58 protein-coding genes and 1 other annotated feature (2 of these 59 cut by a window edge) are annotated in these 57,671 nt (G+C 47.6%); of the genes, 40 read left to right on the forward strand and 18 right to left on the reverse strand.

What is annotated here, in order from left to right:
- Window positions 1-939 carry the 3' end of a type I pullulanase gene (gene pulA / locus KNP00_RS03670; RefSeq protein WP_215142386.1) on the forward strand. Its footprint begins 1,224 nt before the window's first position, so 939 of the gene's 2,163 nt are visible here — the last part of the coding sequence; its start codon lies beyond the left edge, outside the window; its stop codon occupies window positions 937-939.
- A 50-nt stretch (window positions 940-989) separates the two neighbouring features.
- Entirely contained in the window at window positions 990-1,784 is a 795-nt protein-coding gene (locus tag KNP00_RS03675; RefSeq protein ID WP_215142764.1) for a phosphotransferase family protein, read from the forward strand.
- A gap of 35 nt (window positions 1,785-1,819) precedes the next feature.
- Here KNP00_RS03675 and KNP00_RS14355 read toward each other — a convergent pair whose 3' ends face one another.
- On the reverse strand, window positions 1,820-1,930 hold the full coding sequence (locus tag KNP00_RS14355; protein WP_420828310.1) for a cytochrome bd oxidase small subunit CydS: 111 nt from the start codon (window positions 1,928-1,930) through the stop codon (window positions 1,820-1,822).
- Between the two features lie 139 nt (window positions 1,931-2,069).
- On the opposite strand from KNP00_RS14355, the gene trmB reads away from it, so the two are divergent.
- Both trmB and KNP00_RS03685 read left to right on the forward strand, forming a co-directional pair.
- Window positions 2,070-2,717, forward strand: a complete 648-nt coding sequence (gene trmB, locus KNP00_RS03680) for a tRNA (guanosine(46)-N7)-methyltransferase TrmB (RefSeq protein ID WP_215142388.1) — start codon at window positions 2,070-2,072, stop codon at window positions 2,715-2,717.
- Between the two features lie 105 nt (window positions 2,718-2,822).
- A complete protein-coding gene (locus KNP00_RS03685; RefSeq protein WP_240542699.1) occupies window positions 2,823-3,332 on the forward strand; it encodes a hypothetical protein in 510 nt (169 codons plus the stop codon).
- A gap of 472 nt (window positions 3,333-3,804) precedes the next feature.
- Here KNP00_RS03685 and dhaM read toward each other — a convergent pair whose 3' ends face one another.
- The 4 genes from dhaM to KNP00_RS03705 form a co-directional block, all read right to left on the reverse strand.
- The gene (gene dhaM, locus KNP00_RS03690) at window positions 3,805-4,170 is read right to left on the reverse strand and encodes a dihydroxyacetone kinase phosphoryl donor subunit DhaM (RefSeq protein ID WP_338082256.1); all 366 of its coding nucleotides are present in this window, start codon (window positions 4,168-4,170) and stop codon (window positions 3,805-3,807) included.
- Complete coding sequence (dhaL, locus tag KNP00_RS03695; protein WP_215142392.1) at window positions 4,166-4,756, reverse strand: dihydroxyacetone kinase subunit DhaL; 591 nt, start codon at window positions 4,754-4,756, stop codon at window positions 4,166-4,168. Before dhaL ends, dhaM begins: the two co-directional genes overlap by 5 nt.
- Before the next feature lie 19 nt (window positions 4,757-4,775).
- Window positions 4,776-5,753 (reverse strand): dihydroxyacetone kinase subunit DhaK, encoded by a 978-nt coding sequence (gene dhaK / locus KNP00_RS03700; protein ID WP_215142394.1) that lies wholly within the window; start codon window positions 5,751-5,753, stop codon window positions 4,776-4,778.
- Between the two features lie 101 nt (window positions 5,754-5,854).
- On the reverse strand, window positions 5,855-6,157 hold the full coding sequence (locus tag KNP00_RS03705; protein ID WP_012726763.1) for a PepSY domain-containing protein: 303 nt from the start codon (window positions 6,155-6,157) through the stop codon (window positions 5,855-5,857).
- Window positions 6,158-6,294: 137 nt separating this feature from the next.
- Here KNP00_RS03705 and KNP00_RS03710 point away from each other — a divergent pair, with 137 nt between their 5' ends.
- Together KNP00_RS03710 and KNP00_RS03715 are read left to right on the forward strand one after the other, a co-directional pair.
- Window positions 6,295-7,368: a M42 family metallopeptidase gene (locus tag KNP00_RS03710; protein WP_215142396.1), complete on the forward strand. Its 1,074-nt coding sequence runs from the start codon at window positions 6,295-6,297 to the stop codon at window positions 7,366-7,368.
- 151 nt (window positions 7,369-7,519) lie between these two features.
- Window positions 7,520-8,536, forward strand: coding sequence for a PTS sugar transporter subunit IIC (locus KNP00_RS03715; RefSeq protein WP_215142398.1), 1,017 nt, complete (start codon window positions 7,520-7,522; stop codon window positions 8,534-8,536).
- 154 nt (window positions 8,537-8,690) lie between these two features.
- On the opposite strand, the gene KNP00_RS03720 is transcribed toward KNP00_RS03715, so the two are convergent.
- Window positions 8,691-9,023: a hypothetical protein gene (locus tag KNP00_RS03720; protein WP_215142400.1), complete on the reverse strand. Its 333-nt coding sequence runs from the start codon at window positions 9,021-9,023 to the stop codon at window positions 8,691-8,693.
- Window positions 9,024-9,139: 116 nt separating this feature from the next.
- Between KNP00_RS03720 and KNP00_RS03725 the strand changes: the two genes are divergently transcribed.
- From KNP00_RS03725 to KNP00_RS03750, 6 genes are all read left to right on the forward strand, one after another.
- Entirely contained in the window at window positions 9,140-9,451 is a 312-nt protein-coding gene (locus tag KNP00_RS03725; protein ID WP_420828307.1) for a thioredoxin family protein, read from the forward strand.
- Between the two features lie 6 nt (window positions 9,452-9,457).
- A complete protein-coding gene (locus tag KNP00_RS03730; RefSeq protein ID WP_215142402.1) occupies window positions 9,458-10,252 on the forward strand; it encodes a DUF1444 family protein in 795 nt (264 codons plus the stop codon).
- A gap of 54 nt (window positions 10,253-10,306) precedes the next feature.
- A complete protein-coding gene (gene ytpR, locus KNP00_RS03735) occupies window positions 10,307-10,921 on the forward strand; it encodes a YtpR family tRNA-binding protein (RefSeq protein ID WP_215142770.1) in 615 nt (204 codons plus the stop codon).
- Window positions 10,922-10,975: 54 nt separating this feature from the next.
- A complete protein-coding gene (locus KNP00_RS03740) occupies window positions 10,976-11,671 on the forward strand; it encodes a hypothetical protein (protein ID WP_215142404.1) in 696 nt (231 codons plus the stop codon).
- A gap of 85 nt (window positions 11,672-11,756) precedes the next feature.
- Window positions 11,757-13,064, forward strand: coding sequence for a UDP-N-acetylmuramate--L-alanine ligase (gene murC / locus KNP00_RS03745; protein WP_215142406.1), 1,308 nt, complete (start codon window positions 11,757-11,759; stop codon window positions 13,062-13,064).
- 99 nt (window positions 13,065-13,163) lie between these two features.
- Complete coding sequence (locus KNP00_RS03750; protein WP_215142408.1) at window positions 13,164-13,616, forward strand: Dps family protein; 453 nt, start codon at window positions 13,164-13,166, stop codon at window positions 13,614-13,616.
- A gap of 36 nt (window positions 13,617-13,652) precedes the next feature.
- Here KNP00_RS03750 and KNP00_RS03755 read toward each other — a convergent pair whose 3' ends face one another.
- A complete protein-coding gene (locus tag KNP00_RS03755) occupies window positions 13,653-14,765 on the reverse strand; it encodes an aminopeptidase (RefSeq protein WP_215142410.1) in 1,113 nt (370 codons plus the stop codon).
- A 169-nt stretch (window positions 14,766-14,934) separates the two neighbouring features.
- Here KNP00_RS03755 and KNP00_RS03760 point away from each other — a divergent pair, with 169 nt between their 5' ends.
- The 4 genes from KNP00_RS03760 to ccpA all read left to right on the forward strand — a co-directional run bounded on the left by KNP00_RS03760 (window position 14,935) and on the right by ccpA (window position 18,389).
- Window positions 14,935-15,447 carry a DUF948 domain-containing protein gene (locus KNP00_RS03760; RefSeq protein WP_215142412.1) on the forward strand — a complete coding sequence of 171 codons (513 nt, stop codon included), beginning with the start codon at window positions 14,935-14,937 and terminating at the stop codon, window positions 15,445-15,447.
- Window positions 15,448-15,475: 28 nt separating this feature from the next.
- Complete coding sequence (locus tag KNP00_RS03765) at window positions 15,476-16,024, forward strand: YtxH domain-containing protein (protein ID WP_215142414.1); 549 nt, start codon at window positions 15,476-15,478, stop codon at window positions 16,022-16,024.
- Between the two features lie 132 nt (window positions 16,025-16,156).
- Window positions 16,157-17,248, forward strand: coding sequence for a bifunctional 3-deoxy-7-phosphoheptulonate synthase/chorismate mutase (locus KNP00_RS03770; RefSeq protein ID WP_215142416.1), 1,092 nt, complete (start codon window positions 16,157-16,159; stop codon window positions 17,246-17,248).
- 127 nt (window positions 17,249-17,375) lie between these two features.
- Window positions 17,376-18,389, forward strand: coding sequence for a catabolite control protein A (ccpA, locus tag KNP00_RS03775; RefSeq protein WP_215142418.1), 1,014 nt, complete (start codon window positions 17,376-17,378; stop codon window positions 18,387-18,389).
- Window positions 18,390-18,438: 49 nt separating this feature from the next.
- Here the strand turns inward: ccpA and KNP00_RS03780 are convergent, their stop codons facing one another.
- The 3 genes from KNP00_RS03780 to KNP00_RS03790 are packed head-to-tail and all read right to left on the reverse strand — an operon-like array spanning window position 18,439 to window position 20,879.
- Complete coding sequence (locus KNP00_RS03780) at window positions 18,439-19,608, reverse strand: acetoin utilization protein AcuC (RefSeq protein WP_215142420.1); 1,170 nt, start codon at window positions 19,606-19,608, stop codon at window positions 18,439-18,441.
- The gene (locus tag KNP00_RS03785) at window positions 19,605-20,237 is read right to left on the reverse strand and encodes an acetoin utilization AcuB family protein (protein ID WP_215142422.1); all 633 of its coding nucleotides are present in this window, start codon (window positions 20,235-20,237) and stop codon (window positions 19,605-19,607) included. The genes KNP00_RS03780 and KNP00_RS03785 overlap by 4 nt, the downstream gene beginning before the upstream one ends.
- Before the next feature lie 12 nt (window positions 20,238-20,249).
- Window positions 20,250-20,879, reverse strand: coding sequence for a GNAT family N-acetyltransferase (locus tag KNP00_RS03790; protein ID WP_215142424.1), 630 nt, complete (start codon window positions 20,877-20,879; stop codon window positions 20,250-20,252).
- Between the two features lie 155 nt (window positions 20,880-21,034).
- Between KNP00_RS03790 and acsA the strand changes: the two genes are divergently transcribed.
- Window positions 21,035-22,741, forward strand: a complete 1,707-nt coding sequence (acsA, locus tag KNP00_RS03795) for an acetate--CoA ligase (RefSeq protein WP_215142426.1) — start codon at window positions 21,035-21,037, stop codon at window positions 22,739-22,741.
- A gap of 40 nt (window positions 22,742-22,781) precedes the next feature.
- On the opposite strand, the gene KNP00_RS03800 is transcribed toward acsA, so the two are convergent.
- A complete protein-coding gene (locus tag KNP00_RS03800) occupies window positions 22,782-25,241 on the reverse strand; it encodes a transglycosylase domain-containing protein (RefSeq protein ID WP_215142428.1) in 2,460 nt (819 codons plus the stop codon).
- Window positions 25,242-25,410: 169 nt separating this feature from the next.
- Window positions 25,411-25,609: a binding site (T-box leader), on the forward strand.
- Between the two features lie 47 nt (window positions 25,610-25,656).
- On the opposite strand from KNP00_RS03800, the gene tyrS reads away from it, so the two are divergent.
- Together tyrS and KNP00_RS03810 are read left to right on the forward strand one after the other, a co-directional pair.
- The gene (gene tyrS, locus KNP00_RS03805) at window positions 25,657-26,904 is read left to right on the forward strand and encodes a tyrosine--tRNA ligase (RefSeq protein WP_215142430.1); all 1,248 of its coding nucleotides are present in this window, start codon (window positions 25,657-25,659) and stop codon (window positions 26,902-26,904) included.
- A gap of 161 nt (window positions 26,905-27,065) precedes the next feature.
- Complete coding sequence (locus KNP00_RS03810; protein ID WP_215142432.1) at window positions 27,066-27,626, forward strand: GTP pyrophosphokinase; 561 nt, start codon at window positions 27,066-27,068, stop codon at window positions 27,624-27,626.
- A 34-nt stretch (window positions 27,627-27,660) separates the two neighbouring features.
- Here KNP00_RS03810 and rpsD read toward each other — a convergent pair whose 3' ends face one another.
- Window positions 27,661-28,260 carry a 30S ribosomal protein S4 gene (gene rpsD / locus KNP00_RS03815; protein WP_074033444.1) on the reverse strand — a complete coding sequence of 200 codons (600 nt, stop codon included), beginning with the start codon at window positions 28,258-28,260 and terminating at the stop codon, window positions 27,661-27,663.
- A 222-nt stretch (window positions 28,261-28,482) separates the two neighbouring features.
- Entirely contained in the window at window positions 28,483-28,965 is a 483-nt protein-coding gene (locus KNP00_RS03820) for a GAF domain-containing protein (RefSeq protein WP_215142434.1), read from the reverse strand.
- A 236-nt stretch (window positions 28,966-29,201) separates the two neighbouring features.
- Here KNP00_RS03820 and ezrA point away from each other — a divergent pair, with 236 nt between their 5' ends.
- Both ezrA and KNP00_RS03830 read left to right on the forward strand, forming a co-directional pair.
- Complete coding sequence (ezrA, locus tag KNP00_RS03825; RefSeq protein WP_215142436.1) at window positions 29,202-30,932, forward strand: septation ring formation regulator EzrA; 1,731 nt, start codon at window positions 29,202-29,204, stop codon at window positions 30,930-30,932.
- Window positions 30,933-31,006: 74 nt separating this feature from the next.
- The gene (locus KNP00_RS03830; protein ID WP_215142438.1) at window positions 31,007-32,578 is read left to right on the forward strand and encodes an amidohydrolase; all 1,572 of its coding nucleotides are present in this window, start codon (window positions 31,007-31,009) and stop codon (window positions 32,576-32,578) included.
- A 50-nt stretch (window positions 32,579-32,628) separates the two neighbouring features.
- Here KNP00_RS03830 and KNP00_RS03835 read toward each other — a convergent pair whose 3' ends face one another.
- Window positions 32,629-33,447, reverse strand: a complete 819-nt coding sequence (locus tag KNP00_RS03835; protein ID WP_215142773.1) for an NAD kinase — start codon at window positions 33,445-33,447, stop codon at window positions 32,629-32,631.
- Between the two features lie 148 nt (window positions 33,448-33,595).
- On the opposite strand from KNP00_RS03835, the gene tpx reads away from it, so the two are divergent.
- The 4 genes from tpx (at window position 33,596) to KNP00_RS03855 (ending at window position 37,411) form a co-directional block, all read left to right on the forward strand.
- A complete protein-coding gene (gene tpx, locus KNP00_RS03840) occupies window positions 33,596-34,084 on the forward strand; it encodes a thiol peroxidase (protein WP_215142440.1) in 489 nt (162 codons plus the stop codon).
- Between the two features lie 97 nt (window positions 34,085-34,181).
- On the forward strand, window positions 34,182-35,069 hold the full coding sequence (locus KNP00_RS03845) for a class I SAM-dependent methyltransferase (protein ID WP_215142442.1): 888 nt from the start codon (window positions 34,182-34,184) through the stop codon (window positions 35,067-35,069).
- Between the two features lie 123 nt (window positions 35,070-35,192).
- Window positions 35,193-36,404 carry an acetate kinase gene (locus KNP00_RS03850; protein WP_215142444.1) on the forward strand — a complete coding sequence of 404 codons (1,212 nt, stop codon included), beginning with the start codon at window positions 35,193-35,195 and terminating at the stop codon, window positions 36,402-36,404.
- A gap of 404 nt (window positions 36,405-36,808) precedes the next feature.
- The gene (locus KNP00_RS03855; RefSeq protein WP_215142446.1) at window positions 36,809-37,411 is read left to right on the forward strand and encodes a 3D domain-containing protein; all 603 of its coding nucleotides are present in this window, start codon (window positions 36,809-36,811) and stop codon (window positions 37,409-37,411) included.
- A gap of 53 nt (window positions 37,412-37,464) precedes the next feature.
- On the opposite strand, the gene KNP00_RS03860 is transcribed toward KNP00_RS03855, so the two are convergent.
- On the reverse strand, window positions 37,465-37,902 hold the full coding sequence (locus KNP00_RS03860) for a universal stress protein (protein ID WP_012726732.1): 438 nt from the start codon (window positions 37,900-37,902) through the stop codon (window positions 37,465-37,467).
- A 184-nt stretch (window positions 37,903-38,086) separates the two neighbouring features.
- Between KNP00_RS03860 and KNP00_RS03865 the strand changes: the two genes are divergently transcribed.
- A complete protein-coding gene (locus KNP00_RS03865; protein WP_215142447.1) occupies window positions 38,087-38,812 on the forward strand; it encodes an SDR family oxidoreductase in 726 nt (241 codons plus the stop codon).
- Between the two features lie 215 nt (window positions 38,813-39,027).
- On the opposite strand, the gene KNP00_RS03870 is transcribed toward KNP00_RS03865, so the two are convergent.
- Entirely contained in the window at window positions 39,028-40,125 is a 1,098-nt protein-coding gene (locus KNP00_RS03870) for a M24 family metallopeptidase (RefSeq protein ID WP_215142449.1), read from the reverse strand.
- Window positions 40,126-40,288: 163 nt separating this feature from the next.
- Between KNP00_RS03870 and KNP00_RS03875 the strand changes: the two genes are divergently transcribed.
- Window positions 40,289-41,599 (forward strand): DRTGG domain-containing protein, encoded by a 1,311-nt coding sequence (locus tag KNP00_RS03875; RefSeq protein ID WP_215142451.1) that lies wholly within the window; start codon window positions 40,289-40,291, stop codon window positions 41,597-41,599.
- A gap of 40 nt (window positions 41,600-41,639) precedes the next feature.
- Here KNP00_RS03875 and KNP00_RS03880 read toward each other — a convergent pair whose 3' ends face one another.
- Window positions 41,640-41,957: a YtpI family protein gene (locus KNP00_RS03880; protein WP_240542700.1), complete on the reverse strand. Its 318-nt coding sequence runs from the start codon at window positions 41,955-41,957 to the stop codon at window positions 41,640-41,642.
- Window positions 41,958-42,032: 75 nt separating this feature from the next.
- Here KNP00_RS03880 and KNP00_RS03885 point away from each other — a divergent pair, with 75 nt between their 5' ends.
- Window positions 42,033-43,001 (forward strand): DHH family phosphoesterase, encoded by a 969-nt coding sequence (locus tag KNP00_RS03885; protein ID WP_215142453.1) that lies wholly within the window; start codon window positions 42,033-42,035, stop codon window positions 42,999-43,001.
- A 16-nt stretch (window positions 43,002-43,017) separates the two neighbouring features.
- Here the strand turns inward: KNP00_RS03885 and KNP00_RS03890 are convergent, their stop codons facing one another.
- Complete coding sequence (locus KNP00_RS03890) at window positions 43,018-43,209, reverse strand: YtzJ family protein (protein ID WP_215142455.1); 192 nt, start codon at window positions 43,207-43,209, stop codon at window positions 43,018-43,020.
- A gap of 102 nt (window positions 43,210-43,311) precedes the next feature.
- Here KNP00_RS03890 and dnaE point away from each other — a divergent pair, with 102 nt between their 5' ends.
- From dnaE to pnpS, 12 genes are all read left to right on the forward strand, one after another.
- On the forward strand, window positions 43,312-46,479 hold the full coding sequence (dnaE, locus tag KNP00_RS03895; RefSeq protein WP_215142457.1) for a DNA polymerase III subunit alpha: 3,168 nt from the start codon (window positions 43,312-43,314) through the stop codon (window positions 46,477-46,479).
- Between the two features lie 77 nt (window positions 46,480-46,556).
- The gene (locus KNP00_RS03900) at window positions 46,557-47,111 is read left to right on the forward strand and encodes a FadR/GntR family transcriptional regulator (RefSeq protein WP_215142459.1); all 555 of its coding nucleotides are present in this window, start codon (window positions 46,557-46,559) and stop codon (window positions 47,109-47,111) included.
- Between the two features lie 14 nt (window positions 47,112-47,125).
- Complete coding sequence (gene accD, locus KNP00_RS03905; protein WP_215142461.1) at window positions 47,126-47,980, forward strand: acetyl-CoA carboxylase, carboxyltransferase subunit beta; 855 nt, start codon at window positions 47,126-47,128, stop codon at window positions 47,978-47,980.
- Complete coding sequence (locus KNP00_RS03910; RefSeq protein WP_215142463.1) at window positions 47,973-48,908, forward strand: acetyl-CoA carboxylase carboxyltransferase subunit alpha; 936 nt, start codon at window positions 47,973-47,975, stop codon at window positions 48,906-48,908. Before accD ends, KNP00_RS03910 begins: the two co-directional genes overlap by 8 nt.
- 160 nt (window positions 48,909-49,068) lie before the next feature.
- On the forward strand, window positions 49,069-50,037 hold the full coding sequence (pfkA, locus tag KNP00_RS03915) for a 6-phosphofructokinase (protein WP_215142465.1): 969 nt from the start codon (window positions 49,069-49,071) through the stop codon (window positions 50,035-50,037).
- A gap of 88 nt (window positions 50,038-50,125) precedes the next feature.
- Complete coding sequence (gene pyk / locus KNP00_RS03920) at window positions 50,126-51,868, forward strand: pyruvate kinase (protein WP_215142467.1); 1,743 nt, start codon at window positions 50,126-50,128, stop codon at window positions 51,866-51,868.
- 61 nt (window positions 51,869-51,929) lie between these two features.
- Entirely contained in the window at window positions 51,930-52,400 is a 471-nt protein-coding gene (locus KNP00_RS03925) for a DUF441 domain-containing protein (protein WP_338082257.1), read from the forward strand.
- A 185-nt stretch (window positions 52,401-52,585) separates the two neighbouring features.
- Window positions 52,586-53,698, forward strand: a complete 1,113-nt coding sequence (citZ, locus tag KNP00_RS03930; protein WP_215142470.1) for a citrate synthase — start codon at window positions 52,586-52,588, stop codon at window positions 53,696-53,698.
- 99 nt (window positions 53,699-53,797) lie between these two features.
- Window positions 53,798-55,066, forward strand: coding sequence for an NADP-dependent isocitrate dehydrogenase (gene icd / locus KNP00_RS03935; protein WP_215142777.1), 1,269 nt, complete (start codon window positions 53,798-53,800; stop codon window positions 55,064-55,066).
- Window positions 55,067-55,087: 21 nt separating this feature from the next.
- Window positions 55,088-56,020: a malate dehydrogenase gene (mdh, locus tag KNP00_RS03940; RefSeq protein ID WP_215142471.1), complete on the forward strand. Its 933-nt coding sequence runs from the start codon at window positions 55,088-55,090 to the stop codon at window positions 56,018-56,020.
- Window positions 56,021-56,201: 181 nt separating this feature from the next.
- Window positions 56,202-56,903: a response regulator transcription factor gene (locus KNP00_RS03945; RefSeq protein WP_215142472.1), complete on the forward strand. Its 702-nt coding sequence runs from the start codon at window positions 56,202-56,204 to the stop codon at window positions 56,901-56,903.
- Window positions 56,900-57,671: the start of a two-component system histidine kinase PnpS gene (pnpS, locus tag KNP00_RS03950; protein WP_215142473.1), read on the forward strand. It continues 956 nt past the right edge of the window; 772 of the gene's 1,728 nt are visible here — the first part of the coding sequence; the start codon lies at window positions 56,900-56,902; its stop codon lies off the right edge, out of view. The genes KNP00_RS03945 and pnpS overlap by 4 nt, the downstream gene beginning before the upstream one ends.

The following is a 57,671-nucleotide window of genomic DNA, read 5'->3' on the forward strand; positions in this document are numbered from 1 at the left end:
CAAGTCGATGGATTCCGCTTTGATTTGATGGGCATTCATGACGTCGAGACGATGAATCAGGTACGAGCCGTTCTCGATAAGATTGACCCGTCAATCCTCGTCTATGGGGAAGGTTGGGATTTGGCGACGCCGCTCGGTCAATCGTTAAAGGCGACGTCACAAAATGCTGCTCGGATGCCTCGCATCGGTCATTTCAACGATATGATTCGAGATGCGTTAAAGGGATCTACATTTAACGACCGAGAGCGTGGATTCATCTCGGGGAATGAATGGCGAGAATGGGAGCTCCGTGAATGTCTCACCGGTGCCGTTCACATTCCGAACGTGACGGTCGGTCGATTTCCGAATCCGACCTATTCAATCAACTATGCCGAAGCTCACGACAATCATACGATTTATGACAAGTTGACATTATCATGTGAGGGAGTTGACGAAGCGACGCGTCTCAAGATGCAACGTTTAGCCAATGCGGTCGTCATCACTTCCCAAGGTATACCGTTCATCCACGCCGGTCAGGAATTCGGACGAACAAAGCATGGAGTCGAAAACAGCTATAATTCTCCGGACCACATCAATCATTTCGATTGGGACTTACGCGATACGCGAGTACGCGAAATCGAATATGTGAAGACGCTATTGAAACTGCGCCGACTCCACACATGTTTCCGTTATGATTCGCGTCAAGAAGTGATCGATCACTTCACGTTTCTCCCATCTCCGCCTGGCGTCATCATTTACGAGCTGACGGCGAGTCATTCGTATGATGCATGGCAACGGGTACGCGTTTATGTGAACGGTACGTTCGAGCCGCTTTCTTTTGAGAGCGATGTGAAATGGAACGTCTACGTCCAAGGCGAAACGGCAAGTCTCGTCCCACTTGCAAGAAACCCGGAACACATACAAGTCGAGTCGTTGTCAATGACGATTCTCGCATGTTAAGATGTTGATTGTATCTCTTTAATTTCAAGTAAGATTTGAGCGTGATGAATATGTATTCAGATATAGTCGGTGCGCTCGGTAAAGAGTGGACAGTCGCTTCAGCTGGCGGTATAACAGGCGAAGCGTATGTAGCGACGACGCGCCAACAGAAGATTTTTGTAAAACGGAATTCTTCTCCTTTTCTGGCGATTTTGTCAGCAGAAGGAATCGTCCCAAAATTACTTTGGACGAAACGGATGTTTAACGGGGACGTGTTGAGTGCCCAACAATTCATAGAAGGCCGCGAACTTTCACCAAAAGATATGAGACGACCTGATGTCGCGGCACAGCTTGGCAAGATTCATAACTCTAAAGAGCTATTATTCATGTTGCAACAGCTCAACCACACACCGGTGACGCCGCACTTATTGCTCCGTCAGTGTGAAGCATATGAACAAGATGAGACGGACCCAACGATTTCGGAAGCTGTGCAATGGTTGAAACATCATTTGCCAAAAGTGGATGAGCAAGAATATGTCGTATGTCATTCCGACTTAAATCATAACAACTGGATTGAGGATGAAAGTGGCCTACTTTATTTAACGGATTGGGACGATGCCATTATCGCAGACCGCGCGTTTGATTTGGCAATGGTTGTCTACAGTTATGTGGATGAGATGGAGTGGGAGTACTGGTTCTCGCATTACGGTGCACTCGTTTCAAATGAGCTTCATAATCGCATGCATTGGTATGCGATTGCCCAGACGATTTTGACGATCTATGGGGAAGAAAATGATTCAGCGCGGATGGAAGGTTTTCATGTGTTGCGCGAGTTGATTGATGAGGCATACGAACGAATCAATTAAAAGGGATGGCTGTGCGCCACCCCTTTTTGAACGTTTTAGACGTCGTCTGGATTCATGAAGTAAGCCCAAACGAACGTTGCGATGACACCAGTGAAAAATGTAAGTGGGGCTGCATAAAAGATTAAAAATTGGTCCAATGTACTCATCATATACGACCTCCTTGTGAAGGATGATTCACGTTCATTAAACTATGATTTCGTGTATAATCGCAAGAGGACTGCTCGTACGTAACGTGCATATCCCTATTAAACTTGAACATTTGATGAACGAAAGGTAGGATTTTTCATGCGTTTACGACATAAGCCTTGGGCAAAAGAGTATATGGAAGCTCAAGAACATGTATTTATTCAACATCCTGAACAATTAAAAGGAAAGTGGGGCACCGAGTTCGGGAATGATGACCCACTCTTTATCGAAGTCGGTTCAGGGAAAGGGCAATTTGTTTTAGGAATGGCGAAACAACACCCGAATGTGAACTTTATCGCCATTGAACTGTTTGAGAGCGTGGCCGTTTCAATCGTGCAAAAATTAGTCGAAACACCGATGTCAAACGTGAGGGTGCTGACGGTCGATGCGAAACGCCTTGTCGACTATTTCGAAGCGGGTGAGGTCGACCGCGTGTACTTAAACTTCTCAGATCCTTGGCCAAAATCACGTCATGCAAAACGTCGCTTGACGTATAAGACGTTTTTGGCGACATATGAGGCGATTCTTCCGAAAGCGGGAGAGATTCACTTCAAGACAGACAACCGTGGCTTGTTTGAATATTCGCTTCAAAGTATGAGTCAATACGGGATGTTCTTCACAGAAATTTCACTAGATTTACACGTGAACGAACCGGAAGATAACATTCGAACAGAGTATGAAGAGCGCTTTAGCGCGCTCGGTCAGCCTATTTATCGAATGGAAGCTGTGTTCCGCCCGAAAAATTGACACGCTTTTTTCTTATTTTAATAGTATTTTCTTCACACTTTTTTCTTTCTTCTTGGTACAATAGGAATGACGCTAAACTGGAATAAGAGAAGGGGGAACATGGGGATGATGAAAAAAGCATGGGCAAGCCTGCTTGCAGTAATCTTCATTCTAACAATCGCACCAACGAGTACTTCGGCGAACGAGGCATTCTTAGACGCGCTCGAAGAGGACTTGAAAGCGACACATTACGATTATAAAGAAGGAACAGCTGAAATTGTGAAAGAGGAGACGCTTCGCCATTCGAATGGGAATGAGATCATTGCGGCTGTCGTAGAACTCGATACGGTCCGTGATGGAATCTTCATCACACGAAAAACGGAGTTTCATTACTTTGATGCGACGGACAACAAAATCATCTCGTCAGCAGACCTCGTAGAAGTTGAAGGAGCAGCTGAGTTCGCGGATGCGAACATCGATATGCTCGGTCAAAAAGTTGTCTATTGGTTGCCGGTCTTGGTATTGCTTCTCTTGATTGCGGTCCCAGCACTTATTTTGTTCTTTGTCGTACCACGTTTCTATTCGACAACTTCATATATGAACGCTGTATATGAAAAGAATGACAACCCACGTTAACGTAAATGCATCCCGTTCCATGAACGGGATGTAGCTTGTTGACTAACATGAATACTATCGCTCGCCTTTCCGGCGCCCACGCTTTCCGCAGGCAATCCCGGAGCCGCATCGCGACCTAGGTCGCTGCTGGGTCTCCGTCGGATTGCAATTCTGCAGGAGTCAGGGCGCCGTCGGGCGAGCAACGTAAACGGTCGTCACTTGGCGGCCGTTTGTCTTTTTCTGATGCCTCGACGGTTAAAGAAAAAATCGGTACATACTTTTGATTGGTCCAAAAGGAGGAACTCGTTATGCACTGCATAAAATATGAAGAGACTGGCCAACCTGTTAGCTAGAGAGGACCATCTACTTAGCATTTCCTTTTTTAGGGCAGAACGCCTCAAGTGATCGAAACCTCAAAAAAAGACGAACCAAATCGCATCTTGCGATCTGGTTCGTCAACAGCCTACATCCCGTTCCATGAACGGGATGCTTTTTATTGCTCGTTCAGTTGATTGACGATGTCAGATAGTGACATGTCGTTGCCCGAAGAGACTGACGCGATAAAGGCACTCTCGACAATCGGCCCGTCGAAGAACGCGACTTTTTTGTCACCTTCGTACATGTCGATCGCGAGTTCCGCATTCATCGTCGCCGAGCCGATATCACTGAGGAGGAGTGCTTCTCCTTCAACGTGATCGAGTGCCGTTAAGATACGGTTGACATCTGTTCCGATGGCGCCATCCTCAAGACCGCCAGCTAGGTGAATGGGAACGGACGGTGCCATTTCCTTCATCAAGTCTTGGATTCCTTCTGCAATTTTTGCACTGTGCGAGACGATAACCAGTTCAACGATTTTAATCGACCTCCTTCATGATGGCCGCCAATAAGATTGAGCTAGAGAGAGCCCCCGGGTCAATCGTTCCGCGTGAGTTCTCTCCGAAATAAGAGGCCCTTCCTTTTGTCGCTACCATGTCTTCAGTCTTTTGAACTAGCTCTTCCAACTGTTGTTTATAATCGTCACCTTGGTTTACGTGCTCAAGGAACGGGTCCCATACGTCGACCATCGTTTTTTGACCGGCCTCCGATTTTCCTCGTGCTTTAATCGAAGCCGCACCTTCTTGCAATGCCTCTTTGAGCAGGTTGAAATCTGCTTCGGTCTCATCACCAAACTTCGTAGCCATCTTTACGAAGGCGGAACCATATAATGGACCGGCTGCACCGCCCACTTTCGACATGAGGGTCATCCCGATTTTTTTACTTAACGCTCCAAGTGATTCATACTCGTCATCCAAGATGGAAGAGACCGCATCAAATCCACGAGACATATTGATTCCATGATCTCCGTCACCGATGGCCCGATCTAAATCGGTCAACGTGTCTTTCTGCTCTTCGATACCAACTTGTGCATCACGTAACGCCTGCTTCATCCGATCAATCGTCAACATAAACCAAACACCTCATTCATCAAATTTTAAATCCGAGTGCTGCCGATGGGGCATCTAGATACGTCGTCATTTCATCATCGAGCGGTAATAGGGTGATGGAGAACCCATGCATCTCAAGGGACGTCATATAGTTACCGACATATTTACGTTTTAACGTATATCCGGCGGCCTCCAGTTTTTCGGCGACGAAATGATATGTCACGTACAGTTCTGACAACGGCGTACCACCCATTCCGTTTACCATGACAGCTACTTCGCCTGGGTCGACTTCTTTCTTCAAATGACTGAGAAGGTCATCGACGATTTGGTCGACATCGCCCGTCGGTTTGCGCTCGACACCACGCTCCCCGTGAATCCCGATTCCGATTTCCATCTCTTCCTCATTTAGGTCGAAACCAGGTTTTCCGCTAACCGGCATGTAACACGGTTCTACAGCCATCCCCATAGAGCGCACGTGAGATGCCACTTTTTCTGCGATCGACTTGACTTCTTCGAGTGATTTGCCGCTCGCTGCGGCAGCGCCGGCAATCTTATGAACGAATACCGTGCCAGCTACCCCTCGGCGGTCTTCTTTGTTCGAGATAGCGACATCATCTGCGACGACGACATGGTCCACTTTGATCCCGTCCCCTTCGGCAAGTTCCGCAGCTAACTCAAAGTTCATGACATCCCCCGAATAATTTTTGACGACCAGCAAAACGCCATTTCCACCATCGGCCGCCTTGATTCCTTCAAGCACCATATCCGGGGTAGGGGATGTAAACACTTCCCCGCAAACTGCGGCATCGAGCATGCCATCTCCGACAAAACCGGCATGTGCTGGCTCGTGACCGCTACCGCCGCCCGAGACGAGTCCGACCTTGCCAGACTTTGCCCCGTCAGCCCGACAGATGACATTCACCCCATCGACACGACCGTACAATTCAGGATGGGCATGGACCATTCCTTCAACCATTTGCGAGACGAGTTCACTTGCTTCACCGATTAGCTTCTTCACGCGAGATCACTCCTTTTCAATTTGAAAACTACCAATAACAATTTTCCACTATTTCATCGGAGTTAAACAAAAAAACCGACGAATCATTCGTCGGTTTCGTGTCATGCATATTCGAGTAGAGCACCAGTCTCGGAGTCGACTGTAAACTCGTATGTTTTCTCTTCATCGTTCTCAAGAACCGAGATTCCACCTTTATACACATCATATTCACGCCCATCATATGTGTAAATCTCAGGTGATGCAGAAATCCATGCCCCTTGGACATGTCCTTTGGCTGAGAAAGCACGTTTCGTATACTCCAACGCGTTCTCTGCCGATAAGCTACGTTCATCTAATGCTTTTTTCGTCATAAGTGCGGCAATGACGGCAACCCCGATTCCAATAAACCAATACCTTTTTTTCATATGACTACCTCCCCTTGAACTATGGCTATCATGTACATCGTACCAAAACCTGTACCCGAATGGAATGAAAAGCATTCGCATCCTGTCAAAACTTTTGTATATAATGAGACAAGAACAGTTAGAAAGGATGATGAGAGATGAATCAAAAGACGAGGGATTTATTCAAGACGTTAACAGAACTTCCAGGTGCGCCGGGATTTGAGTCAGAAGTTCGTCAGTTCGTACGCGAACGAATCGAACCATTTTCAGATGAAATTGTGACGGATGGAATCGGATCGATTTTCGGAAAACGCGTCGGGGACGAGACAGGACCGAAAGTCATGGTGGCAGGTCACATGGACGAGGTCGCCTTCATGGTGACGCGGATTACGGAAAAAGGGATGCTATACATACAACCGCTCGGCGGATGGTGGAGTCAAGTTCTCATGGCACAACGCTTTGACATCATCACGTCAAACGGTAAAATTCCCGGTGTCGTCGCTTCGACTCCGCCACACTTACTCGGACCTGATGCGATGAATAAGCCGATGGAAATTAAACAAATGTTTATCGACATCGGTGCAGACTCAAAAGAAGAGGCGGAATCATGGGGCGTTCGACCAGGTGTTCCCGCGGTACCAACGAGCGCATTCACACCACTTCAGCATCCAAAGAAGATAATGGCAAAAGCATGGGACAACCGCTACGGCGTCGGACTCGCTGTAGAACTGTTAGAAGAGACGACGAAAGAGGACCATCCGAACATTCTTTTCTCTGGCGCAACAGTACAGGAAGAAGTCGGGTTGCGTGGGGCTCAGACAGCATCTGAGTTGATTCAGCCAGACGTTGCGCTCGTGCTCGATGCTTCTCCGGCGAATGACGCGTCGGGAAGTAAGACAGAGTTTGGACAGCTCGGTGAAGGGGCATTGATCCGAATACTAGACCGGGTTATGGTCATGTCTCCTGAGATGCGTGACTTCTTACTTGATACGGCATCTGACGAAAACATCAAGACACAGTATTTCGTCTCACCAGGTGGAACGGATGCAGGACGTATACACATGAGCGGTCAAGGGGTGCCGACAGCCGTGATCGGGGTCGCCTCTCGCTATATTCATACACACGCTTCCATCCTTCATACAGACGATTATGATGCAGCAAAAGCGCTCCTCAAGGCGTTGGTCAAACGACTTGACCGTTCGACACTCGAAACGCTTCGTCCATCTCATTGATTTAAACGTTCCGTTCACTCATCTATGGAGTGGGCGGATTTTTTTGTTCATATTCTTGCTATTTCACGAAAACACCTTATACTGATAGAGGTGTTCATACATGTTTTTTACTCATGACAAGACACTTGTTTGAATGTAAGGAGGATATGATGTGTTAAAGAAAAAAGGAATTTCACTGAGCCCGTCTGTCTATTTTGTGACGGCACTTAGTTATATGGCACTCGGTTTGTTTAGTACGTTGATCATTGGCTTGATTATGAAGACGATCGGTGGTCAGCTCGAAGGCACCGCCTTCACAGGCATGAGCGACACGTTAATTCAAATTGGGGATGTCGCAATGAGCCTGACAGGACCGGCGATTGGAATCGCCATTGCGTATGCGCTAGAGGCGCCGCCACTCATCTTGTTTTCAGCTCTCGTCGTCGGGGCGTTCGGATATGAGTTCGGGCCAGCAGGAAGTTACGTTGCGACCATTCTCGCGGTCGAAAGTTCAAAACTTGTTTCCAAATCGACGAAACTTGATATTTTAGTTACACCGTTCACGACGATTGCGATTGGTTATCTCATTGCGACATACATCGGTAAGTACGTCGGGTTGTTCATGACACAGCTTGGCGGTTGGATCGAGTGGGGGACGGAGCAACAACCTTTATTCATGGGAGTGGTTGTGGCGACATTGATGGGACTAGCGTTGACCGCACCGATTTCAAGTGCAGCGATTGCTTTGATTCTCGGATTGAACGGAGTCGCCGCAGGGGCGGCGACCGTCGGATGTGCCGCGCAAATGATTGGGTTTGCAATCACAAGTTACCGCGATAACGGAGTCGGTGGAGCGATTGCACAAGGGATTGGGACCTCGATGCTACAAGTCGGGAATATTGTCAAAAATCCGTGGATTCTCTTACCTCCGACACTAGCTGGAGCCGTCCTGGCCCCTATCGCGATTCTTTTCTTCGAATTGGAGAGTGTGGCTGCAGGTGCAGGGATGGGAACGAGTGGACTTGTCGGTCCAATCGTTATGCTCGAGACGATGGGGTTTAGCTTATATACGCTACTCGTCGTTCTCGGATTCTTGATTGTAGGACCTGCCTTGTTGAGCTACGCGGTGTATACACTGTTGAGAAAGACGGGACGTATCCAACCGAATGATTTGAAGATTGATTATTGAAGAGAGCACCGCTTCATTCGAAACGATGCTCTCAGTATATTGACGAACTAGGTCGCAAGGGCGATTTGGTTCGTCTTTTTTGGTTCACGGTTTCTCTGCCCCGTAACATTGCAGAGATGATATACCGGTTGTTGAAGGACGAGTTTAATCTTCATCATCCGATTCCAAGCCACATTTTAACAGATTCTACTGTCTCGCGAGGCACGCGGAAACTGATTAGGAATAGCATGAGAACAATCACATAAATAGGGATCAAAAAACGCTTTCGCACAATCGGGAGGCGACGAACCAATTGCTTGAGCCATTTTTCAAGGATATAGATGATAGCGAATCCGACGATGAGCCAAATTAAAATCTCTAATCTTGACTTGTCCGTATCGATGAATAAATATCCATATCGGAGGATGACGAGCATACCGAATGCGCCGACCATTTGCTCGAGCGGGTGTTTCATCTCGGGATTCAATGTTTCGCGAGTTAATTTCATTTCATTTCACCTGTTTCAACTAGTCTCGGTATCGATTATAACAAACAGCAGAGCAGAATGTGTGACTAGACTTATGCTATTATAAGTGGGGAAAAAACGAACAGGAGTGATCAATCGTGAAACAATTATCGACAATGACAGAATATATGGAAGCTAAAGAATCAAAAAGTGTTTTCATGTTCTCGGCTAAATGGTGTGGCGATTGCCGTTTCCTCGACCCGTTCATGCCAGAAATTGAATCAAAATTCGAAGCGTGGTCGTTTTATTACGTCGACCGTGACGAGTTCATGGAGCTTGCGCAAGAACTAGACGTCTTCGGTATCCCGAGTTTCATCGCATTTAAAGACGGCAAGGAAGTCGATCGTTACGTCGGTCGTGAACGGAAGACACCGGAACAGGTCGAAGCGTTTTTGAACGGGTTAGGGTGAGCTTTCATGGAACGGAATGAGTTAAGACGATACTTAGAATCAAGTTTTAAAGAGGAGTACCGCACTTCTTACGATCGTGAGAATGAGGTGTTACGTGTCGAACGAAAGTCAGATCGCTTCGGTGTCAATATCCGACTCGCGCCGATTGTCGCAAAAGCGAAAACCCGTGGGAAAGTGGCCGTCGATGAAGTGATCGAATATATTGAAGCGGCGATGAAGGCCGATGATCACATCTCTCTTTCTGGAAATGTGGATGTCATTTATCCAGTTATTCGTTCAAACTCGTTCTCGAAGACGACGAAGAGTGGGGAGTCGCTCGCTTTTAGACCTCACTCGGCAGAGACTGCGGTATTCTATGCACTCGATCGTGGGAATGGATATCGGTTGATTGAAGAACGACATTTAACAGAAGAGTTGGGCCTCGCCGATATTGATCGTATCGCACGTGAGAACGTCAAAAAACTTCCGACCGAGATGAAACAAGACGAGGTAGCGGGAAATCCGTTCTACTTCTTATCCACTCGGGATGGATATGAGGCGTCTCGAATTTTAAATGATGAGTTTTTACGGATGATGGAGCGACGGATCGAGGGCGATATGCTCGTCGGTGTGCCACATCAGGATGTGATGATTATCGCAGATGTACGAAACGATCAAGGGTATGACGCCATGCAACAATTGATGTTCGATTTCTTTACAAACGGTCGCGTCCCTGTGACCGCACTCGCTTTCCATTATGAGGCAGGGCAACTTGAACCGATTTTCATTGTCGGAAAAAAGACCCCGCCATCGAACACATAATCTGATAAAATAAGTGAGATGATTTTGAAAGAAGGGACGTATGAACGCATGCAAATGAATGTATTTTATAACCGAGAAGGAATCGGCGATGTACTCATGGTGTTATTGAAAGAAGGAGAACGTCACCATCAATCTGTAGAGCGGACAGGTGACGTAGCCGTCGTCAAATCTGCAGACGGAGACGTCAACGGATACAACTTGTTTCAAGCGAGTGAGCACTTTGACGTCGCAGGTTGGAACGGTCCGATTGATTTGACAGTCGAATTGGTCGAACAGTTACGAGCGATGTTAAGTGAGCATGGAATCGAAGAGGACTTTTCATGGGTAGACGTTAGCCCGAAGTTTGTCGTCGGTTACGTTGAAAACGCAGAGAAACACCCAGATGCAGACAAACTATCTGTGTGTCAGGTCCAAATTGATGGGGGCACTGTACAAATCGTATGTGGCGCACCGAACGTGGCGACGGGTCAAAAGGTTGTCGTGGCCAAGCCAGGCGCGGTGATGCCGACCGGGTTGATTATTCGACCATCTGCACTCCGTGGAGAAAGTTCACATGGAATGATTTGTTCTGCACGTGAATTAAACATTCCAAATGCCCCTCAAGAAAAAGGGATTTTAGTATTAGATGACGAATATGAAGTAGGTACAGCATTTGAAATCGGTCGCTAAACTCGACCGATTTTTTGTTAAATATGGATTGAGTGAAAAAGCGAGGAAACAACTATGGATGCATATGAACGTTCACTGAAACAGCAAGCGGAGCGAATCAAACGAGAGTTATCGAAAGAAGGACAGACGCTGTCATCTCCTCCAAAGGTAGAAGTCACCGATGAACTGATTCCGTCAGACGTCCCCTCCCCGATTTACGGATATGCTCGTCCGAAGCCGAAGATCATGCTCCCAGTCGAACATTCTCCTGAAACGAGAGAAGTGCTCGATTCAAGTGTAAATATTGACTCACTGCCGACCGAATCAGAAGAAACAGAAGACGAGTCTGCGAAGTCTGAATCAACCGAGGGTCGTGAAGCAATTTCCGGGGAAGTAAAGATGGAAGAGAAATCGATACTCGGTGAGGTCTCCATCACGAATAACGGCTTTTCATCGGTGTTTATGCAATCAACAGATTTATCCCGTTCGAATAAAGAATCGATTGTAGAAATGCATCATGATGCAACACCTTCCGATGCATTGAATATAGAAGAGGCCAAGGAAAAAATCGGTTCATCCATCGAACAGATTGCAGAAAGATTACAAACAACATCTGAGCAACAAGAACTGCCGTCTGACACAGAGTTGACACCTGCTGTTGAAGTCTCATTTAAAGCGGATCAACCGCCTGTGAACGTGATGATGACGCCAAAAGACCGTATGGCCATGTATCGGAGCCGACGACTTGCACAAAAAAATAATAATCTGTAATAGCACGACCCTGAGAGTTTTGCTATAATGACAAAGGTTTGTCGCATTTTGACGAGCCGCAATGAATTAGGGGGGCTATTTACAGATGAACCGTTATCACTTCGTCGGAATTAAAGGAACGGGCATGAGTCCTTTAGCTCAAATTTTATTTGATATGAACAATGAAGTCCGTGGATCGGACGTTGAAAAAGCGTTTTTTACAGAAGAAGCATTGAAACGAAAAGGAATCGAGATCTTGCCATTCGATCCTGAAAATATTTCTGAAGATCAAATTATCGTACAAGGAAATGCGTTTAGTGATGATCACCCAGAGATCGTTCGCGCACGCGAACTAGGGTTAACGATTTATAAGTATTACGAGTTTTTAGGTGAGCTCGCCAATCATTATACGAGTGTGGCCATTACGGGTTCACACGGAAAAACATCGACAACCGGTTTACTCGCACATGTGATGCGTGGAATCGAACCGACATCATTTTTGATTGGTGATGGGACGGGCGAGGGCGTTGCCGATTCGAAAAACTTAGTCTTCGAGGCATGCGAATATAAGCGTCATTTCTTATATTATCGTCCTGATTACGCAATTATGACGAATATCGATTTCGACCATTCTGATTATTTCTCTGGTTTAGAAGACGTCATCGACGCATTCCAGGAGATGGCCAAGCAAGTGAAGAAAGGAATCATCGCCTGCGGTGATGACGAAAATCTTCAACACATTCAAGCGAACGTTCCGCTCGTTTATTATGGGTTTGGAACGCATAACGATTTCCGGGCAGAACATGTCACGTCGACTGAAAATGGAACAACATTTGATGTCTTCTTACGGGATGACTTCTACGGGACATTCCGTATCCCAGGGTACGGAAACCATAGCGTGTTGAACGCACTTGCTGTTATTGCGACATGCGATTATGAGAACTTGTCGAAAGAGTTGGTAAAAGAACGCCTCGAAACGTTCAACGGAGTGAAGCGTCGATTCAGTGAATCGTCACTGAACGGTCAAGTACTCGTCGATGACTATGCACACCATCCACGTGAAATTAGTGCGACGATCGAGGCTGCTCGGAAGAAGTACAAGGAGCGGGAAGTTGTTGCGATTTTCCAACCACATACGTATACACGTCTCAAATCATTCATGGATGATTTTGCGACGGCATTGGCTGAAGCGGATACGGTATATTTATGTGACATTTTTGGTTCAGCACGCGAACAAGAAGGGACGGTCACGATCGAGGACCTACAGTCAAGAATCGATGGTGCACACATTTTGAAACGCGGTGGAACGAACGTCCTACGCAATCATGACGATGCCGTGCTATTGTTCATGGGCGCAGGCGACATCCAAACGTATCAACGTGAATATGAAGAAGTCGTGAAACTTGAAGCATGACGTTGAATGGGAGACGAAAGTCTCTCTTTTTTTATGTTTAGCCATCAAACATCTCGGTAATAGTAATATCGATTGAATATTGCAAAGGAGATGTTTTGAATGGCTAGTCAAGGTGCACTTAATACGCTAAACAAAGAAGTGGCGAACTATGGGCTGTTGTTCGTGAAGCTTCATAACTATCACTGGTATATCAATGGTCCTCACTTCTTTACGTACCATGAGAAATTAGAAGAACTATACAACTTAGTGGCAGAGTTATACGATGACGTGGCGGAGCGACTTCTTATGAACGACGGGGAACCGTATGCGACGATGAAAGAGTATTTGGAACATTCGACGCTTTCGGAAGGCGACCGTAACGCGGAGACGGAACAGATGATTAAAGACGTCATCAACGATTTCAAACAAATCCGTCAAGAGATGCAGGATGCAATGGAGAACTTTGAGGACGGGGACGAAGCGATTGAAGACACCTTCGTCTCGCACATCGAGCGACTTGAGAAAGAGATTTGGATGATGTCTGCCGCACTTGGCAAAAAAACAAAGTTATAACGTGAGAATGGTGCGCCGAGTGGCGCACCATTTTCATTATGCTAAGTTTTCTGGATTAAGCGGAAGTAAGGCTTCGATGACAAACCGTCCGTCTTTTCGGATGAGGACGTCGTCGAACCAAATCTCGCCACCGCCGTAATCCGGACGCTGGATGTTGACGAGGTCCCAGTGTACGGATGAGTCGTTACCGTTATAGGCGTCGTCATACGCTTGGCCTGGCGTGAAGTGGAAGCTGCCGTCAATCTTCTCATCGAAGAGAATATCCTTCATCGGATGTTGAATGTATGGGTTCACACCGATGGCGAACTCCCCGACATAACGCGCACCTTCATCCGTGTTGAATACCTCGTTGATTCGTTCCGTGTCGTTCGCGGTCGCATCAACGATCTTCCCGTCTTTAAACGTCAACTTCACATTCTCAAACGTAAAGCCTTGATATGGAGATGGCGTATTGTATGTGATGACACCGTTGACCGAGTCTTTGACCGGTGCTGTGAACACTTCACCGTCCGGAATGTTCATTTGACCCGAGCACTTGATGGCTGGAATGTCTTGAATAGAGAATGAAAGATCGGTACCAGGTCCTTTCAATGTCACGCGGTCTGTCTCGTTCATCAACTCGACTAACGCATCCATCGCGCGGTCCATTTTCTCATAATCGAGCGTACATACGTTGAAATAGAAGTCCTCAAACGCTTCAGTCGATTTTCCTGCCAGCTGTGCCATCGATGGGGATGGATAACGGAGAACGACCCATTTCGTCCCTTTGACGCGGTCTTCTGTATGCATTTTACCGAGTGTGGCACCTACGAGCTTTTGTTGTTCACTTGGAACGTCTGACAACTCGTTAATGTTATCACCGGCACGTAAGCCGATGTACGCATCCATCGCCTGCATCTGTTTGCGCTCGATATCGGCCATGAGTTCAAGCTGTTCACGACTGGCCCCTGTATACAGCTTACGCAAAATACGGCTCTCTTTTAATAAGACGAACGGATGTCCACCCGCTTCGTACGCTTTTTCGACGAGTGCCTCAACGAGTGACTCCTCCACGCCGAAGTTCTCAATCAATACGTTTTCCCCGGGTTGAAGCTTGACGGAATAATTGATTAAACCATCTGCTAATTGTGTAATTCTTGGATCTCTCATACGTTCACCCCTAATTTTTTTTATGAATTTCTATTTTAGTGTAATCGAAAACATAAAAACGGGTAAAGGAATAATCAGACCGAATGGCGAAAACGGTTGTAGCAAATCTTTTCAGTCATAATGGTGCTATAATGAAACAAGAAACGATTGAATAGGAGGAATGAATTGAATGGAGATCACATTAGGAGGGGTCGCTGGTCTGATTGCAGCGCTCGCGTTTGTTGTGCTCGTCATCTTCTTGGCGCGTGTCTTGTCGAATGTAAACCGTACACTCGGGAGCGTAGCTAATACGACCGAAAACCTAGAACGCCAGCTCGATGGCATCACGATGGAAGTGACGGCGCTCTTACATAAGACGAACCGTCTCGTGGACAATGTAGAAGAGAAGACAGAATTGCTCGCACCTGTTGCCCATGCACTCGATGAACTGGGCACATCATTGAACGAGGTGACCGAGTCCGTACGTACAGTTTCGACTTCTGTTCACTCTGCTGCTGACGAAAACAAGGAACAGATTGCTCAAGCAGTTCGATGGGGCTCTGTTGCGGTGGAACTCTTCAAAAAGAACAAACCGGAATCATCGACTTCAAAAGAGCGGCCTCGTCGTCGGACGAGACGAGAAAAGAAAGAAGAAACGCCTGTATCTCCCGATATGATCAATACGGATGATACAGTCAAATAATTTAACTATCATTAGGAGGAACTCACACATGACAGACCAAAAGCAACCAACTGACCAAAATCAATCAAGTAGTGGATTTTTAACGGGTGTCATTTTAGGAGGGATCGTCGGTGCGGCAGTCGCGTTATTGACAGCACCTAAAAGTGGACGAGAAGTTCGAACGTACCTTGACGAGAAGACATCACCGTCGCGTGAACGGTTGACCGTCAAGTCGAAAGAGATGCGTGAGAAAGCGGAGCCGGTCGTCGGGGAATGGATCAAAGTGGCTAGTGATAAAGCCGCTCCCGTCCTCAATATCGTAAAAGACAAGGCACGTGAGGCAGCGGAAGTAAAGCAACAGATGGACGAGGACGATCTTTCGATTGAAGAGGCGATGGAAAAGGCGGATCAACTTGTCGCCGAAGCGGAATCGGAAGTGAAAGAACAGATGGACCGTGCAACTGAAGAAGAGACGAAGGACTCAACCGATGAGTCGGAGTCAGATGATTCGCTTGAAGCACCTGTGAATGAATTACTCGATGATGAGTCGAAAGAAGAACTTAAAGATTTAAAGAAAGACCTTAAAAAAGAAGAATAACGTAGAAGGGCCGAATGCGTTCGGTCCTTTTTTGATGATTTGATGACGTAAAAGGTTTCTTTATGACAAAGCGCACAAAGTTCGATATAATTAGGAATCTGGAAAGAACGGCTTAGGAATGAGAGGGAAACTATGAGTCCACAAGATCAATTGAATCGATTACGTCGAGAAATGGATGAATTGAACCATGAGATGCTCGACTTGCTTAGTCGGCGTGGTGCACTTGCCGTCGAAATTGGAAAGATAAAACGTCTTCAAGGCGTCGAACGATATGACCCGGTCCGGGAACGAGAGATGCTTGATTTCATCGCCTCTTCAAATGAAGGACCGTTTGAAACGTCGCGTCTTCAACATATTTTCAAGGAAGTGTTCAAAGCGTCTGCTGAATTACAGGGAGAAGACCGGGACAAAACATTGCTCGTTTCTCGCAAGCGGCAACCGGAAGACACAGTAGTTCAGATGAAAGACGTGACGATTGGAAGCGGTCGCCCGCAGTTGATTGCAGGGCCGTGTGCCGTCGAATCGTTTGAACAAGTGAATGCGGTCGCAGAAAAACTTGCATCTTCGGGTGTCAAAGTCATGCGTGGCGGTGCTTACAAACCGCGTACATCACCTTATGACTTCCAAGGTTTGGGCTTTGAAGGATTGAAACTGTTGAAAACAGCCGCTGACCGACATGATTTGCGGGTGATCACGGAAATCATGACGCCTGGTGCCGTCGAATCGGCAATGCCTTATGTCGATATCATTCAAGTGGGCGCTCGAAACATGCAAAATTTCGACTTGCTAAAAGAAGTTGGAAAAACAGACAAGCCGGTCTTGTTGAAGCGTGGATTGTCCGCTACAATCGAAGAGTTCATTTATGCGGCAGAGTACATCATGGCTAGTGGAAACAGTCAAGTCATCCTCTGTGAACGCGGGATCCGAACGTATGAGCGTGCTACACGAAATACGTTAGACATTACTGCCGTGCCGATACTGAAGCAAGAAACACACTTGCCTGTCATGGTTGACGTCACCCATTCAACGGGGCGTCGCGATTTATTGTTGCCGGCCGCGAAAGCCGCGCTTGCCATCGGAGCAGACGGTGTGATGGTTGAAGTGCACCCGAACCCTGCGATTGCACTGTCGGACGCACAACAACAACTTGACTTTGACCAATTCGATCAATTTTTGGAAGGACTGACGATTCAGTTTCCCCAACTTGATTTGGTGAAAAAGTAAGCTTTCCAATTGGAAACGTTTTATATCGCATGAAGACAGGGTAAATGGATGACAGATACCTGTCTTCCTTTTTTAAGACGTTTTATGAAAACTTTTTGAAAATCAGGATTTGTAGGAGGAGTAGTTTATGAATAGTAATAATGTAACGATTTACGACGTTGCTCGAGAAGCCGGGGTGTCGATGGCAACGGTTTCCCGTGTCGTCAACGGAAACCCAAACGTCAAACCGACGACACGAAAGAAAGTACAAGATGCGATCGATCGTCTCGGCTATCGCCCGAACGCTGTCGCTCGTGGGCTAGCGAGTAAGAAAACGACGACGGTCGGTGTCATCGTACCGGATATCTCGAACATTTTCTTTGCTGACTTGGCGCGAGGTATTGAAGACGTGGCGACGATGTATAAATACAACATCATCTTAGGTAACTCGGATTCGAGTCGTGACAAAGAAATCCATTTACTGAATACACTGCTTGGAAAACAAGTGGACGGTATCATCTTCATGGGTGGTCGTTTGCACGAGGATCTCGTTGAAGAGTTTAAAAAATCACCGGTGCCAATCGTGCTCGCAGCCACGTTGAATCAAGGGTATGACCTCCCTGCGGTCAACATTGATTATGAGCAGGCAGCGTATGATGCAACGCACATGTTGATCAGTCACGGGCATGAACGTGTCGGATTCATCACAGGACCGCTCGAGCAACAGATCAACGGTGAAAAGAAGTTCGCGGGTTACCGTCGTGCGCTTGAGGACGCGGGCCTTCCATTCCATGAGAACGATATGATTCTTGGAAACTATACGTATGCGTCTGGTCTTGAAGCGATGCAAAAAATGTTGCAACGGGACGATTGTCCGAAAGCAATCTTTGCTGGGACAGATGAGATGGCTCTAGGGGTCATCCATGCCATTCAAGATGCCGGTTACTCGGTTCCAAACGACTTCGAAGTCGTTGGACACGATAACACGCGTCTCGCAACGATGATTCGTCCGAAGTTGACGACGGTCGTCCAACCGATGTATGACATTGGGGCTGTGGCGATGCGTCTGTTGACGAAGATTTTAAATGCAGAAGAAATCGAAGAGAAGAACGTCGTCTTGCCCCACCGGATCGAGCGTCGTGACTCGCTCCGTCAAGATTAACAATAGCCTCCTCATTCATCAGGTCACACGATGGATGGGGAGGCTATTATTATATATAAAGCGATTTTCGATCATTTGAGATAAACGGCCAAAATGCACGTTTCGCCACTTCCCAATTCTTTTCCTCGATTTGTTGGCGACGAGGGATGTGGTCAAATGCGTAAAGAGAATCGTCCCAACGTGTAGGGAGTGGTTGATCGGCGACAGAAGACCACTGTTCAATCCATTTTGTCGGAATTTCTCCGGCATAGGGCGCCTCCCTCGTCAATCCGGCCCACACTTGTGCCCATGCGCGTGGCACGGCTCGATACCAGTCATAACCTCCGCCACCGAGTGCGACGAGACGGCCGTCTGTAAATTCATCGGCGAGACGCGAGGCAATCTGGGGAATTTGTTCGAACGTCCGAATCGTCGATGCCAAATGGGTGAGCGGGTCGAAAGCGTGTGCGTCAGCACCGTTCTGTGTCAAGATGATATCTGGTTTGAACCATTCGCAGGCTTCCCGCAGTACGGTCTCATAGCATTTTAAAAATGAGTCGTCTTGAGTAAATGCATCGACAGGGACGTTCCAGCTGTAACCGTACCCACTTCCGTTCCCTCGTTCAGTCACCGTGCCGGTACCTGGGAAGAGGTAGCGTCCTGTCTCGTGAATAGATAATGTCATCACGTCATCATCGTCATAGAACAGCCACTGCACCCCGTCTCCATGATGCGCATCTGTGTCGACATAAAGGACGCGTGAACCGTATTGCTGTCTGACATGGGCAATGGCGACGGCGGCGTCATTGTATACACAAAACCCGGATGCTTTTCTTTGCATACCGTGATGCAAGCCACCCCCAACATGGAAGGCACGTTCTGTTTTACCGCTCGCCACAAGATCGAGTGCGTGGATTGTCCCGCCTACAAGTCGGGCCGCACCTTCATGAATTGTCGGAAAGATTGGGGTATCTTCCGTTCCAAGGCCAAATTTGTTCGCTTTCAACGTGGAGAGTTCTCCGGCTGCTGCGGCTTGGACGGCTTCAATGTAATCACGATCATGAACGAGCGCCAACGCTTCGACCGATGCGAGAGGAGGGACGACACATTCAGATTTCGATAGTTTTCCGGACGCGATCAACAGCGAAGTCGTCAGTTCAAGTCGCAATGGATTGAACGGATGGTCATCGTGGAAACGATAAGATGTCTCGTCCTCGCCAAATATGTAGACCGGTCTCATTTCGACATCTCCGGTCCGAGTACTTCATATCCTTCTCGTTTTAGCCGCTCGATGATTCGTAGTGGATTCATCGTCTGGACGCGAAAGGAGATAATTCGTTTGTATGGGTCACTCGTAGGATGAACGAACACGTTGATGATATTGATGTTTGTTTTTGCGAGTAGGCGAGTCACTTTCTCGAGCGAGCCGGTCGTGTTCTCAACTAAGATTTCGATTTGTGAGCTCGGCTCAAGTGCTCCTGTCAACTGGACAAAATAGCGCAACAAGTCCGTTTCAGTCAAGACACCGACGAGTTTTCCTTGTTCTACAATCGGCAGACACGTCAATCGATTCTCGTAAAACAAGGCGGCTGCATCTTCAAAAAAATCAAAGGGATGCGCCGTCGGTACGTCAGAGCGCATAATACTCGAGATCGGGTTTTGGAAATCGGCATTCTCACTCTCCGGGTGAAACACGCTCGTTGCCCCACTCATTTCGAATTGACCGACAATCCCTACGACTTGTCGGGCTGGATTCGTCACGATCAAATGTCTCACACGATGTTCACGCATGAGCTTTGCGGCGTGAGCGATTGTATTGGTCGGTTGAATCGTCACGACATGTCGATTCATCATCTGTTCGATTAGCATGTTTGTCCCTCCTCAATCGTACATGAATCGTCGGCGAAGCCGAAGCGAGTCAAAATGATCAATCGTCTCTTGGCGTACATTTTTTCCGATGCGCGCCATCAAACAGTTTGCGGGATGCGAAGCGATTTCGGGGTCGTCCGTCGGGAAGAAGACGAGTCCTCCATGATTCATCATCTTCTCCATCACTTTGCGGTAATCCCAAATGGAGAGTCCACTGCCTTTCAAGTCCCAATGCCAATAATATTCCGTCGTCAAAATTAAAAAATCATCCATATGGGGATCCATCATGGATACTTCGAGCAATTGTTTCCCAATCCGCTGCCCGCGAAAGCGAGGGCTCACCTCGATTGCCCCGAGCTCAAGAATATAAGGGTCGTTTCCTTCGCTCCAACGCTCATACGGGTCGGGATAGAGATACGTGACATAGCCGACGATGAGATCATCTTGTCTGGCGACGATGATTCTTCCTTCTTTTAATCCGGCAATATCAACAAGCGCTTCGTGTTGATCTTCTGGCTCACGAAAAGCTGTCAAACCATCATCGAGACGGTACGTCTGCAACACGTCAGGTGCAACGGGCCCATCAATCGTGACTTCCCCTTGTGAGGTTTGCCACGCCTTTGAATGATATTGTTTTTTCATAGGGTCACCACCTTTTCCACTTCTTATTATAGCGCTTTCAAGAGGTAAGAAACATCTGGATTTGATGGAATTGGAAATTCATTGATTTGTCACAATATTAACACTATACTGAGAGTGATTATACCAATCTGTACAGGGGAGGCGGATCTTTGACGATGGAAAAATTGAGAGCGTTATCAGGGGAACATCAATTAGCGTCGTATGAAGAGGCTTGTCAGTCGTTCGAATGGACACAAGCAGAAACATTGTTTTCTTGGAATTTGACGGGGAAAGTGAATATGGCATATGAAGCGATCGATCGTCATGCAGAGAGCGAAATGGCGACAAAAGTGGCACTACTCTATTTCGATGGGGATCGAGAAGAGCGGTACACGTATGCGGATATGAAGAAAGAGAGCAATCGTTCTGGCAATGTTTTAAAGTCGATTGGTGTAGAGAAAGGCGACCGCGTCTTTATCTTTATGCCACGCCAGCCAGAACTTTATTTTATTTTGCTCGGTGCGATCAAACTTGGTGCCATCGTAGGCCCATTATTTGAAGCATTCATGGAACAGGCGGTACACGACCGGTTGCTCGATTCTGAGGCGAAGGTGATTGTGACGACGAAGGAACTGTTGCCACGCGTCCCGGTCGACCAGTTGCCGCACCTCGAAACGATTTTACTCGTAGGCGAGGAGATCGAGGAGTCAGGAAAAATACTCGATTACCGTAAATTAGCAAACGAGGCGACGACAGATCTCGATCTGACATGGGTCGACCGTGAAGATGGATTGATTTTACACTATACGTCTGGTTCAACAGGGAAACCGAAAGGGGTCCTCCACGTCCATAACGCCATGATTCAGCATATGATGACCGGTAAATGGGTACTCGACCTCAAAGCGGATGATGTTTACTGGTGTACGGCTGACCCTGGATGGGTGACAGGAACGAGTTACGGGATTTTTGCACCGTTCTTGAATGGGACGACGAACGTCATCGTCGGGGGGCGCTTCAATCCAGAGTTTTGGTACTCGGTCATTGAGCGGTTCGGCGTAACGGTTTGGTATAGTGCACCGACTGCGTTCCGCATGCTTATGGGCGCGGGGGATGAGGCGTTTGAGTCATATGATTTGTCTTCGCTACGTCATATCTTATCAGTCGGAGAACCGCTGAACCCGGAAGTGATTCGCTGGGGTCATGAGGCGTTCGGTCGACGCATCCACGATACATGGTGGATGACGGAGACGGGTGCGATGATGATCTGTAATTATCCGACGATGGATATTAAACCCGGTTCTATGGGAAAACCGATTCCTGGCTGTGAGGCGGCGATACTAGATGATCGTGGTCAACCCCTCCCACCGCACCGTATGGGAAACTTAGCGCTAAAGACGCCTTGGCCATCGATGATGCGGAAAATTTGGAAGAACGATACGAAGTACGAGAGCTATTTCTGGGGAGACTGGTACGTATCCGGTGACTCTGCTTACATGGATGAAGATGGATACTTTTGGTTCCAGGGACGCGTAGACGATGTCATCATGACTGCGGGGGAACGAGTCGGACCGTTTGAAGTCGAGAGTCGTCTTGTCGAGCATCCGGCGGTCGCAGAGGCGGGTGTCATCGGGAAACCAGACCCGGTCCGAGGTGAAATCATTAAAGCGTTCATCGCGCTTCGAAAAGGCTATGAACCGTCTGCTGAGTTAAAGCAGGAAATCCAACAGTTCGTTCGAGATGGTTTGGCGGCCCATGCGGCCCCTCGTGAAATTGAGTTCAAGGACAAGCTTCCAAAGACACGAAGCGGAAAGATTATGCGCCGCGTCCTAAAGGCGTGGGAGTTAAATCTTGAGGCCGGTGACTTATCGACGATGGAAGACTGAATCAAAAAAGGCCGACACGAAATATGTGTCGACCTTTTTTTCATTCACCATCCGAATCGGCGTTATCTTCATCCGGTTGATCAGCTTCTTGTTGAGCTTCTTCTTCCGCTTTCTTCTTCGCTTCTTCCTCAGCCTTTTTCTTTGCTTCAGCCTCAGCTTTTCGTTTCGCTTCCTCTTCGGCCTTCTTCTTAGCGGCAGCATCGGCAGCAGCTTCTTGTTTCTTCTCTTCAGCCTCTTTTTTCGCTTCCTCAGCCTCTCGTTTTTTCTCTTCTTCTTCTTTCTTCTTCTCTTCCTCTTCTTTCTCTTTCTCTTCTACTTTTTTCTTCTCAGAGAATGAGCCAGAGTCTTTGAAGTCTTTCGCAGAGACGCTCGAAGGTTGTGAGAAGCGTGCGCTGACGCCTAGTGCTTCAGGATGATCCGCATATACCCGGTTCATCGTCTGGGACCAAATGCGCTGGGTCCGTTGATAGTAACGTCCATAATCCAATCCGTCTAGCATCGAGGCGAGTTGTGAGTCATAACCGGACCAGACAGCGAGTGTGACGTTCGGGTTTGACCCGACCAAATATGAATCGCGTTGATTGTTCGTCGTACCGGTTTTACCCATCCAATCCCCAGGGACGCTGAGTAACGATTGTGCATACGTCGCAGTACCTGACGTATAGACGTCACGGAGCATATCCACCACTAGGTAAGAAGTGCGTTCCGTGAAAATGCGCGTTTTCTTTGGTTCTGCTTCGTAAATCACTTCGCCTTGGTATTCGATTTGCTGGATGAAATATGGTTCCACGTGCTCACCATAGTTTGCGAGCATCGCATACGAGGCTGCCAAATCGATTGGTTTTACTTCTCCTGTCCCGAGGGCCATCGCTGATGCGTACCGGTTTCCTTCGGATACAGGAATCCCCATATCGACTAATTTTTGCGTATCAGCTGGCTTTTGGTTACGTTCTTCGTAAATTTTAACAGCTGGGACGTTCAACGAAAGCTTGAGTGCATCGCGAATCGTGACAGCTCCGCGGTACGTCTTCCCTTCGTTCTGAACTTGTTTTTTCGGTTGTCCTGGACCGGTGAACTGATAGTAATATTCCTCGTCAATGATTTGAGTGGCTGGCGTGATCATGCCGGCTTCAATCGCGTTTGAGTAAACGAGAATAGGTTTCGCAGTCGATCCGATTTGACGTTCTGCCCAGAAAGCTCGGTTTAAGTCGTCCGTCTTGCCATTGATATATCGGCCTCCGACGAATCCGAGTACTTTTCCGGTTTTATTTTCAATCATGACCGAAGAAGTTTGTTCAGGCAATGTGCGATCCTCTTCTTCTACATACTGATTGGGCCCGAAGTTCCCGGCATTTTTAGCCGGTTGTTGCATCGCTTCGTGAATCTCTTTATCAAGCGTTAAACGAATCGTGAATCCGCCTTGGCGCAGCATGTTATGTGCGCGTTTTGCGTAGCTTGAGCGAATGTCTTCTCGTTCTTTTGGTTCGAGGTCATTCATATTGATTTCATCTTGTTCAATTAAATAATCCGTAACGATTTGGCGTGCCTGAAGTTCAGCTTCATCAATGACATACGGATATTTATCACGCGGCTTTGTCTGTGTTTGCATAAAGTCTTGTGTGATGTCGTAATTGTATGCAGTGTCATACTCTTCTTTAGTAATCTTCCCGGCGACATACATCCGGTTCAAGACGGTTTTCATTCGGTTGATTGCACCGGATACGTCCTCTTTAATGACGCCGCCTTGGTAGTAAGGTGTATAGAAGAACGGGTTTTTCGGGATTCCTGCTAAAAACGCAGCTTGTGGGAGCGTCAACTTTTCGGCAGAAGTGTTGAAAACACCGCGAGCCGCTGCTTCGATTCCTGAGATGTTACGTCCCATCGAGTTGCGCCCGAACGAGACGACGTTCAAGTAAGCATTTAAGATTTCGTCCTTATCCATTGCTTTTTCAAGGCGCAAGGCGAGTAAAATCTCTTTTGCCTTCCGTTCGAACGACACTTCGTTCGTCAGCATTTGGTTTTTGATCAACTGTTGTGTAAGGGTCGATCCCCCCGTGCGATCTTCTGACCCGGTCGCTTCCTGTAAAATTGCGCGTAACGTCGCTTTCGGAACGACGCCATCGTGCTCATAAAACTCGACGTCCTCGGTCGCGAGAAGTGCATCGACGACATAAGGGGATACTTTTTCGACCGGGATCGGTATTCGAACCTCATCGGTCGTATAGTTCCCGATGCGTTCTCCGCTTCCAAAATGAATGTTGGAAGTCGAGGTGTACGTATTAATTTGTGATGTCATCGTCTTATAAGCGGGGGTCGGCATATCTTTGACAAGCGATGCGAAATAGCCGACACCGATTCCGGCGCCTAAAAATCCGATTAATAACACTGAAATGATGGTCAAAAGTAGGACATTCCAGGACACATCATACATCACATTGGCATAGCGACGTACTTTCATCGACGTCGGGTTATTCCATAAATCTCGAATCTTTTGCAGCATGACAGCCTCCTTCAATATGGTGTGAAACTATTTTAGACAGTAATATATTCGATTATAGCACAACACAACCTACAGATTACCGTGAAAGGGATGTCTCATGCAAGTTTCACAATGGGAGTTGACAAGTAGAAAACGATGCTTATAAAATGAATAGCATAGTTAACGATATGATGACGCTGTGAAGAAAGCGAAGTAGTCGGTGGGTCTCTTGTCCAGAAAGCTAGTGGTTGCTGTGAACTAGCCAATGCCAATCGATGAATTACACTTTCAGAGCGTGCCTTTAGGCCGGTTACGAGACCGTTATCTCTCGCTCAAGCGGTCGCAAAATGCGACAAGTAGGGTGGTACCGCGGAATCTCCGTCCCTTCTCATCATGAGAAGGGACGTTTTTTATGTCAATTGAAGGAGTGGAACAGATGGAACTATTAGAAGATTTAGCGTTTCGAGGGCTTGTCAGCCAAATGACAGATGAAGAAGGGATAAAGGAACAACTTAAAAAACCGACGACGTTATACACAGGGTTTGATCCGACGGCGGACTCGCTTCATATTGGGCATTTATTGCCGATTTTAACATTGAAACGGTTCCAGCAAGCTGGCCATCAAGTCATCGCCCTCGTCGGTGGGGCTACAGGAATGATTGGTGACCCGTCTGGTCGTTCAGACGAACGTTCCCTTAACACGTTGGATACGGTCAAACTCTTCTCTGATCGTATCAAAGATCAGTTGAGCCGATTCCTTCCGCTTGAAGGGGAAAATCCGATTACGATCCGAAACAACTATGAATGGACAGAAGAAATGTCGATCATCGATTTTCTCCGAGACATCGGGAAGCATTTCCCAATCAGTTACATGCTCGCGAAAGATTCAGTCGATTCACGTATGGAGGGTGGAATCTCATACACCGAATTCTCATACATGTTGCTCCAATCATACGATTTCTTGAAATTGTACGAGACGGAGACGTGCCGCCTTCAAGTCGGTGGAAGTGACCAGTGGGGGAACATTACGGCAGGCCTTGAATTGATTCGTCGTTTCGGTCATTCGGAAAAGGCATTCGGTCTCACGGTCCCGCTCGTTACAAAGTCGGACGGTCAGAAGTTTGGAAAGTCGGCTGGTGGTGCAGTTTGGTTAGATGCTGATAAAACGTCACCATACGAGTTCTACCAGTTTTGGATTAACGTCGACGATGCGGACGTCATCAAGTTCATCAAATACTTCACATTCATGAGCCGTGAAGAGATTGAAGCACTTGAGACAGAAGTGTCGGAAGCTCCTGAAAAACGTGTCGCACAGCGTCGTCTCGCCGAAGAGATGACAAAGCTCGTCCACGGAGAAGTCGGGCTTGAACAGGCGGAGCGGATCACAAAAGCGTTCTTCAGCGGTGATTTGACGTCGCTTCAACCGGAAGATATGACGGCTGCGTTTAAAGGCATGCCGCAATTCGAGCTTGATGGTGAGCGTAACATTGTCGATCTCCTCGTCGAAGCAAAAATCTCTCCATCAAAACGTCAAGCACGTGAAGATGTAACGAACGGAGCGATTTACTTGAACGGCGAACGTGAACAGGCACTTGATAAAGTCGTCACGCGTGAAGATACGCTCGGTGAGTTCACCATCATCCGTCGTGGGAAGAAAAAGTACTTCGTGATTCGTCACGTATGATCATCATGTCCGTCCCTCGTTTGTTGGGGGATGGACTTTTTTGTGCATGACGTGTAGCTCGGGTTTGTTAAAATAGTGAGACGGGAGGGATGATGATGGAGATAGAAGAATTTTTTGACGAATCGTTTCATTAATGGCGTGAATATTTTCGATACTATGAGATGGCGATCACAGAACTCGAGAGCGACCTCGGGATTATCGATTTGGATTGGCAGACGCGACTCGGGTATTCACCGATTGAACATGTGAAGACGAGAATGAAGACGTTGCCGTCGATCGTGCGCAAGATGAAGCGGAAAAACTTACCTTTAGAAGTGACTGCACTTTGGGAACACGTGCACGATGTGGCGGGGATTCGAATCGTTACGAGCTTCCGCGACGATATTTATGAAATCTTGCGTCATCTGGAGGCGCGGGATGATTTGGATATCGTCGAAGTCAAAGATTATATCGAGCATCCGAAGCCGAGTGGCTATCGGAGCTTACATCTGATCGTGAAGACAAAAGTCTATTTGGCCGAACGAATCATCTGGGTGCCGGCCGAGATTCAAATTCGCACGCTCGCCATGGACTTTTGGGCAGCGACGGAACATAAGCTTCAGTATAAATATCAACATGAAGTACCAGAATCATCGAAAGAAGAGCTCATTGAAGCGTCACTCATGGCCGACGCTCTCGATACGCAGATGGGACGCATTCGACAAGAGATATTAAAAAAATAAAAAATCCCCTTCACGAAGAAGGGGATAAAAAGCATTAACGTGAGTAGTACTCGACGATGAGTTGCTCTTTGATTTGGTCGTTAAGTTCAGCGCGTTCTGGGAGACGTACGAATGTACCTTCGAGTTTCTCAGCGTCGAACGATACGAAGTCTTTTGTAGCTGGTGCTACTTCAAGAGCTTCAGCGATTGCTTTCACGTTTTTCGACTTTTCACGAACTGCGATCACTTGACCAGGTTTTACGCGGTAAGACGCGATGTCTACGCGTGAACCGTCAACTGTGATGTGACCGTGGTTGACGAGTTGGCGTGCTCCACGACGTGTGCGAGCAAGGCCGAAACGGTAAACGAGGTTGTCAAGGCGTGATTCGAGCAAGAACATGAAGTTCTCACCGTGGATGCCTGGCATTTTACCAGCATCGTTGAAGATGCGGCGGAATTGCTTCTCGTTCACTCCGTACATGTGACGAAGTGCTTGCTTCGCTTGAAGCTGAAGACCGTATTCTGAGATTTTTTTACGACCATTTCCGTGTTGACCTGGTGCGTAAGGACGTTTAACTAATTCTTTACCCGTTTCGCTAAGCGAGATGCCTAAGCGACGCGAGAGTTTCCAAGCTGGACCTGTGTAACGAGCCATGATTGGACTCCTCCTTGTTGTTCATGTATTTTGCACAAAAGAACAACGGTGTCAAAGACGAGTAACGCCCCTTTCAAGGTGCAAGCACCTTCACTTGATAGCGAAGCTACGAGATGCCCCTCCGACTAAGTCGAGGCCCGAAAGGTGGATACGTTTGTCTATGACTGCTATCGTCATTTCATGCACAAAGATGAGTATACGATGAAAGTAAATGCTTGTCAATCAAATAAAGCGAAGTAACGTCTCACAAAAACGTTCGAGCCCTTCTCGGTCGATTTCAGAGAAACGATCGAGTTCAGGGCTATCGATATCGAGGACGCCAATCGTCTTGCCATCACGTACGAGTGGGACGACAATTTCCGAGTTGGAAGCCGCATCGCAAGCGATATGTCCTGGGAATTGATGAACATCGGCTACGAGTTGGGTTTCTTGTGTGGCAGCCGCCGTTCCGCAAACTCCTTTACCGAATGCGATATGAACACATGCCGGAAGGCCTTGGAAAGGACCTAAAATCAAACTGTCATCGGAGTTCGTCACGTAAAACCCGACCCAGTTGATTCGGTCTAAAAATTGATTCAATAGAGCACTGGCGTTGGCAAGGTTGGCCACTGTATTCGTTTCTCCTTCTAACAGGGCGGCAAGCTGCTTGTTTAGTAGGTCGTAACCGTCTTTTAAATCATCTGAATACGATGTCGTTTGGAACATATCACAATCCTCCATTTTTCAAAAGTAAATTAGAATGTAGCATTATGGTACACGCAAATTTTGCGTTTGTCTTGCTTGAAAGTTCCGAAAAAGGAACAATCTCCACTGAAACCATTGGAAAACCTATGCAAATCATTGGTTCTATAATATGATTAAGTATATCTATTCTTATAAAATACTTCTTTTTTATATAAGGTACATAAGTCCACGAAAGCGGCTTGGAGGTTGTGACAAAGATGGATTACGGAATTTATGGATTAATTATTGGAATCATCGCCGTCGTATTAGGCGGAATGTTAGGAAGTATGCTCATCCGAAGGAATTTTTACCAAAAAATTGACGATTTGGATATGAGGAAACAAAGCGTGCTCAGCGCGAGCGTACCTGTTGAGCTCCAAAAATTCAAGCAGTGGCCGATGGAAGGGGAAACGAAAGAGAAGTTTGATCGTTGGCATCAATCTTGGGATGAGTTGGTCAGTGTGCATACGGGTCAAATCGATGAAGCGTTGTATCGGTCAGAAGAAGACTTGGATAAATACCGTTTCATGAAAGTAAAGACCGATTTGAATGCGACTGAACAACTTATTGAAGAACTCGAGGCGATGGTACACGCCATGCTCGATGAGATGGATGAGTTTACGACACATCATACTTCGCTCATAGACATCGTGAAGCAAGATGAAAAAGAACTGTATCAGTTCCGCAAGACGTTACAGGCGCAAAATCAGGCATTCGGACCGACTTATGCGCTAGTTGAACAAGAGATTGTGGCAGCCGAGACAAAACGGAGCGAGATGATCAACTTAAAGCAAACCGGTCAAGTCTCGCAAGCGTTTGAGGCGGGACAAGCCTTATCAAGCCAAGTCGCCCATATCCGTGAATTGATTCGCATCATCCCACAGTTTGTACGTACGGTACAAGTCGAGTTAAAACAACAACTCCAACAGTTGCGTGCCGGGCATAAGGAGATGCAAATGGACGGATATGCGCTCGAGCCGCTCGGATTGCTAGAAGAAATCGATCAGGCAGAAGATCGTCGTGAGGAAATGATGGCCCGAATCGAACGTTTGGAGTTCGAACATTTTGAAGAGGATATGCAACAATTGAGTTCAGATATCGATCAGTTGTTTGAAGCGTTCCGGACAGAAGTCGATGCTCGTCAATACGTGAAAAAAGAGTTCGCGGCAATTCAAGAGCGTGAGCAGCGTTCTACTGAAATCATGGAAAACCTACAGACGGAAATGTCTCGACTTGTCAGCAATTATGAGATCAATGCCCGCGTCGGTGAAGAGTTCGAACAGTTAGAGCGGGAACGGACGACACTTACCGCGAACGTGCTTGATATCGAACAGGCCCTAGTCGCACAAATGTTGCCGTTTAGCTTGATCAAATCCAAAGTGCAAGAGGCGAAACGTTCACTTGACCAGTTCAATGCGATGCACGAACGATTCATCGAGGACACGAATTCGTTACGAAAAGAAGAACTTGAAGTACGACACAAACTTGAAACGTGGAAGAAAGAATTGTCTTCACACCGACGCCTCTTGGCGAAAAGTGCGATGCCGATGATTCCGAATGACTTATCGAACGATTTGCGTCAACTTCAAAAAGGGGTCCAATCGTTAGACGAGCAATTCGATAAAGCGCCGTTCAATATGACATACATTGTCGGACTTAGTCATGACATTGAAGAGATGATGGACAACTTCCGTGACCGTGTACATGCGCTCATTCGACAAGTGACATACGCCGAGCAGTTGTTGCAGTATGCGAACCGTTTCCGTCGTCGCGACAACGAGGTGCACATCGCCTTGACGCTTGCAGAAAATAAATTTTTGCACGGTGAGTATGGAACGGCGGTTGAAATCGGTGAACGGGTACTGAGTCGCTTTGAAGAGGATGGGGCACATCGGATTCGTCAACGTGTGGACCATGGATTGGAACAACAAGAGCTGTTAAAAAAATAAACGATGCATGAAGGTTGACGGAAACGGGAAAAACGTAGACGTCAATCTTTTTTCTATCAAGGAGGAATCGTCAGATGGGTACGCTATGGGTCAACGGAAACATTTATACGTTAAACAAACCAGGAGAAATGGAACGTGCCATGTTTATCGAACACGGTCGCGTCTTAAAGATGGGGGAAGAGGGGAATCTCCGACGTACATACGCCGGTCGAATCGAAGACATCGTGAACTTGAATGGGAAGAGTGTATATCCTGCTTTCACTGATTCACATATCCATCTCGTAGGGTATGGGGAAGCGCTAGACCGAGTCGACGCGAGTGAAGCGACGAACCTTCGGGAATTGCTTGAAACGATGAAACAACAAGGGTCAGATGACGAATGGATTGTGGCCGAGGGGTTCGATGACCGTCTGCTCGGTGAGATGCCGACACGAGAGAGGATCGATGAGGTGATAGGCGATCGTCCTGTCGTACTGAAGCGAGTTTGTCGTCATGTGGCGGTCGTAAACTCGAAAGGGCTCGAGCGACTTGGGCTCATACACCACACGGTCATTGAAGGTGGGAAGCTCGGTCGAGACGAAGATGGAAAGTTGAATGGGGTCCTATACGATGCCGCCTTGGACCTCCTCTATAAAGAACTAAGTGGAAACCGAAAGAAGAATGCGACTTCTTTACGACGTGCCATCGATTCGTTATTTGCTCATGGCATCGTAGGCGCGCACACGGAAGATTTGTTTTATCACGGGGATCCGCTTGAGACGATTCAAGCATATGAAGATGTCTTGGATGAACTACCGTTTCAGGCACATCTCCTCGTTCACGAACAGGTCGTGGACCGTGTGATTCAGCATGACGCGATGACAAAGCGGAAGCGGTTTGATTTCGGGGCGATGAAACTTTTTGTTGACGGTTCGTTCGGTGGACGTACCGCTCTCTTATCGATTCCGTACGCAGATGACCAAAGTCAGCGGGGAATCGAAGTGCATCGGCCGGATCATCTTGAAGCACTCGTCAAAAAGGCACGCACGTATGGGATGAATGTGGCGGCACACGTAATCGGGGATGCGGCGGTCGAACAATTTGTCAGCCTGCTCGAAAAATATCCGGCGAAAAAAGGGACGCGCGACCGAATCATTCATGCCTCATTGTTAAACGATTCGCTCATCAAGCGAATCAAATCGCTACCGGTACTGATTGACGCACAACCTGTATTTTTATCGGATGACGTAGATATGTTGTTTGAGCGATTAGGGAATGAGCGTGTTCATGACGTCTATCGTTTCAAGTCGCTACTCGACACGGGGGCATTGCTATTAGGGGGAAGTGACGCACCGATCTCGTCTGTCGACGTCCGTAAAGGATTGTTCGGGGCAGTGGCGCGTCAGTCCTTTAAAGGCTCGGCTACACTGAATCCGAACGAACGCCTGTCCATGTACGAGGCGCTCCGAAGCTTCACGTATTCACCTCATGTCGCGACGGGCACACACGGAAGGAACGGGCTACTGATCCAAAGTTACAATGCAAACTTTACAGTGTGGGACGAAGACTTTTTCGAGTTAAGTGGGGAGGCTATTCTCCATAATCGCCTCCTTATGACCGTGGTCGAAGGGAAACCTGTATTTGAAGCAGAGACGGTTACACCGTAAAAAAGAGGAGCTGATTCATCCGCATTGGGTGAATCAGCTCCTCTTCTTGATTAGAAGAACGAGCGTTGTACTTTATGCCAGAACGAGTTGGTCCGTAGTTTTACGGTTTTAATGACTTGGTCCGAGAGCTCGATATCAATCCGATCAGTATACTTCAAGCTGAGCGCCTCATTGTCCATCCCGATGATTGGGTAGTCGTTACCATCTTCTACGATACGAAGTGACAACTTGCGCGAATCGTGGACGATAAAGGACGAACCGAGCGTGCGGTAGCGATTGTTGTTGACCGAGGCGATCTCACTCACCTGCATGCATGGGATGAGTGGGTCGACGACTGCACCGCTCAGCGATTTGTTATAGGCAGTCGAACCGGTCGGTGTCGACACGACCATTCCGTCCCCACGGAATGTCTCAAAATGTAAATCGTCAATATACACCTCGATGGCGAGAGACTTGATGATACTGGATTTAATCGAAGCTTCGTTCAAACAGAGCAGCGATGTCGACTCGTTGATGGATGCGGAAAGAAGCGGATACTTCCGTACTTCAAGACCTTCTTCGATTCGACTCGAGTTGTCCGAGAAAAGACGATCGACTTCATCGAGTTTATGTATATCGAAATCACAGTAAAACTCGTTCAGTCCACGTCCGAACCCGACGTAAATCGCATCCTGACGAAAACCGGTGTAGCGAACAGCCTGTAAGAATGCCCCGTCCCCGCCGATTGCGGCGATGATGTTTGCGTCCTCGGGTTGATTCACGATGTTGAATCCATGTTTTTCCCCGATTTCTTTTAGTTTCTTCACTTCTTTCGTGAATTCGTTGACGTTTCGATGGTACAAATAGACGTTGTTTCTCATCTGAGTCATCCCCTTTGTCAATGGTGTCCCCCTCATTATAACGTGTTTCTTCCGAGCGATATAGGGAAAACTGAAACAGAGTCAAAAGCAAGAAGTTTGTCAAAGGATCAAGTTCATCGATATGATGAAATGGAAACTACGAAAAGGGGATGAGTTTATGACGACATTTAAAGGGAACAATGTGACATTGCAAGGGAATCCAGTCAAAGTAGGAGACGAGGCGCCTGACTTTCGCGTCTTGACGACTGCGTTAGAGGAAGTGACGTTAGCGAGTTATCCGGGGAAGAAATTGGTCAGTGTCATCCCTTCGATTGACACAGGCGTATGTGACGCACAAACGCGTGAGTTCAATGAAAAGGCGTCATCACTCGGTGGGACCGTATTGACAGTATCAAACGACCTACCATTCGCGCAGCGCCGCTGGTGTTCGGCGTCTGGTCTAGACAATGTGGTCACACTTTCGGACCACCGCGACCTCTCATTCGCGAAAGCGTATGGCGTGTTGATTGAAGAGATGCGTCTTCTTGCACGCTCGGTGTTCGTCATCGATTCAAAAGGCGTCGTGCAGTATGTTCAATACATGGATGAAATGACAGACGAAGTCGATTTCGGGGCGGCGCTCGATGCATTCAAACAAGCAGAGTGATTCGTTTGGCGAAATGGATGAAAATAGCTTACACTAGTACGTGAACCGACCGGTCCTCTTATGGGGGGCCGGTTTTGTATGGAAAGGATGAACGAAAATGGAACGTTTTGAACAACTGTATCGTGATTGGAAGAAAGAAGCGAAAAAACTCGTCAGTGATTTGGACGTGTTACCGATCGAGGCGCTCGTCCAAGTCTTTGATCATGTCGACATTAAAAACGAGAAGACAGACGATGTGCGTAAAGCCGTCAGTTTACTTGTCCTAGAAGAAACGACGCAACTCCCTCCGAACAATCAACCGACACCGGATGCGGTCAGCCTCTTCATGGGTTACTTGGCTACAAAGCTGCTTGAGGAAAATGCGACGATTCTTGACCTTGGGAGCGGGACAGGTACGTTGACGCACGCCATTCTCTCTCAGTTAAAACATGCGACGGCGCAAGCGGTCGAAGTGGATGATTTATTACTTCGTCTTTCCTATTCCGTAAGTAATTTACTTGAGGAGCCGGTATCATACTTCCACCAAGACGCCATCGCTCCTCTCTTCGTTGAGCCGAGCGATCTTTCCGTTGCCGACTTGCCAATCGGATATTATCCGAATGACGAAGTCGCGGCCGGATACGAGATGAAACGAGATGAAGGGTACGCCTATTCGCATTTCCTCATGATGGAACAGGCGATTCGTCATACGAAACCAGGGGGACATGGGTTGTTTGTCATCCCGAACAATTTGTTTGAACAGGATGATGAAGGGAAATTAAAACAGTGGATGGACCGTGAAGCCGTTGTGAAAGGCGTCATCCAACTCCCGACGACGATGTTCAAAGACGAGCGTTATGCGAAGAGCTTGTTGCTCCTTCAAAAGTTAGGGGAGGACGTCAGCCGTCCAAAACAAGCCTTATTTGTGGAACTTCCTTCGTTCACAGATGTAAGAGCGGTAGCAAATGTGGTGAAACAGATTGATGACTGGTTTAAAACAACATAAAAATAATGGACAAAACACTTGAAAAAGTTATGTGAAATCAAGTATCTTCAATATGATACAGTTATCGTTTTTACGTTAAACAGATAAATATGCGTTGAAAATGAAAGATAAGAGGTGTATGACATGACAAAAATTATGGCAGTCAATGCTGGTAGTTCATCGCTCAAGTTCCAGTTGCTCGAGATGCCTTCGGAAGAGTTGCTCGCAGTTGGACTCGTGGAGCGTGTAGGGAAAGAAGATGCAATTTTTACGATTAAATACGGAGAAGGACAGAAGTTCAACGTAGTCACTCCGCTTCACACGCACAAAGAAGCAGTTGAATTGGCATTGGAGAAGTTGATTGAACTCGACATCATTCAATCGTTCGATGAAATTTCTGGAGTGGGACACCGTGTGTTGCACGGAAAAGAGCTATATGCGGATTCGGTCGTGATCGACGATGAAGTCATGAAGAACATCGAATCGTTCACAGAGCTTGGACCACTTCACATCCCGCCAAACTTGACTGGGATTCGCGCGTTCCAAGCAATCTTGCCGAACGTTCAACAAGTTGCGGTGTTCGATACAGCATTCCACCAGTCCATGCCTGAAGAGAACTTCTTATACAGTCTTCCGTATGAATACTATACGGAGCATGGTGTCCGTAAGTATGGCTTCCACGGGACGAGCCACAAGTACGTCACGCAGCGTGCGGCAGAACTTCTCGGTCGTCCACTCGAAGATTTGCGATTGATCTCATGTCACCTCGGTAGCGGTGCATCGATTGCAGCGGTCGCAGGTGGTCGTTCAATCGATACAACGATGGGCTTCACGCCACTTGAAGGAATCACGATGGGAACACGCTCAGGTTCACTCGACCCTGCCCTCATCCCGTTCTTGATGCAAAAAACAGGGAAGTCTGCTGAGGACGTATTGAACGTCATGAATAAAGAGTCTGGTGTTTACGGTCTCTCTGGTATCTCGAGTGACTTGCGTGACATCGAGCAAGCGGCTGCAGAAGGAAACCATCGTGCAGAAGTCTCGCTCAAAATCTTCTCAAACCGGATTCACGGTTACATCGGTCAATATGCGGCTGAAATGAATGGTGTCGACGCCATCCTCTTCACAGCAGGTGTCGGTGAGAACTCGGATGTCATCCGTGAGCGGATCCTTCGCGGTCTCGAGTTCATGGGTGTCTATTGGGACCCTTCACTCAACAATGGTGCTCGCGGAAAAGAGTTGTTCATCAACTACCCACACTCACCAGTTAAAGTAATCATCATCCCGACAAACGAAGAATTGGTCATTGCGCGTGACACGGTTCGCATCGCAAACCTTGTCGAAGAACACGCTTGATGAGACGACCCCACGTTATGACGTAACGTGGGTTTTTTTTGAGCCTTTTTTACTAGCGGAAAGAGAATTGAATAGGACAAATGGTTTGGCGGTTGTAATATAAGGCGAGCTTTTCATATCGTTTTGTAACGTTCGCGTCATGATTGGACCATATATTGGATGTAAATTTATATAAATATCTCTTTTTCGTTTCGGTATGTCAAAGAATGTTGAAAAAGCGGTCAAAATGACATCTGTCTGTAACGTACGTGTCATTCAAATGAACAGGAAGTGTAACGGCACGAGTGGATATTTCGTCATATAGTTATCTGGACGAAATATTTATTGGAATGCTGCAAGAGCACCTGTTATAGAAGTGACGCCATCGAACGAAGACAAACTGACGAAGAGAGGACGAAACACGTATGTTGAAAAAAATCATGACGCTATTACTTCTCGCCATCGCTGTATTTGCCTTTGCCTTACCATCTCCACAAGTGGATGCGGCTACAAAAAAAGTGTATGTAGCAACAAAATCAGGTTCAAAGATGATTTATTCAGAGGGAAGATCAAGTGCACGGGTAATTGGGAAGATGACAGCGAGTGATCGTCTTCAACGTACAGGTTCTCGAGGTGCTTGGATTCGTGTGAACTATAAAGGGAAGGCCGGGTGGGTCCCGACAAAGAACTTGCGTACCGTGAGTGCTCCAAAACCGCTCCAACCAGCAAGCGTCAAAACGTATACGATGAACGCATCGGCGTATACACCGTATTGCAAAGGATGCTCTGGTAAGACGGCACTCGGCTGGAACGTTCGTACTCAAAAACGCAACGTCGTCGCGGTGGACCCGCGAGTTATTCCACTCGGAACTAAAGTGCAAGTATACGTAGGGAACAAGTTGTTAGGTACCTACACGGCAGCTGACACAGGCGGTGCCATTAAGGGAAATAAAATCGACATTTTAATGTATTCACATAGTGCGGCGATTCAGTTTGGTCGTCAAACCGTTACAGTCAAGGTGTTGTAATGCATAAGAAAGGGTCTTGCGATTGCGCAAGACCCTTTTTGATGGAACGGTGATTATTGACGGACGATGAGGACGTCACATTTCGCATAGCGGACGATGCTCTCAGAAACGCTTCCGATAAAGAAACGTTCCACGGCGTTCAAACCGGTCGCACCACAAATAATAAGATCAATATCATGATTAGGCGCGATTTTTTTTGCAATCGTCACTTTAGGAGAACCGTACTCAATGACAGTCTCCACTTCTTTTACACCGCGTTCTTTCGCGCGATTCACATAGTCTTCAAGCAACTCTTTGGCATATGTCTCAGCACGCTCGGTGATTGTCCGATCATACGCTTCGACAGTTGCAAACGTACGTGTATCAATCACGTGACCGACGTACAGCTTCCCTTCGTTACGAATCGCGACATCGATTGCTGTTTCGAATGCACGTTCCGCCTCTTTAGAGCCGTCAACGGCAGATAAGATATGTTTGTATACAATTGCCATGTAAATCCCAACCTTTCGCTCGAAATGTACGTTCGGCTTACATATATAGTATACCACTTCTTACAGTTTTCACGCTTTTCCATCATGAAAATGAATAATTTTTTTCATGACGATGTTCACGACATGTCCAAGTTTGGATTTCATAGATAAGAACGAGTAAAATGAGGAGGGAGGAGGTAGGTCGATGAAACATGCAATGATTACATCCGGTGCGAAGGGGATTGGTCGTATCGTGACGGAACGTCTGTTGCAAGATGGGTGGCACGTCAGCATCTTGCAGCGTAACCCGATCGATTGGGAACATGAACGGATACATATGATTGAGTCAGGACTGAATGACCGTGGACAATTGCTTGCGGCGTATGAGGAAGCGGTCGAGCGATTTGGTGAGCCGGACGCATTAATTTTGAATGCAGGTCCTTATATCTTTGAACGAAAGCCACTCGTTGAGTTAACAGATGAAGAGTGGGATGAAGTGGTGACCGGTAACCTGTCGGCCTCATTTTGGCTGATGCGCCGTGCGATTCCATCGATGCGTTCGAATCGGTTCGGACGGATCGTCTCGTATGGGTTTCCTGAAAGTGGGACGGCACCTGGATGGGTTCATCGTTCCGCGTTCGCTGCTGCGAAGACCGCGCTCGTCAGTTTGACAAAATCGGTCGCGTTAGAAGAGGCCCCGTTCGGGATCACGGCAAATATGGTCAATCCAGGAAATATCGTCGGATCTCAAAAAGAGATGCGTATCGAGGAAGCTGGAGTAGATGAAGGGACTCCGGTCGGTCGACATGGGACGGGAGAAGATATCGCGCGTTTGATTTCTTTCTTATTACATGAAGATTCAGATATGGTCACAGGAGCTGTCATCGATGTGACGGGCGGGGTCAACGTCGTCCATCAGTACCGAAAGTGAAGAGCCGGGCATCGATATTCAAAGATGTTGAATCCTTTAGACGACGTCGCGCATGAATGACTGGACAAACTGCTGTCTATGGGAGTGCGACTCGATGACACATACGCTTTAGGAACATGACACAGTTTGCAGTCCTTCATTTTCTACATGATAAAAAGTGCGGTCCAACGTGATAGGCTCTCAAAAGGAACTTATCAACATGGACCGCACTTTTTTTAGTTTATTTCCTGAAGTGTCTTCGGATAGCTCGTCAATGTAATCGGACCGCTCTCCGTCATGACGAGGTCATCTTCGATACGAACTCCGCCGACCCCTGGTAAATAAATTCCCGGTTCGACAGTGAACGTCATTCCAACTTCAGCCGTCATGTCATTATTTGCTGCCATCGATGGATGTTCATGCACCTCGATGCCGATCCCGTGACCGATTCGATGGGTGAAATATTCCCCATATCCAGCGGACGTGATGACTTGTCGTGCTGCGATGTCAATCGCACCGAGTGTCGTGCCGACACTCGCCATCTCAATCGCGGCCTCTTCTGCCTGTAAAACTGTTTCGTAAATCTCACGTTGTTTGCTATTCGCCTCACCGAAGACGACCGTCCGCGTGATATCTGAACAGTAACCTTGCCAGACGACACCGAGGTCGAACAAGGCGAAGTCTCCTTTTTTCAAGCGGTTGTTTCCAGGTACACCGTGTGGGTCGGCACTATTTTCGCCGAACAAAACGAGTGTATCGAATGACATTTCGCGAACCCCTTGCTGTTTCATCGCGTATTCGATGTCGGCGATGACCTCGAGCTCGGTCACGCCTTCACGGAGTGAGCGGATTCCGGCTTCGATTGCCATATCTGCCAGTTCGGCGGCGCGTTTCATCGTACGGACCTCATCGGGTGATTTGATCATACGTAACGTTTGGAGTTCGTCGGTCAAATCGATGATTGACAGACCGGCAAACCCGGCGCGAAGCTGTTCGACACGGTTGAATGTCAAATGCTCACCCTCAATCCCGATACGCTCAGGGACGATTTGATTGTCGAGAAACAGTTTGACGATTTTATCCCATGGGTTTTCATGGTCCATATACGTCACGATCTCACCTGACCATTCACTTGACTCGACAATCCCTCTTTCAAGAGTCGGACAAATGATGGCGGTCGTCCCGTTCTTGAGAACTAAGATGGCGATTAATCGTTCATGCGCCTCCGCGTATACCCCAGAGAAATAGAATACGGAAGCCTTTGATGTGACGAATGCCGCATCTAAGCCTTTTGTCGCTAGAGACTGTGCGATTTGATTAGTGCGTTGATTCAAAATGAATCCCTTCCCTTCTGTCACTTGCATTGTACCCATTCATTATAGCTGTTCAGAAAACAGAAAGGAAATGTTCTAATCTGATTGGTACAGTTTGAACAAGTTTGACTGATACAGTATACTAAGAATAGTTGAAAATGTATTGAGAGAAGGGACTCCGCATATGACCACAAAACATGAACAGATCATAGCACATATCGAGTCACTCGATGTTGGGTCAAAAATTTCGGTCCGTCAAATCGCAAAAGAGTTGGCTGTGTCAGAGGGGACGGCTTACCGGGCCATCAAAGAAGCTGAGAACCTAGGATTCGTTTCTACGATTGAACGCGTGGGGACGATTCGGATTAAGCGAAAACATAAAGAAAATATTGAAAAGCTCACCTTTGCTGAAGTCGTCAATATCGTGGATGGGCAAGTGTTAGGTGGAAGGAACGGTTTACACAAGACACTGTCGAAGTTTGTTATCGGTGCCATGAAACTCGAGGCGATGATGCGATATATCGACGTTGACTCACTCGTCATCATCGGGAACCGTGAAAAGGCGCATGAACTCGTCTTACAGTCAGGTGGGGCGGTGTTAATCACAGGAGGATTCGATACGACGGATGAAGTGAAACGGATGGCGGACAAGTATGACATGCCTGTCATTTCGACGTCATATGACAGCTTTACCGTTGCGACGATGATCAACCGCGCTATTTACGACCGATTGATTAAAAAAGAGATTTTACTCGTCTCGGACATCGTCATCCCGTTGCATGATACGTTTTATTTGAAGTCTGACGATACGGTGAAGCGTTGGCACGAACTGAATGAACGGACGAAACATAATCGTTACCCCGTCATCGACGAACAGATGAAGGTCGTCGGTGTGATTACGGCAAAAGATGTCATTGATAAATCACATGACTATGAGATTGAGAAGGTCATGACGAAGAGTCCGATCACGGTAGGTGTGCAGACGAGCGTGACTAACGCGGCGCATCAAATGGTCTGGGAAGGAATCGAGATGCTCCCTGTCGTCGACAACTACGGTCGCTTGCTCGGGATTATCAGTCGCCAAGATGTATTGAAGGCGTTACAACTGGCGAATCGTCAGCCGCAAGTCGGTGAAACGTTCGACAACATGATCACCAATCAGCTGAAAGAAGACCCCGCGTCGAACGGTACCGCGTTTACCGTCGAAGTCGCACCGCAGATGACGAGTCATATGGGAACCGCTTCATCCGGCGTATTGACGACTTTGTTAGTTGAAGGAGCGACGCGTAGTCTCCGGCACATGAAAAAAGGGGACCTCGTGGTTGAGAACATCACGGTATATTTCATGAAGCCGATCCAAATCGAAAGTCAGATTCGAGTGTCGGCCAATGTGTTCGATCTCGGACGGAAGTTCGGTAAGGTGGACGTGGAAATGACACAAGGGACACAACTCGTTGCCAAAGCACTCGTCACGGCACAGTTGATCGACCGATAAAAAAGAGCACCCGTCACATGAGTGACAGGTGCTCTTTTCCTCATGAAGAGGGTGTGTTCGTTGGTTCTTCCGCCGCAAGCGGATAGATTTTCCGGTAACGGATAAATCCGACGATTGCATTCCCTAGACCGACAATCAACATGACGATGCTCACAATCCAACCGACAGATGAATTGAGACCAAATCCGCCAACCATTTGGTTCGCGGCGAAGAGCGCGAGGAATAAACTTAACCAGATTAAAGCCTGTGTATTGAACAAAGCTTTACGGTTCGGTGTCTTTGTCAGAAAAGCACGGCGCTTGAAGATGAGATATGCTCCGAGCGCGAACAAAATGAGTCCAATCATGACAATTTGCAAGTGAAGGAACCCCTTTCTATCTCGTAATCTGTTATCATCATACCATAATAGTGTGTAGGAAAGTGAGGAATCATCATGACGCAATGGCAGGAAGCGGAGACGATCAAATCGGAGATTGAGGCGGCCGAGACCATTTTTATCCACCGACACGTCCGACCAGACCCCGATGCATTGGGGAGTCAGCTCGGTTTACAGCGCATCTTAAAGTCGGTTCATCCGGAAAAGAAAATCTATGTGGTCGGCGGCATGGTTCCTGACCTAGAGTTCTTAGGGAAAATGGAACACGTCGAGGAAGAGATGTATCGTGATGCGCTCGTCCTTATTTTAGACACGGCTAATCAGGAACGAATCGATGGAGCATATGCAACAAAAGGGAAGAAGATTATAAAAATTGATCACCATCCTGATGAAGACCCGTACGCCACGACACAGATTGTCGACACATCTGTCAGCTCGACGTCCGAGATGGTGGTGGAGCTCGCTGACCTTTGGGGATATCCGATCGACCAGGAGGCAGCCTTCTTACTTTATGCAGGCATCGTTGGCGACACAGGCCGTTTTCAGTTCCGGAACGCGACGGCACGGACGTTTGAGATTGCGGCATCGCTCATTGCAAAAGATATCGACACGAACCGATTGTATCGTCATATGTATAAGACGAACTTGGCGACGCTTCAACTACAAGGTTACGTGCTACAGAACGTCAATGTGACGGAAGAAGGGGTCGGCTATGTGAAGATTGACAAGGATGTGCTTCGGACGTTCCGCGCTTCCCCGGAAGCGGCGTCGCAACTCGTCAACAGCTTCTCTGGCCTAGAAGGTTTGAAATGTTGGGTCATGTTCGTGGAAAACAAAGAAGAGATTCGTGTTCGGATTCGTTCGAAAGGTCCTGTCATCAATGAAGTGGCCAAGCGATATCGGGGAGGCGGTCATCCGATGGCGGCCGGTGCCACGATTGATACGTGGGATGAGATGGATGACGTGCTTGCCGCATTGAATGAAGTGGCGGGAGGGTTCACGTTTGAAGAAAATGAAGAGAGCTGACCGCGGTCAGCTCTCTTCATTTGTCTCCATTTTCTTGCGGGATGAACCAAGTGCCGCGATCGGTCACGTCCTCGACGATGTCGAGTTGATACTCTGCGATGTACTTTCGAAGTCGATCGATGATTTCTGGACTGTCTGCAAACACCGTCTGACCATTTTGTAATTTTTCTAACTTATCGCGCGCAATTTGTCCCCGATTGATAATCATACGCTTTTGCCCCCTTTTGTCATGAGTTTTGTCTATAATTATTGTATCAGAGAAGTAGTGAATTGAGTTTGACAATTCTATAGAGGCGAGAGGAGGACGACGATGGTTCATTTAAATGTCAGAACGGCATACAGCTTACTACAAAGTACGATTCGACTGGAACAATATGTGATGCAGATGACCGAGCGTGGGAGTCGCTCCGTTGCGATCGCAGACGATGCCTTTCATGGCGTTCCGACGTTTTTAGCTTGCTGTAAACGATATGGGGTGAAGCCGCTCATCGGGCTGAGGACAGTCCTTCGCCTGGATGGTATAAACATATCGGTACTCGTTTATGCATCGAATGAGGCAGAGATTCAAGAGCAATATCGATTCATAAAAGCAGGGGGGATTGATCGGCGGATTACGATGCCGGTCATCATTCTACCTGAAAATTGGAAAGCGAATGACCCGGTTCATAGACGTCGTCTTTATCAGCAGCTGTTATCGTTTGTTGATGAAGAGAAGTTATGGCTCGGTCTTCCCACACCTCAAACGTCAGAGCATGTTCAAATGTTAAAGCAACTTCGCCACATGCGAGAGGAACTTGCCGTCCGATTGATTCCTGTACCCGAAACAAGATATATGCGGCCTGAAGATGTAGAAGGGTTTCGGGCGATCACTGCCATTCGGGAAGGGGAGGTCATGTCTGATGAGGATGTGCGACAAAAAGGCCTGCACGTCCGTCTGCCGAGCGAGATGAATGATTGGTTCACGACGGAAGAATTAGCTGAACTCGAACGATTCGAATCGTTAATCCAAATCGAACACCTCCCTGTTGCCAAAGGGGCCATCCCGGACATACACGATGCAAATCAAAAATTGAAACGACTCGTCGGTGAGCGGCTAAAGGCGATGGAACTCGCGAAGGAGCCATACTTAGAACGAGCGAAGTTTGAACTGGATGTCATCGAGAAGACCGGATTTTCTTCTTACTTTTTAATCGTGGAAGACATCGTACGATTTGCAAGAGAATCGGGGATCGAAGTGGGGCCAGGTCGTGGGTCGGCGGCAGGTTCTCTCGTCAGTTTTGCCCTTCATATCACTGAAGTCGACCCGGTCCGTTACGGCTTGTTGTTTGAACGATTTTTGAATCCTGAGCGCGTGTCGATGCCAGACATCGACCTCGACTTTGAAGACGAGCGTCGTGAAGAAGTGGTTTCATACGTGTTGTCAACGTATGGTCGGGACCATGCCGCACAAATTGGGACGCTCGCCACGTTTGGGGCGAAGGCGGCAATCCGAGATGTTGCGAGAGCGCTTGGTATGACACTAGAAGAAGGGCAGGCCGCGAGCAAACAAGTGAAGGCAGGTGGACTCGACGAGTTGGTGTCAAATCCGAAACAGATGAAGTGGTTCATCGGTAGCCAAAAACGTCAACAATTGTTACGGATTGCGAAACAGTTGGAAGGTCTCCCACGACTATCATCCATACACGCAGCTGGAGTCGTGCTCAGTCGCCAGCCGATCGAAGAAGTGACGCCTCTCCAACCTGATTTGGAAGAACAAGTGACCCAATATAATATGAAAGATTTGGAAGGGATCGGGCTGTTGAAAATCGATTTGCTCGGTTTACGGAATTTGAGCCGTCTGCGGAAGATGGAAGAGTTCATTCGTGAGAGCGATGCCATGTTCTCACTAAAAACCATTCCATTGAACGATCCCCGGACGTATCGACTTCTTGCCCGAGGAGAAACGGATGGCATCTTCCAGTTCGAATCAACAGGGATGAAGCAAGCACTTCGGCAGGTGAAACCGACCGGGTTTGAAGACGTTGTCGTGACGATGTCACTTTACCGTCCGGGACCGATGCAGTTCATCGAAACGTATGCGAAACGAAAACATGGCATGCCTTATCAACCAATCCATCCAGCCGTAGAGGAGGTCATGAAACCGACATACGGGGTACTCGTCTATCAAGAGCAAGTCATGAGACTACTCCGAAAACTCGGAGGTTACTCATACGCGGAAGCAGATTTGGTCAGACGAGCCATTGCAAAAAAAGATACCGATATGATTCAACGGGAACGAGAGCGATTTTTACGTGAAGCTGAAGAGGGAGATCGTGACATCCTCACTCAAATCTTCTCTTGGATCGAAAAATTTGCTGGGTACGGATTTAACCGTTCACACGCCGTTGCTTATAGTTTGATCAGCTACCGACTGGCGTATGTCAAAGCCCATTTCCCACGTATTTTTCATGTCGTGACCACGGAAAAGACGAGCGAACTCGTCAGACTGTTGCGAAAAGATCAAATACCTGTTTATCCTCCAGACGTATTACACGGTCACGCGGAATCGACGATTGAAGGACCTGGGATTCGACTCGGGTTAAAGGCGATTCAAGGACTGACAAAACGTGACGTCGAGCGTCTAGTCGAACTAAACGGACAATTGAAAGACGTCAGAAGTCTACAAGAGACGATGGGATGGAAAGATAAAGACCGGATGAAGTTACGTCGATTGCTCGGTGCAGGGGCGCTTGATCGAATGTATCATGGTGACCGAACTCGTGCCTTTGAAGCAGTCGAACGCTTAATGGAAGAGGCGAGTACGCACTTTTTGCCGGACGAGTTGACATCGCTTGGACTCAAACAGAAAAAAGTAAAAGAACCGAACTGGTCTGAAGAAGAGCGGGGGGCACTCGGCACATGGGTCGTGCACTCACCATTGACCTCGATTCCGAAAATAGGAATTGAGCCGTCCACGATTGAGGAGGCGATGGACGGAGTAGGTAGTTATCTTGTCGTCTATGTCGATGATGTGCGTACGTTTATGACGAAGAAACAAGAGCAGATGGGCGTCCTCATGATAGACGATGGGGTGGCACAGGGAGAGGTCGTCGTGTTCCCACGGACATTCGCTCAGTTCGGTCGTTCCCTTTATGTCGGGAATACTCTATTGCTTGAGGTTCATTCGAACGAGCGGAACGGGCGAAAACAATTGATTGCCGAACGGATTCGCCCATTACATGGACAGGCATTGTTCGTGAGACTTACGTTAGACCGTTTCCCAGAGCTAGAAGATTGGATTCAACGCGCGAAAGGGGATGTGCCGGTCATCTGTCGATTCACTGATTCGAAAGAAGTGAAGCAACTCGCATCCGCTCTCTCAATCAACCCGAATGAGGAGAATATTGTGGAGGCTAAGAAGAGATTTGGTGAAGAGAATGTCGTACTAAAACGGGTTGATCAAAAAATGGTTGATTCAGAAACTAGTACCAAGTCCTAAAAAGTGATATAATCGCACTAATTGGTCTGACCACTTTAGTCTGTTAGGTGATTCAATAAAAGGGAGTTGACGGTCAGATGCATGAAAAACACGCATCCTCATTTCACGGAAATATTTCCAAAATTAGAAAGTTAATCGTCCAATCGTCTTTAGTCCCAGGTGATCGGCTTCCGTCCGAACGAGAACTTGCTGAAACATTGTCGATCAGCCGGGCGTCTGTCCGAGAAGCGCTACGAGCGTTGAGCTTTTTGGGCATCGTCGAGACGAGACATGGTGGGGGTACGTTCTTGTGTGAACAGGACCGGCACCGCTACATCGAGATTTTGTCTGAATTTATTGTGACGAAGCAAACGAAGGCGACCGATATCATCGAAATGCTACGACTGTTAGAACGAATGGCGCTCACAGAGATAGAACCGACGAGCGAACGAGTAGCTCGACTAGAAACGATGATTGATGATGATCGCGCGTTTCGTCAACAGTTCATTTTTCAATTGAAAAATGAATTGTTCATACGGATTTGGAGCGAGGTCAACCGATTTTTTGATGGACTTGGTGTTGGAGACTTGTATACGTCCGAGGAACGAAAACGGTTCGTCGAGACGTGGCGTGGAATGTGGATGCCGGAATGAACGAGGGGGAAGCGATGACTGCTTTTTTCAAGAAACCGAAACGATATATGCCATTGCGTCAGAGAGAGCCAAAGATTGACGCACCACAAGGATTGATGACGAAATGTCCGTCATGTAAATATATGCATTATACAAAACAGTTGTATGAAAATCATAAAGTATGTGACTGTGGCTATCATTTCCCGCTTCAAGCGCAGGAACGGATTGAGATGCTTGTCGATAACGGGTCGTTCGAACGCTTTGCGGGACCGTCCGTCAAGGCGAATCCACTCAATTTTCCTGACTATGAGGAAAAGTTAGCAAAAGATCGCGAACGAACCGGAATTGAAGAGGCAGTCGTTTGCGGGAAGGCAATGATTGACGGACTCCCGCTTGTCGTCTGTGTGATGGATTCGAGATTCCGCATGGGGTCGATGGGCGCATACGTCGGCGAGGCGATTGCTTCCGCTGTCCGTAATGCCACATCACTCGGTCTGCCGGTCGTCCTATTCACGGCATCAGGTGGGGCACGGATGCAAGAAGGGATGGTCAGCTTAATGCAGATGGCGAACACATCCATCGCTTTAAAAGAACACGACGAAGCGGGTCTTCTTTATATCGCATATTTGACCCACCCGACGACGGGCGGTGTGTCAGCGAGTTTTGCCATGCTTGGTGACTTGAACGTCGCAGAACCGGGAGCACTCATCGGGTTCGCCGGACGTCGAATCATCGAACAAACAATTCGAGAAAAACTTCCGGAGAACTTCCAAACGGCTGAATTTTTACTTGAGTCTGGGCAGTTGGACGCAGTGATTCCTCGAGAGCAGATGCGTTCGTTCTTGAAAAAAATGATCGGATTACACGATGGGGGTGTTCATCATGTTTGACCCAATCAAAGAAGTGACCGAACAATTGAATAAACTGCGTGAGACAGCCGAGACAAAAGGGATCGATTTATCTCGTGAGATTCGTCATCTCGAGTTAAAGCTTGACCGATTAGAAAAAGATATTTATGGGAATATGAAACCGTGGGATCGCGTCCAATTGGCGCGGAACCCAAAACGGCCGACAACACTTGATTATATTCATCATCTATTCCCTGACTTCATGGAACTCCATGGAGACCGACATGGATATGATGACGCAGCCATCGTCTCTGGACTTGCGACATTTGAAGGTGTACCGGTGACGATTATCGGACATCAACGTGGTCGGAACACGAAAGAAAACATGAAACGAAACTTCGGGATGCCCCATCCGGAAGGATACCGAAAAGCGTTGCGTTTCATGAAGCAGGCGGAGAAGTTCAATCGTCCGATCTTGACATTCATTGATACGAAAGGGGCTTATCCCGGTAAGGCCGCTGAAGAAAGAGGCCAAAGTGAAGCCATTGCGAGGAACTTGTTTGAGATGGCGACGCTAAAAGTTCCGATTGTGTCCGTCGTCATCGGAGAGGGCGGGTCCGGTGGTGCACTCGGGATCGGCGTTTGCGACCGTTTATTGATGCTTGAGAATAGCACGTATTCGGTCATCTCGCCAGAAGGGGCAGCTGCACTGTTATGGAAAGACGCGAAGCAAGCGGAACGAGCGGCAGAAACGATGAAGATCACGGCACATGATTTGCTCAATCTAGGCATTGTCGATGAGGTGGTAGGAGAAGTGTATGGGGGTGCGCACGTTGATGTGTCACTACAGTCGTCACTCTTGAAGCCTGTCTTATTACAGCACATGCACGAGTTGCTCGCACTGACGACCTCTCAGCTGATTCAAGGACGTGCGACTAAATATCATCAAATTGGCACAATTGGCCACTGAAAACGGTAACAATGGCTGTGAATATAGCTTCTTTCATTCATCAAGTGACCGTTTGATGAGATACCCTATGCATTTTTTTCACATACTTGTGTTGTAAAACAAAGGTCAGACATGGTATTTTATTTTCAGATTTCGTTAAAACACATAAGAGGTGAGTGACGTGAATTTAAAACGTATTGCGGTATTGACAAGCGGAGGAGATGCTCCTGGAATGAACGCTGCTGTACGCTCTGTGACCCGAAAAGCGATTTTCGAAGGTCTTGAAGTGTACGGTGTGTACAACGGATACCAAGGATTAATCGAAGGTGATTTGATTGAATTAAACCTTGGATCGGTTGGCGACATCATTCAACGTGGAGGTACTTTCCTTCGCTCTGCACGCTGTCCTGAATTCCGAACGGAAGAAGGCCGTGCAAAAGCAGTAGAACAACTGAAGAAATTTAACATTGATGCCCTCGTGGTCATCGGTGGAGATGGCTCTTATCGCGGAGCTCAAAAATTGACGGAGCTTGGATTCCCGACAATCGGTCTCCCAGGGACGATTGATAATGATATCCCGGGAACAGATGCGACAATCGGTTTTGACACAGCGCTCAACACTGCGCTTGATGCGATTGACAAAATTCGTGACACGGCATCATCCCATGAACGTACGTATGTGATTGAAGTAATGGGTCGCGATGCTGGAGATATCGCGCTCTATTCTGGTCTTGCTGGTGGTGCCGAGTCAATTCTCGTACCAGAGCGTCCAGAAGAACTGAACGCGATCGTTGAACGAATCAACCACGGGATTGCCCGCGGTAAAAAACACTCAATCGTCATTGTTGCCGAAGGTGCAGGCAGTGCAGAAGAAATTGGCAAACTGATTGCCGAGAAAACAAACTCGGAAACACGCGTCACGATTCTTGGACACATTCAACGTGGTGGTTCCCCAACTGCTGCTGACCGCGTACTTGCGAGTCGTATGGGTGCATATGCTGTCGAAATCCTTCTTGAAGGAAAAGCGGGTCGAGTAGTTGGAATCCGCAACAACCAGATGATGGATCTTGATATTGATGAAGCGCTCGATCATAACAAGCACACGATCGACATGCGATTGATCGACCTCGTTAACCAGTTGTCGATTTAAACGAATGACGTTTAGAGACGACACTCGTTAAGAGAACCCCGTTTTCTATTTGCAAGTTGCACTATATCCCCTAGGAGGTTTTTATATTATGCGTAGAACGAAAATTGTATGTACGATTGGACCCGCTTCAGAGAAGCGTCTTCCTGAAATGATTGAAGCTGGAATGAACGTGGCTCGCCTTAACTTCTCACACGGTGACTATGAAGAGCATGGTGCACGTATCCGTGATATCCGTGAAGCCGCATCGGCAGCTGGAAAAGTTGTCACAGTTCTTCTTGACACGAAAGGTCCAGAAATCCGTACGCATACGTTTGAAGACGGCAAAGCACTTCTTGAAAAAGGAAAAGAAGTCACAATCGTCTCGAGCGAAGAGATTGTCGGAACGAAAGATCGTTTCTCTGTCACGTATGAAGGACTTTACGATGATGTAGAAGTCGGTTCACACATCATGCTCGACGACGGTCTTATCGGACTCCGTGTCGTTGAAAAGCTTGAAAACCGTGACCTTCGTTGCGTCATCGAAAACGAAGGGATCATCAAGACGAAGAAAGGTGTAAACTTGCCAAACGTCAAGGTGAACCTTCCTGCCCTCACGGACAAAGATATCTCGGACATCGAGTTCGGAATCTCTCAAGACATTGACGTCATTGCAGCATCATTCGTACGTCGTGCGTCTGACGTCGTTGAAATTCGTCAACTTCTTGAAAAGCACAACGCGTCACACATCAAGATTTACCCGAAAATCGAGAACCAAGAAGGTGTGGATAACATCGAAGAAATCTTGGCAATCTCTGACGGCTTGATGGTTGCTCGTGGTGACCTCGGTATCGAAATCCCGACAGAAGAAGTGACACCAGTTCAAAAAGAACTCATCAAGAAGTGTAACGACCTCGGGAAGCCGGTCATCACAGCGACGCAAATGCTTGATTCAATGCAACGTAACCCGCGTCCAACACGTGCGGAAGCATCGGACGTAGCGAACGCAATCTTGGACGGAACAGATGCAGTCATGCTTTCTGGTGAAACAGCTGCAGGGGATTACCCAATCGAATCGGTTCAAATGCAAGCTGCAATCGCAGAGCGTACAGAACGCATGCTCGACTACAAAAACTTGTTGAAAGATCGTCAGAAACGCAGTGAGCACACAGTGACGGATGCAATCTCTCAAGCGGTTGCCCACACAGCGATCAACTTGAATGCAAAAGCAATCTTGACGCCGACACAATCAGGTTACACGGCTGCTCGTACGGCAAAATACCGTCCTGAGGCGAACATCATCGCGGTCACTGAGTCTGAGCGCGTAGCACGTCAATTGAACCTCGTTTGGGGCGTGTACCCGATCGTTGCTGAGACGATGCCGAACAACACGGATGAGATGTTGGTTCAAGCATCAGAAGCGGCTCGTCACGCTGGATTCGTCACTGACGGTGACCTCGTTGTCATCTCGGCTGGTATTCCTGCAGCGACAGCTGGTACGACGAACATGATGAAAGTCCACATCGTCGGTCACGCTCTCGCAGACGGACGCGGAATCGGTGAGCGTGGTGTCGTCGGTGAAGTCGTTGTCGCGAAAAATGCGGATGAAGCAAACGCAAAAGCGAAAGACGGCATGATCCTCGTCGCACCATTCACAGATAAAGAAATGATGCCTGCTATCGAAAAAGCGGCTGGAATCATCACAGAAGATGGCGGATTGACAAGCCACGCTGGAATCGTCGGTCCATCACTTCGCAAGCCAGTCATCGTAGGTGTCGATGCAGCGACGACATCGCTCCGTGACGGTCAAATGATCTCAATCGACCCACTTACAGGGAAAATCTACAACGCATAATTGAACGACAATCGAACCGGCCTTCTACAAAGGTCGGTTCTTTTTCCATTCATAGAAAGGAATCATGATGAGTGCTTATCTCTTTTTAATCTTATTGGTGCTAATCGGTGTCATCGCACAAAATCAATCAATCATCATCGCAAGCAGTGCTTTACTCATCATTAAAGCACTTGGATTTGGTGATCAACTATTTCCTACGCTCGCATCAAAAGGGATCAATTGGGGCGTGACGATCATTACCATTGCGGTCCTCGTCCCAATCGCGACCGGCGATATCGGATTTAAAGAATTGTGGAATAGTATTCGTGGGCCAGTCGGCATCATCGCGTTCGGCTCTGGAATCTTCGTTGCATTAGTTGCTGCTCAAGGTGTCCAATTGATGCGCGTCGACCCGGTCGTGACGACGGCGCTTCTCGCAGGAACGATTCTAGCGGTCGGATTCATGAAAGGAATCCCGGTCGGACCGCTAATCGGAGCCGGAATTGCGGCCCTGATTTTAAGTGGATACCATGTCATTGAAAAGTGGTTTTGATATTTTCTGACAACTGAAGCCGCTTACATTTCTTTTTTGCAATAAATTGTTTATACTATATAAAGGACAGGGTAAACGGAGACTGGGCGAATGCAGGGGAGCAGCCCGTCCCGTATCCTTATTCCCTACAAACAGACTGTATTTACGGTCGACCACTTTCAAACAAGACTGAGGGGGAGTTATGAATGTCAACAACAAAAGGGTTAGAAGGTATTGTGGCAGCAGCCTCAAAAGTCAGCTCCATTATTGACGGACAATTGACTTATGGAGGATACACCATTGACGATTTAGCGGATCATGCCACATTTGAAGAAGTCGTCTTCTTATTGTGGAATGACCGTTTACCAAGTGCAGATGAATTGACAGCGTTATCAGAGTCACTCGTAAAAGAAGCGACATTGCCTGATGAGGTGATCGATACGTTAGCTCGTGCGCCTAAAACTGCCAATCCAATGGCAACGGTTCGTACAGCACTCTCACAGCTTGCTTTATATGATGAAGAGTCTGAAGACATGAGTGATGAGGCGAACATGCGTAAAGCGATTCGTCTTCAAGCACAAGTCGCGACAATCGTGACGGCTTTCGCTCGCCTGCGTAAAGGTGAGCAACCCGTCGCTCCGAAGCAAGGTCTTTCCTATGCCGCGAACTTTTTATACATGTTGAACGCAGAAGAGCCGAGCGATGTTGCGGAAAAGACGATTGATAAAGCACTTATTTTACACGCAGACCACGAGTTGAACGCCTCAACATTCACGGCCCGTGTGTGTGTAGCGACGCTGTCTGATATTTACTCTGGCGTTACCGCGGCTATGGGTGCCCTTAAAGGACCTCTACACGGTGGTGCGAATGAGGCGGTCATGAAGATGCTTCATGAGATTGATTCTGTCGACCGTGTCGAAGAATACGTTCGTGGCAAATTCGAGCGCAAAGAGAAAATTATGGGCTTCGGACACCGTGTCTACAAAGATGGTGACCCACGTGCGAAACACTTGAAAGAAATGAGCCGCCAGTTGACGGCTCAAATCGGCGAACCGAAATGGTATGAGATGTCTGAAAAGATTGACCACCTCGTCGAAACTGAAAAAGGATTGAAACCGAACGTCGATTTCTATTCGGCCTCGACGTATTATGCACTCGGCCTTGAAGAAGATCTATTCACACCAATCTTCGCCGTGTCACGTATGTCTGGTTGGATCGCACACATCCTTGAGCAGTACGCGGACAACCGTTTGATTCGTCCACGTGCAGAATACGTCGGTGAGACGAGCCGTAAGTATGTTCCTGTGAACGAACGGTAATTTGGGACACATTTTAGACAAAAGTTTGGTAAACTAACAAGTGACGTAGGTCGGCGCACGCGTCGACCTACAGTAATGTACTTAGGGGGATTCATTATGTTGACACAAGGACAAAAGATTACAGTTGAGAACGGTGTATTGAACGTACCAAACGTACCGACCGTACCATTCATTATCGGTGATGGAACAGGTCCTGACATTTGGAATGCGGCTGTTCGTGTATTTGACGCTGCAGTTGAAAAAGCATACGGCGGCGACAAGAAAATCGAATGGATGGAAGTGTACGCAGGGGAAAAAGCGTACAACGAAAAAGGCGAATGGCTCCCGACCGAGACACTCGACCAAATTCGCGAGTATTTGATTGCCATCAAAGGACCGCTTACGACACCGGTCGGTGGTGGAATTCGTTCATTGAACGTCGCGCTTCGTCAAGAGCTCGACTTATATACATGCCTTCGCCCAGTTCGTTACTTTACAGGTGTCCCATCACCGGTAAAACGTCCTGAAGATACAGACATGGTCATCTTCCGTGAAAATACAGAAGATATCTACGCTGGAATCGAGTACGCGTCAGGAAGCGACGAAGTGAAAAAACTCATTAAGTTCTTGCAAGATGAAATGAACGTGAATAAAATCCGTTTCCCAGAGACGTCAGGAATCGGCATCAAGCCTGTTTCTTCTGAAGGGACAGGGCGCCTCGTACGCGCTGCAATCGAATATGCGATTGCGAACGATCGTAAGTCAGTCACGCTCGTCCACAAAGGAAACATCATGAAGTTCACAGAGGGTGCCTTCAAAAATTGGGGTTATGAGCTCGCAGAAGCGGAGTACGGTGACAAAGTCTTCACATGGGCACAATATGACCGCATCAAAGAAGAATCAGGTGAAGCGGCTGCGAACGAGGCACAATCAAAAGCAGAGGCTGAAGGGAAAATCATCGTGAAAGATTCCATTGCTGACATCTTCCTCCAGCAAATTTTGACACGCCCACGTGAGTTCGATGTCGTGGCGACGATGAACTTGAACGGGGACTACATCTCGGATGCCCTTGCTGCCCAAGTAGGCGGAATCGGGATCGCGCCTGGTGCGAACATCAACTACATCACAGGACATGCAATCTTCGAAGCGACTCATGGTACGGCGCCGAAATATGCGGGTCTCGATAAAGTGAATCCATCTTCTGTCATCCTTTCTGGTGAGATGATGCTTCGCCACATGAACTGGAATGAAGCGGCTGACCTCATCATCAACTCGATGGAGAAGACGATTGCATCGAAAGTTGTCACCTACGACTTCGCTCGTCTCATGGACGGTGCGACAGAAGTAAAATGCTCTGAATTCGCAGACGAATTGATTAAAAACATGTAAGTCAATCGAGGAGGAGAGCTCATGATTCGTCGTAACAAAATTTCTGTAATTGGCAGTGGCTTCACCGGTGCAACGACTGCACTGTATCTAGCTCAGCGAGAGCTAGGAGATGTCGTCTTACTCGATATGGAAGAAAAAGTTGGACCGACGAAAGGGAAAGCGCTCGACATGCAAGAAACGGCTCCGATTCAAGGGTTTGATGCGTGGGTCACGGGTACGTCGGACTACGCCGATACGGCTGATTCAGATGTGGTTGTGATTACCGCGGGAATCGCCCGCAAGCCGGGGATGAGCCGGGATGACCTCGTCGCGACGAACGCAAACGTCATGCGCTCGGTCGTGAAAGAGATTGCCCGCTACTCTCCAGAAGCCATTTTGATCGTACTGACGAATCCGGTGGACGCCATGACGTATGCTGCGTTCAAAGAATCAGGTTTCCCGAAAGAGCGCGTCATCGGTCAGTCTGGAGTATTGGATACGGCTCGTTTCCGAACGTTTGTGGCACAAGAGCTGAACGTTTCCGTCAAAGACGTATCCGGATTCGTTCTCGGGGGCCACGGAGACGATATGGTTCCACTCGTTCGCTATTCTTACGCCGGCGGTATCCCGCTCGAGAAACTCATCTCACATGAACGGATCGAGCAAATCGTCGAACGAACGCGAAAAGGTGGTGGCGAGATCGTTCAACTACTGGGTGACGGCTCGGCGTATTATGCGCCAGCCGCTGCCATCGTGGAGATGGTCGAGGCGATCTTGAAAGATCAGCGTCGAATCTTGCCAGCCATTGCATTCCTTGAAGGGGAGTACGGGTTCCATGATTTGTATCTCGGTGTCCCGACGATTCTTGGTAAACACGGAATTGAGCAAGTGCTCGAGCTCGACTTGACGGATGAAGAAAAAGCCGCGCTATCGAAGTCTGCTGACTCTGTCCGCTCGGTATTGAGCGTCTTATAAGTTGGAGGTGCTTCCTGTACAGTTGCAGGAAGCACTTTTTTCGTCTTCTTTCTTGTCGAGGATGCTACACTTAAAGTGGATTTGTGTTGTTTTTGTAAAGATTTGCTTTGGGGTTGGTCGGATCAAGCTTTGATTTGTAAAATAGAGAGTGACATTTGATGGATTAAGAGGAGGAAGCAGTGTGGCTGATAAAGTAATTGTAGTCGACGATGAAGTGTCGATTGCGACATTATTAAAATTTAACTTGGAACAAGCTGGCTTTGAGGTCGAGACGGCACATGATGGGAAAACCGGATTGGAACTGGCTGAAAAAAAGGATGCCGTACTCATCGTGCTCGATTTGATGCTCCCAGAAATGGATGGACTTGAAGTATGTAAACGACTCCGTCAACAAAAAGTGAATACACCGATTTTAATGCTGACGGCTAAAGATGATGAGTTTGACAAAGTATTGGGACTTGAACTCGGCGCGGACGATTATTTGACGAAGCCGTTCAGTCCACGTGAGGTGGTCGCGCGTGTCAAAGCGATTCTCAGACGTTCAGCCCCACAAGAATCTGCAATTGAAGAGGATGTCATTCAAATCGGGGATGTCAAAATCGTCGCCTCGAATTATGAAGTATTCAAGCAAGGGGAGCGACTCGAATTGACACCGAAGGAATTTGAGCTGTTAGCCTATTTGGCAAAAAATAAAGGGCGAGTGTTAACGCGGGACCAACTGCTGTCGGCGATTTGGAATTATGACTTTGTCGGTGACACGAGAATCGTTGACGTCCACATCAGTCACCTTCGCGAAAAAATTGAACCGGTGACAAAAAAACCGACGTATATTAAGACGATTCGTGGACTTGGCTATAAGATGGAGGAGCCGACTCCGGAATGAAGACGTATCGTTCTAGGTTCATGACGACACTCATTTTCCTCGTCACAGGCGTTTTGCTCACACTCGGGATTGTGCTCGGACAGCTGTTCAAAGATTTTTATCTAGATTCAGAACGAGACCGATTGAAAGAAGATGCACAATTAGCTGCTATCTATCTTGAAGATGGAGAACTAGATGAGATTCGAGAGTATGTCGGTCAAATTGACGACGGGAGTAGCTTCGACATCCTTCTTCTCAACAGTAGGATGGAAGTCATTGCGGGTACGCCGTTTCGCGTCGGTTCGATTGACTACCAATTCGATTCGGATTTAGTGCCGGATGAAGGAACGTTTAGTGAAATAGAAAATGAAGATTTGATTCAATTCACAAAACCGATTGAACTTGCTACCGGAGGCACGGTCTATCTGACATTTATTCGTTACGTATCTGACTTAGAAGGTGTCTATAACCGTATTTGGTTGACGATCACATTCGCACTCTTTTTCTCATTCTTCATCATCCTATTTGTTTTACAACATTTGACGAATCAGTTCATTCGCCCGATTGATGAAGCGACAATCGTATTGCGGGAACTAGCAGACGGAAACTATCGGGCCCGAGTGTATGAACTGAGGAATGATGAGGAGACCGGTAGCCTCGCAGGTTCGATCAACGTGCTCGCGCGGAATTTAGAGTCCATCTCCCTTGGAGAATCAGTTCAGCGGGCAAGGCTTGAGTCGCTCATTGAATATATGGGAGCGGGTCTTCTGCTCGTCGACGAGCGAGGGA

Source organism: Exiguobacterium qingdaonense, assembly GCF_018617855.1.
Classification (GTDB): Bacteria; Bacillota; Bacilli; order Exiguobacteriales; family Exiguobacteriaceae; genus Exiguobacterium; species Exiguobacterium qingdaonense.

Coding starts and splice junctions, on each gene's coding strand:
- KNP00_RS03675 (WP_215142764.1), top strand. CDS start 990: ATGTATTCAGATATAGTCGGTGCGCTCGGTAAAGAGTGGACAGTCGCT.
- KNP00_RS14355 (WP_420828310.1), bottom strand. CDS start 1,930: ATGAGTACATTGGACCAATTTTTAATCTTTTATGCAGCCCCACTTACA.
- trmB (WP_215142388.1), top strand. CDS start 2,070: ATGCGTTTACGACATAAGCCTTGGGCAAAAGAGTATATGGAAGCTCAA.
- KNP00_RS03685 (WP_240542699.1), top strand. CDS start 2,823: ATGATGAAAAAAGCATGGGCAAGCCTGCTTGCAGTAATCTTCATTCTA.
- dhaL (WP_215142392.1), bottom strand. CDS start 4,756: ATGTTGACGATTGATCGGATGAAGCAGGCGTTACGTGATGCACAAGTT.
- KNP00_RS03705 (WP_012726763.1), bottom strand. CDS start 6,157: ATGAAAAAAAGGTATTGGTTTATTGGAATCGGGGTTGCCGTCATTGCC.
- KNP00_RS03710 (WP_215142396.1), top strand. CDS start 6,295: ATGAATCAAAAGACGAGGGATTTATTCAAGACGTTAACAGAACTTCCA.
- KNP00_RS03720 (WP_215142400.1), bottom strand. CDS start 9,023: ATGAAATTAACTCGCGAAACATTGAATCCCGAGATGAAACACCCGCTC.
- KNP00_RS03730 (WP_215142402.1), top strand. CDS start 9,458: ATGGAACGGAATGAGTTAAGACGATACTTAGAATCAAGTTTTAAAGAG.
- ytpR (WP_215142770.1), top strand. CDS start 10,307: ATGAATGTATTTTATAACCGAGAAGGAATCGGCGATGTACTCATGGTG.
- KNP00_RS03740 (WP_215142404.1), top strand. CDS start 10,976: ATGGATGCATATGAACGTTCACTGAAACAGCAAGCGGAGCGAATCAAA.
- murC (WP_215142406.1), top strand. CDS start 11,757: ATGAACCGTTATCACTTCGTCGGAATTAAAGGAACGGGCATGAGTCCT.
- KNP00_RS03750 (WP_215142408.1), top strand. CDS start 13,164: ATGGCTAGTCAAGGTGCACTTAATACGCTAAACAAAGAAGTGGCGAAC.
- KNP00_RS03755 (WP_215142410.1), bottom strand. CDS start 14,765: ATGAGAGATCCAAGAATTACACAATTAGCAGATGGTTTAATCAATTAT.
- KNP00_RS03760 (WP_215142412.1), top strand. CDS start 14,935: ATGGAGATCACATTAGGAGGGGTCGCTGGTCTGATTGCAGCGCTCGCG.
- KNP00_RS03765 (WP_215142414.1), top strand. CDS start 15,476: ATGACAGACCAAAAGCAACCAACTGACCAAAATCAATCAAGTAGTGGA.
- KNP00_RS03770 (WP_215142416.1), top strand. CDS start 16,157: ATGAGTCCACAAGATCAATTGAATCGATTACGTCGAGAAATGGATGAA.
- ccpA (WP_215142418.1), top strand. CDS start 17,376: ATGAATAGTAATAATGTAACGATTTACGACGTTGCTCGAGAAGCCGGG.
- KNP00_RS03780 (WP_215142420.1), bottom strand. CDS start 19,608: ATGAGACCGGTCTACATATTTGGCGAGGACGAGACATCTTATCGTTTC.
- KNP00_RS03785 (WP_215142422.1), bottom strand. CDS start 20,237: ATGCTAATCGAACAGATGATGAATCGACATGTCGTGACGATTCAACCG.
- KNP00_RS03790 (WP_215142424.1), bottom strand. CDS start 20,879: ATGAAAAAACAATATCATTCAAAGGCGTGGCAAACCTCACAAGGGGAA.
- acsA (WP_215142426.1), top strand. CDS start 21,035: ATGGAAAAATTGAGAGCGTTATCAGGGGAACATCAATTAGCGTCGTAT.
- KNP00_RS03800 (WP_215142428.1), bottom strand. CDS start 25,241: ATGCTGCAAAAGATTCGAGATTTATGGAATAACCCGACGTCGATGAAA.
- tyrS (WP_215142430.1), top strand. CDS start 25,657: ATGGAACTATTAGAAGATTTAGCGTTTCGAGGGCTTGTCAGCCAAATG.
- KNP00_RS03810 (WP_215142432.1), top strand. CDS start 27,066: ATGGCGATCACAGAACTCGAGAGCGACCTCGGGATTATCGATTTGGAT.
- rpsD (WP_074033444.1), bottom strand. CDS start 28,260: ATGGCTCGTTACACAGGTCCAGCTTGGAAACTCTCGCGTCGCTTAGGC.
- KNP00_RS03820 (WP_215142434.1), bottom strand. CDS start 28,965: ATGTTCCAAACGACATCGTATTCAGATGATTTAAAAGACGGTTACGAC.
- ezrA (WP_215142436.1), top strand. CDS start 29,202: ATGGATTACGGAATTTATGGATTAATTATTGGAATCATCGCCGTCGTA.
- KNP00_RS03830 (WP_215142438.1), top strand. CDS start 31,007: ATGGGTACGCTATGGGTCAACGGAAACATTTATACGTTAAACAAACCA.
- KNP00_RS03835 (WP_215142773.1), bottom strand. CDS start 33,447: ATGACTCAGATGAGAAACAACGTCTATTTGTACCATCGAAACGTCAAC.
- tpx (WP_215142440.1), top strand. CDS start 33,596: ATGACGACATTTAAAGGGAACAATGTGACATTGCAAGGGAATCCAGTC.
- KNP00_RS03845 (WP_215142442.1), top strand. CDS start 34,182: ATGGAACGTTTTGAACAACTGTATCGTGATTGGAAGAAAGAAGCGAAA.
- KNP00_RS03850 (WP_215142444.1), top strand. CDS start 35,193: ATGACAAAAATTATGGCAGTCAATGCTGGTAGTTCATCGCTCAAGTTC.
- KNP00_RS03855 (WP_215142446.1), top strand. CDS start 36,809: ATGTTGAAAAAAATCATGACGCTATTACTTCTCGCCATCGCTGTATTT.
- KNP00_RS03860 (WP_012726732.1), bottom strand. CDS start 37,902: ATGGCAATTGTATACAAACATATCTTATCTGCCGTTGACGGCTCTAAA.
- KNP00_RS03865 (WP_215142447.1), top strand. CDS start 38,087: ATGAAACATGCAATGATTACATCCGGTGCGAAGGGGATTGGTCGTATC.
- KNP00_RS03875 (WP_215142451.1), top strand. CDS start 40,289: ATGACCACAAAACATGAACAGATCATAGCACATATCGAGTCACTCGAT.
- KNP00_RS03885 (WP_215142453.1), top strand. CDS start 42,033: ATGACGCAATGGCAGGAAGCGGAGACGATCAAATCGGAGATTGAGGCG.
- KNP00_RS03890 (WP_215142455.1), bottom strand. CDS start 43,209: ATGATTATCAATCGGGGACAAATTGCGCGCGATAAGTTAGAAAAATTA.
- dnaE (WP_215142457.1), top strand. CDS start 43,312: ATGGTTCATTTAAATGTCAGAACGGCATACAGCTTACTACAAAGTACG.
- KNP00_RS03900 (WP_215142459.1), top strand. CDS start 46,557: ATGCATGAAAAACACGCATCCTCATTTCACGGAAATATTTCCAAAATT.
- accD (WP_215142461.1), top strand. CDS start 47,126: ATGACTGCTTTTTTCAAGAAACCGAAACGATATATGCCATTGCGTCAG.
- KNP00_RS03910 (WP_215142463.1), top strand. CDS start 47,973: ATGTTTGACCCAATCAAAGAAGTGACCGAACAATTGAATAAACTGCGT.
- pyk (WP_215142467.1), top strand. CDS start 50,126: ATGCGTAGAACGAAAATTGTATGTACGATTGGACCCGCTTCAGAGAAG.
- citZ (WP_215142470.1), top strand. CDS start 52,586: ATGTCAACAACAAAAGGGTTAGAAGGTATTGTGGCAGCAGCCTCAAAA.
- mdh (WP_215142471.1), top strand. CDS start 55,088: ATGATTCGTCGTAACAAAATTTCTGTAATTGGCAGTGGCTTCACCGGT.